Below are 57,671 nucleotides of genomic sequence, written 5' to 3'. Positions count from 1 at the left end.
AGGTCGACCTGCTCGACATCGTCTCGGACGCGGTGGCCGACGTGCGTGCTGCGGCACTGGAGCACGACGTGCGGATCGTGCAGGCGGGGGTCGAGGGGCACGTGCTCTGGGCCGATCCGCACCAACTCGGGAGGATCGTCGTCAACCTGCTCACCAACGCCATCCGGCACGCGCCCGCCGGCACCGAGGTGCTGATCACCGCGGCGGAGATCGACGGCGGGCGTCTCGTGCTCGGCATCCTCGACCACGGCGCCGGCGTCGCCGTGGAGGATCTGGACCGCATGTTCGAGGTGGGCTGGCGCGAGGACTCGGCGCGGGCGGCCGGCCCGGCCGACCCCGTGGCCTCCGGCGCGGGCCTCGGCCTCGCGATCGCGCGCGGCCTCGCCCGCGCGCACGGCGGCGACGTCTACGCGGAGCGCACCGACGACGGATTCCGGATGAACGTCCTCATGCCGACGGAGCCGGATGCCGGATCTCCTGCTCCCGGTGCTCCGCCCGGAACGCCCGCGGGGACACCCCGTTGATCCGGCGGAACTGCCGGGAGAAGTAATAGGGATCCGTGTAGCCCACGGCCCGCGCGATGTCCTGGATGCTCATCCGCGTGGTCAGCAGCAGCTCGCGGGCCTTGGCGCTACGCAGCCGCGTCAGGTACTCGATGACGCCCAGCCCGGTCGTCTGCGCGAACAGCGAGGCGAAGTGCGAGGGGCTGAGGTTCGCCATCGCCGCGAGCTCGGGCACGGTGACGGGCCTCGCGAGGTTCTCGCGCAGGAACGCCGTCGCGGCGCGCACCCGATCACCAGATACGCTTCCCCCGCGCAGTCGATCGGCGGCCAGGTGCGCCAGCAGCTGCCAGGCCGCGCCCGACGCCTCGTAGAGCGACGCCGTCGTGTCATCGACGTCGAGCTTCTCGACCACCTGCGTGATCAGCCCGGTCGCCGCGTACACGTCGTGCAGCGGCAGCACCGGAGTGCCGGAATCCGGCGGCAGCAGCTCGGCGACGTCGCTGCCGGACACGTGCATCCACCAGATGCTCCACGGATCGTCCTGATCGGCCAGGTAGACATGCGGCCGTCCGGCCGCGATCAGGACGGCGTCGCCGGCGCCGACGGGATGCGGCCGGCCCTCGACGATCACCCTGCCGCTCCCGGCGGTGCAGATGATCACGATGGTCTCCAGCGCGCCCTTCGGCCGCACCCGGCCGTGGGCGGCGGCATGCGGGAAGTAGCCGGCATCCGTCACCAGCAGCCGCTGCGTGATCGGCGCTGCGAGCGCGGCGGCGACGATCGGCTGGGGCAGCACCCGAAGGCGCTGGCCGGGGAATCCATCGCGGACGAGCACGGCTCGAACTTTACCGGGTAGATCAGAGTATCGTCCAGGTTCTTCGGAGGAACGCCCATTCTCGGCGGCAGCCGATGCTGCCTAGTCTTCCGGTATGGTCACCGTCGACAGTGAAAACACCCGGTATTCACCTCGTCCTCCTGCCGAGCATCTTCCCGAAGCCCTCACGATCACGCTGTGGGATTTCTCCTGGTACGTCCGCACTGGAGAGGGAGAGCCGTTCCAGGATCTGGACGCCGCAGCCGCCGCGGCGGTGGAACGCGGATACAACACGATCCGCATCTGCGCGATGCCGTTCCTGCTGTTCGGCTCGGGCCTGGACACCGCGGAGGTCTCGCTCGATCGGCTGGGCGGCGAGTACGCGCAGGGGGTGCGCTGGTACGACGTGAAGTCGCCGACCCGGTTCGACGGCCGCGCCAAGCTCGTGGAGCTGTTCGAGGCGTGCCGGCGGCACGGTCTGTTCGTCATCCTCTCGTCGTGGGAGTACCAGCAGTCCGCATCCTTCTCGACCGATGACCGCTGGTGGCGCGCACTCGACGCGGTCGACCCCGAGGACCGCGCCGAACGGCTGGCCGAGTCCTTTTCCGCGATGATCGACTTCCTCGCCGAGCACGGCCTCGACGACCGGATCGCGTTCGTCGAACTGCACAACGAGGTCACCACCGGCCACCTGACCGACGGACTGGAAGCGGTGGACGAGACCGCACGGGTCATCGCGATCGAACCGCGCCTGAGCCGCGGCATCCGGCGGTTCCACGACCTGCAGCCCGAGGTGCCGGTCACCGTCAACTACTCCCGGGTGCCGGTCGGCGCCATGCGTGCGATCCCGGCCGAGGCCGATGTGATCGTGGTGCACCCGTACGTGTACGGCGTGCTGAACGAGGTCACCGAGGCGTTCGACCTGCGCGGCTCGCTCGCCGACTTCCCCCGTGCGGAGGTCGAGCGCGCAGGGCTGCTGCGCCCCGGTGCCCCGGAGGCGACGTCGTGGGTGATCCCCGCCGAGCATGCGTGGAAGATGGACGCCACGATCGTCGGCAAGCCCGAGATCTTCATGCACGACTGGATGGACGCCGAGGCGTTCGACCGCTACCTGTACGAGCGGTACGAGAGCCACCGTGTGGAGATGCACCGGGTGCTGTCGATCTGGCTCGAGGTCGCGGCGGACGCCGCTGCGGCGCGCGGCGTGCCCCTCGTCTTCGGCGAGGGCTGGGTGGGATACACGCCGCTGCACAGCTGGTTCGAGGAAGGGCCGGTCGGCGCGGCGTACTGCCGGTTCGCCGTCGCCGAATCGGCGCGGGTCGGGGCCTGGGGCACGATCGTGTGCTCGAACGCCGCTCCGCACCACCCGATGTGGGGCGAGACCGCACTCCAGCAGGAGTGCAACGAGTTGTTCATCCGAACCCGGACACCGCGGTGATCCGGTCATCGTCGAGGAGGACGATCATGGCAGACAAGTGGGAGATGTCCCGGCGCGGTTTTCTGCTGGGCACACTGGGCGCGGGGGCGATGGTCCTGTCGTCCTGCGCGACGGGCGGATCGACCGGTGGCGGCGGAGGCGGCGGCAATGGGATCGTGCTGCAGTCCTCGCTCTCCGATCCTGCGCCGAAGGCGGCACTCGAGTCGCTCGTGTCCGACTACAAGGGCGGCAAGGTCACGCTGAACACGGTCGCGATCGAGCAGTTCCGCGCGCAGCTGTCTACGTACCTGACCTCGGCCAACCCGCCGGACGTGCTGACCTGGTACGCCGGCTCGGTCGCACGCGACTACGCCAGCAAGGGCTACCTGCTGGACATCTCCGACATGTGGGAGGGCTCTGGTGCGGCATCCGGCTACTCGAAGGCGCTGAAGGACCTCTCGACCTCCGACGACGGCAAGCAGATCTTCATGCCCACCAACTACTACTGGTGGAGCGTGTTCTTCCTGAAGTCGAAGTTCAAGGAATGGGGCGTCGAGCCGCCCACGACGTGGGACGGGTTCATCTCGCTGTGCGACAGGCTCAAGAAGGACGGCATCAACCCCCTAGCCAACGGCATCGGCTCGACGCCGTGGATGGCCTCCGGCTGGTTCGACATCCTCAACCTGCGCGTGAACGGAGCCGACTTCCACAAGGAGCTCCTCGCGGGCAAGCACTCCTTCGACAGCTCCGAGGTGCGCAAGACCATGTCGTACTACGCGCAGCTGGTGCCGTACTTCGACCCGAACATGGCGTCCTACGCCTGGCAGGATGCGGTGACCCCGCTGGTGCAGGGCAAGGACGCGATGTACCTCACCGGCGCGTTCATCAGTCAGAACATCACCGAGGGCGACCCCGACGACCTCGACTTCTTCACCGTCCCGGTGATCGACGAGTCGATCCCTCGCGCCGAGGAGGCGCCCACCGACGGCTACTTCGCCAGCTCGAAGACGAAGGACCCCAAGGCGACCAAGGAGTTCCTCGCGTACCTGGCGAGTCCCGAGTCGCAGCAGCAGTTCATCGAGGCGTCCAAGTCCTCGAACCTGCCGACGTCACCCGACGTCGACACCAGCAAGTTCTCGCCGCTGGTGCGGAAGGGGCTGGAGATGCTGAACAGCACGGATCAGATCACCCAGTTCTTCAACCGCGACTCGTCGGACGCCCTTCAGACGACGGCGGACACGGCGCTGACGAAGTTCCTGGCCCAGCCCAAGGACGTCGACGCCATCCTGAAGGACTGGCAGGCGGCGGCACAGCGAGTCTTCGACTCATGACCACGTTGACCGCGGGCCGGGTGGACGATGCCACGGCGCTGATCACGACCGGACGGCCGCGCCGGGGACCACGGCGCGTGCCGGCACTGGTGTGGGCGTTCCTGCTGATCCCCCTCGCCGTCGAACTAGGGCTCGTCTTCTGGCCCGCGGCCAACAGCTTCTACATCTCCCTCACGAAGTGGAACGGCGCCGGAGCGCCGGAGTTCATCGGCCTGAAGAACTTCCAGAACCTGATGACCGACCCGGTCTTCGGCACCGCCCTCGTCAACAACATCATCTGGGTGGTCGGGTTCGGCGGGGCATCCGTCGCCCTCGGCCTGCTGCTCGCCGTCGTGCTGAACAAGCCGCGCCGGGGCGTCGGCATCTACCGCAGCGCGATCTACCTGCCGATGGTGTTCTCACTCGCGGTCACCGGACTGTTCTGGCGGCTGCTCTACCAGCCCGACGGCGCGGTCAACACGATCCTCGGCGCGATCGGCCTGGAGAGCTGGGAGCGGCAGTGGCTGGCCGACCCGAACCTCGCGCTGTACGCGGTCCTCATCGCCGCGGTCTGGCGGCAGGTCGGCTACATCATGGTGCTCTACCTGGCGGGTCTGAAGGGCGTGGATCCGGCGCTCGAGGAGGCAGCGGCGGTGGACGGCGCGAGCCCCTGGCAGCGGTTCTGGCGCATCGTGATGCCGCAGCTGAAGGGCGTCAGCGCGATCGTGTTCGCGGTCACCGTCATCGATTCGCTGCGCACCTTCGACATCGTGTGGTCGATGACGCGCGGCGGGCCGTACAACTCCACGCAGCTGCTGTCGACCTACATGTATCAGACCAGTTTCAGCGTGGTCGACCTCGGCTACGGATCCGCGATCGCCGTGGTGATCTTCCTGCTGGCGATCCTGTTCATCATCGGATACCTCGTGCGGGCGTCGAAGGAGGAGGACTGACATGAGCACGACTCTCGCGCCTCCTGCCGTCGCGGCGACCGCGGCCCCGGCTCCGCGCCGGAGGAAGAAGCGGAGCTGGGTCTTCCACGCCGTCATGTCGCCGGTGGCGATCCTCTGGGTCCTGCCGATGGTGTTCGTGGTCGTCGTGGCGTTCCGCTCCTTCGGGGACATCACCGCGAACGGCCTCGGCTCGCTGCCGAAGTCCTTCACGCTGGACGGCTTCGTGACGGTCTTCCAGCAGGGACTGGGCGGCGGTCAGGCGATCGTGAACAGCGTGATCGTCACCGTGTTCACGGTGTTCTTCTCGCTGCTGCTGGCGTCCTGGGCGGCGTTCGCGCTCAGCCGGCACGAGATCCCCGGACGTCGAGGAATCCTGCTGCTCATGCTCGCGGGCAACCTGCTGCCTCCGCAGATCCTGCTCATCCCGGTGGCCCGCATCTGCGAGAGCCTCGGCATCGCCGACACGCTGCTCGCGCTGATCATCGTGCAGGTCGCGTTCGGTCTGGGCTTCTACACGTTCGTGCTGCACGGTTTCATGCGCTCCATCCCCGCGGAGATCTTCGAGGCCGCCCGGGTCGACGGCGCCGGCCCCATCCGCACCTACCTGCAGATCGCCCTTCCGCTGTGCCGGCCGTCGCTGGCCGCGCTCGCCGCACTCGCGACGACCTGGATCTGGAACGACCTGCTGTGGGCGCTGACCGTGTTGCGCACCGAGTCGAAGTTCCCGATCACCGCGGAGCTGCTGAACATCCAGGGCGGTTTCGTGAGCCAGTGGAACGTGGTCGCGGCGGGCGCGGTGATCGCCGCCATCCCGACGGCGATCGTGTTCTTCGTGTTCCAGAAGCAGTTCGTCTCGGGCCTCGCGATCGGATCGGGCAAATGAGCGGCGGCCAGTGGACGCTGCGCACCGCGCGCACACGCTATGTGATCAGCCTCACCGAGGACGGCCGCAACGTGCTGCTGGACCACTGGGGTCCGGACATCGGGGAGGTGCCCCGGTACGCCCAGCCGGACCGCCTCGTCGGGCACGTCACCGAGGTGGACGTCCTGCCGCTCGAGTACGCCTCGGCAGGGCAGCGGCACACCGCCTTCAGCGAGCTGCGCGTGGAACGCGCGGACTTCGGCACGGGTGCGATCTGGTCCTTCGACTCGACGGCGACCGTGTCTGAAGCGGCGGACGGGGATGAACTGGTCCTTTCCGCGGTCGACGAGTCCGGCGCGCTGCAGCTGCAGCTGCGCTATCGGACGTCGGGCGCGCACGACGTCGTCACGCGCAGCATCACGATCAGCAACGGCGGCGCCGATGCGGTCACCCTGCCGCGGGCGTTCTCGGCCGGATGGAACCTGCCCGTCGGGCAGCGCGTCCGCCTCGACTACCTCGCCGGCTCCTGGGCGCGGGAGTTCCAGCGTCGCAGCATCGACCTGAGCTGGGGCACCTTCTCGATCGGCAGCCGGGACGGCATCACCGGGCTGCGGTTCAGCCCCGTCGTCGCGGTCACCGGGCTCGATGACGGCGAGCACGCACCGCGCGCCGGCACGGCGCCGGCGTACGGCGTGGCGCTCGCCTGGAGCGGTTCCTGGCGGATCAACGTGGATGCCGGAGCCGTGGGCGAGCACGTCCGGGTCTCGGCGGGCATCGACGAGGACACCACGACCGTCACGCTCCTGTCAGGGGAGTCCTTCACCGCCCCCGAGAGCCTCGGCGTGTACGCGGCCGACGGTGCGGACGCGTTGCCGGGGCTCTGGCACGAGTATCAGCGCACCCTGCGGCGCGAGGTGCACCGGCCCGTCGTGTACAACTCCTGGATGGCGACGGAGTTCGACGTGAACGTCGCCCAGCAGGCCGAGCTCGCGCGCCTCGCCGCTGCGCTCGGCGTGGAGACCTTCGTGGTGGACGACGGCTGGTTCCTGGGCCGGGACGACGATCGGGGCGGACTCGGCGACTGGAGTCCCGACCCGCGGAAGTTCCCGGACGGACTCACCGGACTCACCGACATCGTGTCGGAACTCGGCATGGACTTCGGCCTCTGGGTCGAGCCCGAGGCGGTCAGCCCCGCCAGCCGGCTGTACGCGGAGCATCCGGACTGGATCTACCGGGCCGACGGCCGTCCGCTGCTGACGGTGCGCAACCAGTACGTGCTCGACCTCGGCCGCGACGAAGTCGTCGGCTGGATCGAGCACACCCTGCGCGAGCTGCTGCGCTCCGCCCCGATCCGCTATCTCAAGTGGGACATGAACAGGACCGTCTCCGACGGAGGCCGGCCCGGCGACCCGCACGGCCGGGAGTGGGCCGTGCAGCACGCCCGCGGCTATCACCGCGTCATGCGGATGCTGCGGACGGAGTTCCCCGACGTGATCGTCGAGGCGTGCGCGAGCGGAGGCGGACGCATCGACAACGCCGTGCTGGCGCTGTCCGACGTGGTCTGGCCCAGCGATCAGGTGGGAGCGAGGGATCGGCTGGTCATCCAGGACGGCTTCCTGCGCGCCTACCCCGCCTGGGCGATGAGCTCCTGGGTGACCGACGATCCCGGGCATCGTGATCGCCGGCCCGTGTCGCTGGGGTACAGGTTCGCCGTGGCGATGGCGGGGGTGCTCGGCATCGGGTCCGACCTGCAGGGGTGGTCCGCGCAGGAGCACGAGGAGGCGCGGCGGATGATCGCCGTCCACAAGGACATCGGGCGGGTGGTCCAGGACGGCACGGTCCGCACGGTCGGCTCACCTCACGACGACCTGTACACCGTGGTCTTCCGCGGTCCGGAGGACGACCCGCGCGTGGTGGTGCTCGTCTTCGACAGCGATCGCGATCGCAGCAGAGACCGCGAGACACCCCGTGTGCACCCGGCGGGTCTCGACCCGGACCGGGTGTACCGGGTGGAGCAGACCGGCGAACGCGTGACGGCGGCTTCCGCGACAGCCCTCGGCGTACGGGTTCCGTTCGCCTGGGCGGCGGATGCGGAAGTGCTGGTGCTGACCCCGGTCGGGTGAGATCGCACGCCGGGACGCCGCCCAGCGGCGCCGTCGGCCGTGCCCGCAGAGCAGAAGGTTCGAAGAGGAAGGACGCGTGGAGATGCCCCGCGAGGAGACAGCGCTGAACGACGAGGTGCGCGAGCTGCGCGATGAGCACGAGGCCCGCCCGCCCGCCGCGCTGCAGGCGCGCCTGGACGCCGGCGAGGCGATCGTGTGGGAGTCGACCCTGATCCTGCCCACCTACGAGCCCGATGAGCCCTCGCGCTTCCCGATGTACCTGGACAACCGCGTGTACCAGGGCTCGAGCGGGCGCGTGTATCCGATGCCCTTCGTCGAAGGCGTGGCCCGCGAAGCCACGGACCATGCCTGGCGGGCCGTGCACCTGGAGAACCGGTACATCAGGGTCACGGTGCTTCCCGAGCTCGGCGGGCGCATCTACACCGGGTACGACAAGACCACCGGATACGACTTCTTCTATCGCAACCACGTCATCAAGCCGGCACTGGTCGGCCTCGACGGTCCGTGGATCAGCGGGGGCGTCGAGTTCAACTGGCCGCAGCACCACAGGCCGGGCACCTACTTCCCGACGGACGCCGACCTGGTGCTCGGGGACGACGGCTCGGCGACGGTGTGGTGCCGCGACCACGACCCGTTCGCCCGGATGACCGGCATCCACGGCATCCGCCTGCACGCCGACCGCTCGGTCGTCGAGATCCTCGGCAGGTTCCACAACCGTACCGAGCAGATGCAGACCTTCCTGTGGTGGGCGAACGCGGCCGTGCGCGTGCACGACGACTACCAGTCGTTCTTCCCTCAGGATGTCGGCTTCGTCGCCGACCACGCGCGGCGGGCGATCACCGCGTTCCCGCAGGCCGACCGTCCCTACTACGGCGTGGACTACCCGGCGGCCGCGGCCGAGCGCCCCGGCGCCGACCGCATCGACCGGTACGCGAACATCCCGGCGCCGACGTCGTACATGGTGGTCGACACGAAGGGCGAGTTCTTCGGCGGGTACGACCACGCCGCCGGCGCGGGCGTCGTGCACTGGGCCGACCGGCGGATCTCGCCGGGTAAGAAGCAGTGGACCTGGGGCGACTCGCCGTTCGGGCACGCCTGGGACCGGCACCTCACCGACGCCGACGGCCCCTACGTCGAGCTCATGGCCGGCGTGTACACCGACAACCAGCCGGACTTCTCCTGGCTGCGGCCCGGCGAGGTGAAGCGCATGCGCCAGGTGTGGTTCCCGATCCCGGCGATCGGGATCGCGCACCAGGCGAACGAAGACGCCGCGCTGCACGTGTCGCTCGAGGAGCCCGGCTTCGCCGGCATCCGTCTGGCCGTGACGCGCCCCACGGCCGCGACGGTGCGCGTACTCGTCGGGCGCGATCAGATCTGGTCGGACGCCGCCGATGTGGCGCCAGGCCAGGTCGCGGAGTTCCGTCTCGCGCTTCCCGAGGGGACGGATGCCGCAGACGTGCGCGTAGAGGTGCGCTCCGGAACCCGGCTCGTGCTGGAGTGGCGCCTGCTCGAGGGCAGTGCGGAGGAGCCCTGGCTGGCGACCGTGCCGCCGTCTCCGGCCGAGACCGGCAGCGTCGACGAGCTCTATCTCACCGGCCTGCATCTGGAGCAGTACCGGCATCCGACCCGTTCGCCGCTGCCGTACTGGCAGGAGGCGATCCGCCGTGACCCCGGCGACTCCCGCACGCGGCTCGCGCTCGCCTGGCGCGCGTATCGCAGCGGAGCGTATGCCGAGGCGGAGGAGCACCTGCGCATCGCGATCGCCAGGGCGACGGCACGCAACGAGCGGCTCCGCGATACCGAGCCGTACTACCTGCTCGGACTGGTGCTCATCCGCCTCGATCGGCCGGAAGAGGCCGCGGAGGCGTTCGGCCGGGCGTCGTGGGACGGCGCCTGGCACCGCGCGTCGGCCTTCGAAGGCGCCTGTCTACTGGCGCGGAACGGCTTGGTCGCGCAGGCGCGACGCGATGGGGATGCCGCCGCGGCGGACGGCTCGGAGCCGCGGCTCGCCGCGCTGCGCATCGTGCTCGCTCGCCGTGACGGCGACCCGGATGCTGCGGCGGACGTGCTCACGGCGGAACTGGCCGCCGGGATTCCGGACGACCTGATCCGCTACTTGGCGGCGGGAACGCTGCCATCGGACGGCGGTCGCCTGATCGACCTCGCGCTCGACCTCGCCCGCTTCGGCGAGCGGGACGCCGCGCTGTCGGTGCTGCAGGAGGCGGCTCTCGCGCCCGCGACGCCGACGGGCGGTCATGCGGCCATCGCCCACTACCTGCGCGCCTGCCTGCTGGAGGCATCCGGTCGGTCGGGCGAGGCTGCCGCGGCGCGGTCGGATGCCCGCGGCGCGGACCGCCGCTGGGTGTTCCCCGCGGGGCTCGACGTGCACGACGCGCTCGTCGCGGCGCTCCGCGCCGACCCGGAGGACGCGGTCGCCGCGGACCTGCTCGGCAGACTGCTGTACCAGGAGGGACGCCGCGTCGAGGCGTCCGTGCTCTGGGAGCGAGCGGTCGCGGGCGGCGCGCAGGACCCGGTGCTGCTGCGCAACGCCGGACTGGCGGCCTACAACGTCGCCCACGACGACGCGCTCGCCTGGGCGCGATACGAGCAGGCGCGCGCGGCCGCCCCTGACGACGCGCGGCTGCTGTCGGAGCAGGACCAGTTGGCCGAGAAGCTCGGGCATCCCGCCGAGCAGCGCCTCGCCCGGCTGCGTGCGTCCGCGGACCTCGTCGCGCAGCGTGACGACCTCGCCGTCGCGTACGCGGAACTGCTGCGTCTGACCGGCGACCCGCAGGGGGCGCTGGAGTGGATCGACTCCCGCAGCTTCCAGCCCTGGGAGGGCGGGGAAGGGCGGGTGCTCGCCGCCTGGGACGCAGCCAGGGCCGCGCTCGGCCTGCCGGTCGCCGACCCGCCGGAGAACCTCGGAGAGCAGCGGCCGATGGCCGTCCCGCCCGCTGCCGTGCACGAGGACGGCAGCACCGACTACTTCGCGACGAGCCTGCCCGAGTCGATGCTGTTCCATCGAGACGTCGAGTGATGACCCTCATCGAACTGCAGGCCCCCGGCGTCGCGGCGGTGATCGCCCCGGATCTCGGCGGGCGCGTGCTGTCGCTGCGGTTCGACGGCGCGGAAGTGCTCTGGCACGACCCCGCGCTGCTGGACGACGACCTCCGCCCGCGAGGAGAGCCGGATCGCGCGCCGCTCGGTGCGGGCTTCGCGCGCTGGCGCAACTGGGGCGGCGAGAAGACCTGGCCGGCCCCGCAGGGGTGGGACGGCGACGGCTGGCCCGGTCCACCGGACGGCGTGCTAGACGGCGGCCCCTATGAGGCGATCCACCGGTCCGACCGTGTCGTGCACCTGCGCAGCGCGGTCGAACCGGCCACGGGCCTTCGCATCGAGCGGCGGATGCGGGTCGAACCCGGTGCGCTGGAGGTCACCAGCACCGTGCGGAACGAGTCGGATGCTCCGGCGTCCTGGGCCGCCTGGAGCGTCGCGCAGTGCGCGTTCGACGACACGGACGTGACATCGGATGCCGCGGGGATCCGGGTCGGTGTCGTGGGTTCCGCGGATCCGGTCGTGCTGTTCGCGCCGATCGGGACGATCGGCTGGCACCGTGCGCCGGGGCGGATCGTCGTGCCGTTCGCCCGCGCGGTGGGCAAGCTCGGCTTCCCGGACGCGACCGGGGCGGTGTCGCTCGTGCGTGGCGACGGGCGCGGCGTCACGATGTCCTTCGCGGTGCAGGGCGATGCCGGCTATCCGGACGGGGCGCCGTTCCAGCTCTGGTCGCAGACGCCGGTCGACGGGCCGCTCCCCGGACTCGACGGACTCCGTGCGGACGCCGCCTACGTGGAGCTTGAGGCGCTGTCACCGCGCCGTCCCCTGGAGCCGGGAGACCACGTGGATCTCGTGGTCCGCTGGAGCGGGCTGGGCCGAGCAGGTCACTGAGCCTGCCTGGGTCCCTGAGCCTGCCGAAGGGCCCCAGTAGGCTGACGCCGTGACCCCGGACCCCACAGACGCCGTGACTGCCGAACCCCGAGGCCGTGCCGGCATCATCACCCGCATCCGGCGCATGGCCACGCACGGGATCTCCCAGGTGCCCTGGCCGGTCTCCATCGTCGTGAGCATCGCCGCGATCGTCCTCGGCGCAGTGCTGATCGTCCGGCCCACGACCTCGCTCGGCGTGCTCGCGATCCTCATCGGAGCGGGACTGGTGGTCGCCGGCGTCCTCGAGTTCGTGCTGCCGGGCATCCGCCGTACGGGACTGCGGATGCTGGTCGCGATCGCCCTGGTGCTCACGGGCCTTGTCGTGCTGGTCCTGCCGGGGCTGACCGTGCGAGGACTCGCGCTGGTCGTCGGCATCGCCCTGATCGCACGCGGCGCGATCGGCGTCGTGCTGGCGCTCGGCGAGCGCGGCCTCACCCTCGACAGACGCATCTCCGAGACTCTGCTCGGCGTCGCGGCGATCGCCTTCGGAATCCTCTCCCTGGTCTGGCCGGACATCACCCTGCTCGTCGTCGCCGTCGTGTTCGGCGCGACCCTCGTCCTCACCGGCATCGGCGCGGTGGTCGCGCTGTGGCGGAAGCGCCGCGATGCGGCATCCGAACCGCCCATCGACGTGCCGGGCATCGACGAACCAGGCATCGACGGGCCATCTGTCGACGAATCGAGCGCCGACGTGCTGGGCGCCGACGAGTTGCGCGCCGACGAACCGCCTGCCGACGAACCGCCTGCCGACGAGCCGCGCGCCGACGAGCCGCGCGCCGAAACCGTCGCGCGACGCTGGATGCGCACGATCGGCGCCCTGTGCGCAGTCGCGCTCGCCGCAGGCGCGCTCGTCGCGAGCGTCACGCTGCGCGAGGGCAGCCCCGTGGTCGACGACTTCTACGCCGCACCGCGCACAGTGCCAGGAGAGCCGGGGAAGCTGATCCGCGCGGAGGCGTTCACCCGCGGCATCCCGGACGGCGCCGTGGCCTGGCGCATCCTCTACACGACCACCCACGGCGACGGAACAGCGGCGGTCGCGAGCGGCATCGTCGTCGCGCCGGACGACGGCGACGCGCATCCGGTGATCGCCTGGCATCACGGCACCACCGGGTTCGACGAGTCCTGCGCGCCGTCGCTGGCCACCGACCCGTTCGGCTCGGGCGCGATGTTCGTGCTCGACGATGTGATCGCGCGCGGCTGGACGATGGTCGCCACCGACTACATCGGCCTCGGCACCGAAGGGCCGCATCCGTACCTGATCGGCGAGGACAGCGCCCGCGCCGAGCTCGACGCCGTGCGCGCAGCACGCGACCTGGACGGCACGCGGCTCACCGATCAGACCGTCGCATGGGGGCACTCCCAGGGCGGTGGCGCCGCGCTGTGGAGCGGCGCGATCGCCGGGGACTACGCCCCGGACGTGCCGCTGGACGGCGTCGTCGCGCTCGCTCCCGCGAGTGATCTCACCGCGCTCGTGGCGCACCTGCCCGACGTGACCGGCGGCAGCGTGTTCGCGTCGTTCGTGATGAGCGGATACAGCGGCATGTACCCCGAAGTCACGTTCCGCGAGTACATCCGCCCCGGCGCCGAGGTGACCGTGCGTGAGATGGCGCGGCGCTGCCTGGCGGCACCGGACATGCTCGTCTCTGTGCTCTCGCTGCTCGCCCTCACTGATGACCCCGAGATCTTCCGCAAGGACCCGGCGACCGGACCTCTCGGCGACCGGCTGGCGCAGAACACCCCGCCGTCGCAGTCCGACGTCCCGGTGCTGCTCGGGCAGGGCATGGCAGACGACCTGATCGGCTTCGACATGCAGTCCGCCTACGCCTCAGGACTCTGCGGGGCGGGGACGTACATCGACTTCCGCGGCTACGACGGCCGCGATCATCTCTCGCTCGTCGCCGCAGACTCTCCTGCGATGGATGACGTGTTCGCGTGGACCGCCGACAGGCTCGACGGAGTGGAGGCTTCGGCCGCCTGTGCCGCAGGCTGATTGTCCGCCGGGCGGCATAGGCTGGACCGCATGACTGACGCTCTGCCCTCCGGCCTCGCCCTGTCCGAGTTCAGCTCCGGCATCCGCCCCCAGGACGACCTCTACCGCCACGTCAACGGCGCGTGGCTCGACCGTACCGAGATCCCCGACGACAAGGCGCGATGGGGCTCCTTCCACCAGCTCGCCGAGCAGGCTGAGAAGGATGTCCGCGCGATCATCGAGGAGTCGCAGGATGCCGAACCCGGCACCCTCGCCCGCAAGGTCGGCGACCTCTACACGGCCTTCATGGACACCGAGCGCATCGCCGCGCTCGGCCTCGCCCCGCTCGAGGCCGCCCTCGCCGATGTCGACCGGATCGACGGCATCCCGTCGTTCCTCTCCGCCGTCGGCGGGTTCGACCGCGACGGTGTCGCCGCCCTGATCGGCGTCTTCGTCGAGCCCGACCCGGGCAACCCCGAGCGCTACGTGCCGTTCGTGCTGCAGGCCGGCCTGTCCCTGCCCGACGAGAGCTACTACCGCCTCGACAGCTTCGAGGACACCCGCGCCGCCTACCGCGCGCACCTCGAGCGCCTGCTCACCCTCGCGTCCGTCGCGGATGCCGCGTCCGTCGCCGACCGCGCCTTCGCGCTCGAGCACGAGATCGCGGCCCACCACTGGGACAACGTCGAATCCCGCGACGCGGTGAAGACCTACAACCTGAAGACCTGGGACGAGCTGCAGCAGCTGGTCGGCGTCGACCTGTCGCCGTGGCGCGACGCCGTCGCCGTGGCGCACCCCGAGGCGTTCGCCGAGGTCGTCGCCTATCAGCCCAGCTTCTTCGAGGGTCTCGGCTCGCTGCTGGTCGAGGAGCGCCTCGACGACTGGAAGGCCTGGCTGCGCGCCAAGGTCGTGCACGGCCTGGCCGCCTACCTCACCGACGATCTCGTACAGGAGAACTTCTCGTTCTACGGCACCGAGCTCTCCGGCGTCCCCACCATCCGTGAGCGCTGGAAGCGCGGCGTCTCGCTCGTCGAGGGATCGCTCGGCGACGCCGTCGGCAAGATCTACGTCGAGCGGCACTTCCCGCCGGCCGCGAAGGCCGCGATGGATGAGCTGGTCGCGAACCTCATCGAGGCGTACCGGCAGAGCATCACCGAACTCGAGTGGATGAGCCCTGAGACGCGCGAGCGCGCGCTGCAGAAGCTCGCCACCTTCCGCCCGAAGATCGGCCACCCGGTGAAGTGGCGAGACTACGACGCCGTCGAGATCGACGCAGCCGACCTGATCGGCAGCGTCCGCAACGCGACGCACTTCGAGCACGACCGCCAGATCGGGAAGGTCGGCCAGCCGATCGACCGCGACGAGTGGTTCATGTCGCCGCAGACGGTGAACGCGTACTACAACCCGCTGATGAACGAGATCGTGTTCCCGGCGGCCATCCTGCAGTACCCGTTCTTCGACGCCGGGCGCGACGCGGCGGCGAACTACGGCGGCATCGGCGCGGTGATCGGTCACGAGATCGGCCACGGCTTCGACGACCAGGGCAGCCGCTACGACCACGAGGGGCGCCTCGCGGACTGGTGGACCGATGACGACCGCGCCGCCTTCGAGGAGCGCACCAAGGCACTGATCGCGCAGTACGACGCGCTCGTCCCGGTCGGCCTGAGTGAGGAGAACAAGGTCAACGGCGCGCTCACCATCGGCGAGAACATCGGCGATCTTGGCGGCCTGGGCATCGCGCTGAAGGCGTACGAGATCGCCGGGGATGCGGGCGAGATCGACGGCTTCACCGGCGTGCAGCGGCTGCTGCTGAGCTGGGCGCAGGTCTGGCAGCAGAAGAGCCGCGACGCGGAGACCATCCGCCTGCTGACGATCGACCCGCACTCGCCGAACGAGTTCCGGTGCAACCAGATCGTCAGCAACATCGGCGCGTTCTATGACGCGTTCGACGTGACCGAGGGCGACCGTCTGTACCTTCCCGAGGAGCAGCGCGTCACGATCTGGTGACCGTCTCGTGACCCCCGTCCGTCCGGGCCGCGGGCGGGGGTTACGATAGCCGAGGAGCCTGGGGACGAACTTCCGCACGTCGACGCGCGGTCGCCGCCCCTGGCACTCGTCATCCTCCGCAACCCCCCTACGTGGAAGGAACAGCGTGGGTTCCTCCTCCGCTCCGGTCCCTGAGCCCGTCGAAGGCTCTTCAGCGACAGTCCGGCGTTCGTCGCGCGGCGGCGGTCGCCGTGTGCCGCGGCGCGCTGCCGCGGGCCGGCGCTCGTTCACCTCGACGCTGCGCGCCCTCGAGGAGCTCGCGGATGCCGGAGCGCAGGTCTCGGTGCACGTCGCCGACCTGGACAGTGCCACGCCGGTGCTGCGCGGCGACGACCACGTCACCATGCCGATCGCGGGGCTGGGCGTCGTCCCGCTGCTGATCGAGGTCGCCGCCGGCATCGAGGCCGGCACGATCGACGCCCTCGAGATCATCGACCGCGCAGACCTCGAACTCGTCTCCTCGTCCGGGCTGTGGCGGCACCTGCGCGCGCCCGCGCTGCCGATCGTCGACCTCGCGGTGCTCGCCGCGACTGTCGGAGACCCGAACGCCGTGAACGCCCTGCTGCAGCGGGTCGGACACGAGCGGATCCGCGCGCGCATCGCCACGCTCGGGATGCCGCGCACCGCACTGCTCGACCGCTTCCGCGACCAGCGCGGGCCGGACGACGCGCCGCAGGTCGCCGTCGGCACCACCCAGGAGCTGGCGCTGCTGTTCTCGTCGCTGGTGAACTCCGCCGTGATCGACGCGACCGTCAGCGCACAGGTCGCCGAGTGGCTGAACCTGAACTACGACCTCAGCCTCGTCGCGGCATCCACCGGGCTCGACCCGTTCGCGCACGACCAGGACGCACACGGCCTGCTGTTCATCAACAAGACGGGCCGTGACCGCGGCGTGCGCGTCGAGGCGGGCGTGCTCGGCGGCCCGCGCGCCGGCGTGGTCTACGCCCTGATCGTCTGCTTCGACGACCTCTCGATCAGCCACCGGCTGCGCGCGCACGACGCCTTCCGCACGCTCGGCGTCGAGCTCATGGAGTACACGCACTAGGGTCGAGGGATGCTTCCCGAAGACTGGATCCCGCATCGCCGTGAGGACGGCGAACTGATCGGATGGATCCGCGCAGAGGGCGACGACTGGGTCGCGATCGACGTGCTCGGCCGTACCGCCGGCGAGGGCCTGGACTGGCTCGCCGCCGAGGAAGCACTGGAACAGGTCGGTCTGCGCTGGCTGGCCGACGCCTGGATGCTGGAGGGCGAGGGCCCAGGGCCGCTGCGCGTGAAGTTCGTCGAGGTCACGCCGTCGGACGGGACCGAACCCGGGCGGATCGTCGTGAAGGTCGACGACTTCGGCGACATGCAGCGGCCGCCGACCGAGCGCTTCACGCTGCCGTGGCCACTGCCCGACCGCCTGCGTCCGATGCGCCCCGACGACCCCGACGGCCGCACGATCACGCAGTGATCCGGCCGGTTCCGAGCGGAATCGACGGGTCGATCCCGCGGGCGTGGACGGCGTCGCACCGGATGATCTGTGTCCTCGTCCTCGCCTGCGCGTGATAGCAGCCGGAACGCAGAGTCTCCTGCGAGCTCTTCAAGAAGACCTCGTTAGCGTGGATCGAATTCAATCGGCCATCCGTCAATCGTCACGGGAGAGTGAATTCAATGTCCAGCCGAAAGAAGGCAATAACGAAGCGCCGAAAGCTCGAGGTCGATGACGTCCTCGTGGTCAAGAAGTCCAGACTGCGCACCGCGATCTCCGGAACGGTCGTCGGCAACTTCATGGAGTGGTTCGACTTCGGCATCTACGGCTATCTGGCCGTGACGCTGACGACGGTATTCACAGCGGATGCCCCAGGCGGGCTCGGCCTGCTGCTGACCCTGTTCGGATTCGCGATCTCCTTCCTCGTGCGTCCGCTCGGAGGTTTCGTCCTCGGCCCGCTCGGCGACAGGATCGGCCGCCAGCGCGTGCTGTTCCTGACGATGACGATGATGGCGGTCGCGACCGCGCTCATCGGTCTGCTGCCCACTTCGGCGGCCATCGGTCTGTGGGCGATCGTCCCGCTGTACGTGCTGAAGATGGTGCAGGGCTTCTCGACTGGAGGCGAGTACGCCGGTGCGACGACATACGTCTCGGAGTTCTCGCCCGACCGCTCCCGCGGGTACTGGTCGTCCTTCTTGGATGTCGGGTCGTACGTCGGCTTCGCCGCCGGCGCGTCGACGGTCGCGGTCACGACCTGGATCGTCGAGGGCATCTCCGGTCAGGGCGCCATGGTCGAGTACGGCTGGCGCATCCCGTTCCTCGTCGCGATCCCGTTGGGCGCCGTGGCGATCTGGTTCCGCCTGCGCATCCCGGAGACGCCGGCGTTCGAAGCCGAGGAGCACGACGGCCGCGCGGATGACGGCAGCGACCCGCTCGGCCGGCTGGGCGTCTTCGGGATCTTCCGCCACCACTGGCGCGTGATCCTCATCGGCATCGCGCTGGTCGCCGCGACGAACACCGCCGGCTATGCGCTCACGAGCTACATGCCGACGTATCTCGAGACCGAGGTCGGCGTCTCCAACCTGATGGCCGCGGTGGCCACGGTCCCCGTGCTCATCGTGATGAGCGCCTGCCTGCCGCTGATCGGCAAGCTCTCCGACCGGATCGGCCGCAAGCCGGTGTACGGCATCGCGGTCGTCTCGACCATCGTGCTGATGGTTCCCGCCTTCGCGATCATGCAGATCGGTCAGGAGTGGGCGGTCATGCTCGCCCTCGCGATGGTCGCCATTCCCGTCGCGTTCTACGTCGCGATCTCCGCATCCGCTCTGCCCGCCCTGTTCCCGACCGCATCGCGCTTCGGTGCCATGGCGATCGCCTACAACCTCGCGGTCTCGCTGTTCGGCGGTACGACGCCGCTGTTCAGCCAGGCACTCATCGACCTCACCGGCAACACGTACATGCCCGCGTTCTACATCATGTTCTTCGCGGCGCTGGGCGGCGTGGCGATGCTGTCGATGAAGGAGACCGCGAAGCGCCCGCTGCTGGGGTCGTTCCCGACCGTGGAGACGACGGCCGAGGCCAAGGAACTCGTCGCCGAGCAGGACACGAACGAGCTGCTCGACACCAGCACGATGCCACTCGACATCATCGTGCCGGACACGATCGCCGGACTGACCGGCGACGACGCGCCGACCACGATCTCGGGCGATGCGCTGTCCGAGGGAGATGCGACCGGAAGGGCGTCCGAACCGGTGTGATGCAGGCGGTGGGTGCCGGGCGGGCTGCGGCCTCGGTAGGGTCAGGGCATGGTCAGTGTCGCCCCGAACGATCCGGCCGCAGCCCGCGGCATCTCCCGCCGGACCCAGTCCGACATCTATCGCGCCGGCATCAGCGGCATCCGCCCCGCCGTGCCCACGGGGGTCAAGGCGCTCGAGTCGGCGGCGCGCGCGGCGCTCAGCGCCGAGGCGTTCGCCTACATCGAGGGCGGCGCCGGATCGGGGCGCACCGTCGCCGCGAACCGCGCCGAGTTCGACCGCTGGCAGGTGTGGCCCCGTCCGCTCCGCGACGTGTCGGCGCGCGACCTGTCGGTCGAGTTCCTCGGTCGTACGCGGCCGACGCCGCTGGTGCTCGCGCCGCTCGGAGTGATGGAGATGGCGCATCCGGAGGCCGACCTCGCGGTGTCACGCGCCGCGGCATCCGCCGGCGTGCCGTACACACTCAGCAACCAGGCGTCGTTCCCGATGGAGCGCGTCGCGCAGGCGGCGCCGGGAGCGCCACGGATGTTCCAGCTGTACTGGTCGGCCTCGGACGAGCTGAACGCGTCGCTGCTCCGCCGTGCCGAGGCCTCCGGCTGCGAGGCGATCGTGGTCACGCTCGACACGCATCTGCTGGGCTGGCGCACCCGCGACCTCGACCTCGGGTACCTGCCCTTCACGCGCGGTCTCGGCATCGCGCAGTACACGTCCGACCCGGTGTTCCGCGAGCTGGTGAAGGAGCGGGCCGACCCTTCGTCGGGCTCAGGGAGCGACCCTGCCCCGTCGGTCAGGATCACGGCGAAGGCCGTCGCGGCGGGACTCACGATCGCGCGCAAGGGCGCCGCGCTGACCGGTTCGCAGAGCCTGCGCGACAACCTGCGCTCGGCGCTGCCTCGCACGGCGATCGAAACCTTCCTCGACGTGTTCTCGACACCGGCGCTGACCTGGGACGAACTCGCCAAGGCCCGGGAATGGACCAGCCTGCCGATCCTCCTGAAGGGCATCGTGCACCCCGACGACGCGGCCAGGGCGCTGGATGCCGGCGTGGACGGCGTCTGGGTCTCGAACCACGGCGGCCGCCAGATCGATCACTCGGTGCCCACGCTCGCCGTGCTGCCGGAGATCGCCGAACGGGTCGGCGGACAGGTGCCGGTGGTGTTCGACTCCGGCGTGCGCGGCGGAGCGGATGTCGCGATCGCGCTCGCCCTCGGAGCATCCGTCGTCGCGCTCGGCAGACCGTACGCCTACGGTCTCGGCATCGCGGGCGAGCGGGGCGTGCGCGAGGTGATCCGCAACGTGCTGGCCGAGCTCGACATCACGCTCGGCCTCGCCGGGCTCACCTCGATCGACCAGCTTGACCGCGACGCCCTGCGCGCGGTCTGACCCGATCCCGGTGGGCGCAGATCCGAGCTCTCGTAGGCTGGCGGCATGAGCGGCACGCATCCCTCCGGTTCGCATCCCACCGTCGGCATCACCTTCCGGCCGCAGTCGCCGCCCGAGGACCTGCGGCCGATCGTGCAGGCGGCTGATGCGGCGGGAGTCGCCGAGCTGTGGCTGTGGGAGGACTGCTTCCTCGAAGGCGGCGTCGCCTCGGCGGCCGCTGCGCTCGCCTGGTCGGAGCGCACCCGCGTCGGAATCGGCCTGCTGCCGGTCCCGCTGCGCAACCCCGCCCTCGCGGCGATGGAGGTCGCGACACTGGAACGGCTCGCCCCGGGCCGGCTCATCGCCGGGTTCGGGCACGGCGTGCAGTCCTGGATGGGGCAGGTCGGCGCGCGGAAGAGCTCGCCGCTCACGCTGATGCGCGAGTACCTGACTGCGATGCGTTCGCTGCTCGACGGAGAGACGGTCGATGTCGAGGGACGCTACGTGCAGCTCCGCGGCGTCGCCCTCGACTGGCCTCCGGTGTCGGCACCGGAGATCGTGATCGGGGCGACCGGCGAGAAGACCCTGCGGCTGGCGGGCGAGCTGGGCGACGGTGTCGTGCTCTCGGCATCCGACGGGCGGGATGAAGCCGCCGTCGTGCGCGCGGCCAAGGAGATCGTCGATGAGGGCAGGGCGCAGAGCAGCCGCGCCGGCCGGCCGCGCCTGATCGTCTACACCGAGCTCGACCCCGGGCTGGTTGCGCTGGAGGCGCGCATCGCCGATCGCATCGGCGCTCTCAGCGAGGCCGGCGCCGACAGCGTCGTGCTGCACGGCACCGCGGATGCTCCGGATCCCCGGCCCTACCTCGACGTGCTGCCTGCGTGGGCGGTCGGCTGAACCCGTCGCGAGAACCCGGGGTGCGGCACTGAGGCGTCATGGCATCCTGAGGGCATGACCGAGTCCCTCGCGCAGCATCCGGCGGACACCGCCTTCCACGCCCGTCTCCCGATCGGGGAGCGGCTCGACGCGACGCCCCTCACTGAGGGGCTGCCGTGGGCATTCGAGCAGATCACGATGCGCCCGCTCGAGCCGATGCTCGTGCCGGAGCAGCCGCGGGGCGGAGAGCTCGACCCCGAGGACTGCGGGTCGTGCCGGCCCAGCGAGCACACCATCTGGCAGGACGACCTCTGGCAGGTGCGCGCCGGGTGGGACATCGGCGGACTGCCCTTCGTCGGCGCGATCTCGCCGCGGGAGCACTGGCTGCTCGAGGATGCGCCGCACGAGGTGCTGGCCGCCTACGGCCCGCTCATGCAGCGGATCTCCCAGGCCGTGAAGAGCATCCCCGGTGTCGCGCGGTGCCACTTCGCGCGCTGGAACGACGGCTCGGCGCATCTGCATCTCTGGGCGCTCGCCCGCCCGGCGGGCATGATGCAGGGGCGCGGAGCGGCGCTCGCGTTCTGGGACGAGATGCTGCCGAAGATGCCGCAGGAGATGGGCGAGGACCACATCCGCATCGTCGCCGAGGCGCTCGCCGCAGGCGGTGGCGAGGCGTTCCCGAAGCGCTGACCGGCTCGCGCCGTCCCTGACTGCGGATCGGGCGCGCGACGCACCGGTGGCACGGTGCGGATCTCGGCGTGTCGTGTTGCGGCATCCGAGGTCAGGGACGCGTCGCGAGCTGATCTGCGCCCGTGCGCTCAGGCGGGCAGCACGAACTTCCCGGTGTCGCCGGGGTTGACCGCGATCTCCCAGCGGAAGCCGTCGGGGTCGGCGAAGTAGCCGGAGTACCCGCCCCACTCGCGACGCCGCGCGGGCTGCACCCGCGCGCCGAGCGCGGCGGCCTCGGCGAGCACGGCATCCACTTCGGCCTCTGTGGCCAGGTTGTGCGCCAGGGTGATCGGCGCGACGCCGGATGCCGGGGCCTCGCCGATCTCCTCGGTGAAGCCCTGCACGCTCCAGAGCGACAGGATCACGCGGTCGGCGACCGGCAGCATCAGTACGTCCTCGGCCTCGAAGATCGGCCTCCAGCCCAGCCCGTCGACGTAGAAGGCGCGGGATGCGGCGACGTCGGCGACCGCGAGGGTGATGAAGCTCACGCGCTGGTCCATGTCAGCGCACGCCCTTCATCAGCGCGAGGACGGGCTTCACGCACAGCAGCAGCGCGATGCCCATGGCGATCGCGATGGCGCCGAGGATCGAGAAGTACGGCACCTCGTCCGAGGGGTCGTAGAACTGCGCGAGCCAGCCCGCGATCGCTGTGCCCAGGGCGACCGACAGGAAGTACAGCGAGACCATCTGCGTGTGGAACTTCTCCGGCGCCAGCTTGGTCGTCACCGACAGCCCCGGGGGCGAGATGAACAGCTCGGCGACGGTGAACACGAACAGGATCATCACGATCGCCAGCAGCGGTGTGGAGTTCGGCGCCCCGTTCGCCCAGGGCAGGAACAGCAGGAACGCGACGCCCATGATCATCGCGCCCAGCGAGAACTTCACCGGCGCCGACGGCGCCTTCGCGCCCAGCTTCGTCCAGATCGCGGCGAAGGTGCCCGAGAGCAGGATCACGAAGATCGGGGCGATCGAGTTGATCCACGAGATCGGCATCGTCCAGCCCAGGATGTCGCGGTTCAGACGCTCGTCGGAGTAGATCGTCAGCACGGTGAACTGCTGCTGGTACAGCGACCAGAAACCCACGTTCACGACGAACAGCGGGATGAAGCTGACCACCCGAGACCTCGCGATCCCGTCGATCTGCTTCGACGAGATGATGACGATGAAGAAGGCGATCGCCGCCAGCAGCGTCACCAGGATGACGACGCCGGACAGGTTGTCCGCGCGGATCACGCCGGTCAGCACCAGCGCGACGATCAGGGCGAGACCGGCGGCGGCGATGCCGATCCACATGCCGTACCGGTTCGCCGGAAGCGGGTTGGCGACCTCCTTGGCCGACTCGGGCAGCTGCTTGCGCCCGAACGAGTACTGGATCAGGCCGAGCGCCATGCCGATCGCGGCCGCCCCGAACGCCCAGTGGAACCCGACCTTGTCCTGCAGGATGCCGGTGATCAGCGGACCGAGGAAGGCGCCGAGGTTGATGCCGAGGTAGAACAGCGAGAACCCGGCATCCCGGCGCACGTCCTTCGGCCCGTACAACGTGCCGACCACGGCGGTGGCGTTCGCCTTCAGGCCGCCGGAGCCGATCGCGACGAGGATCAGGCCGACGCCGAGCCCCCACACATTCGGCAGTACGGCCAGCGCGATGTGGCCGGCCATGATCACCCAGGCGCTGAAGTACAGCACCCGCTCCGAGCCGAGCAGCCGGTCGGCCAGCCAGGCGCCGAGGATGGTCGCCAGGTAGACCGTGCCGCCGTAGGCGCCGACGATGCCGGTGGCGACGCCCTTGTCGATGCCGAGGCCGCCGTCGGCGACCGAGAAGTACATGTAGATGAGCAGGATGCCCTGCATGCCGTAGAAGCTGAACCGCTCCCACATCTCGACACCGAAGATGTGCGCGAGCTCCCAGGGCTGCCCGAAGAACCGGGTGTCCTTGTCTCCGCGCGCTCGTTCCCCCCGAACAGTGCTCATGCACTGAAGGTAGCGCCCGTCAGCGCAGCGCCGCCATGGCATCCGCCCGTGTCTTCACGCCGAGCTTCGCGAACAGTGCGTTGATGTGCGACTTCACCGTCGGCGTGGATATGAAGAGCTGCTGGGCGATGTCGGCGTTCGTGGCATCCGCGGCGACGAGCACGGCGACCTCCGCCTCGCGCCTGGTGAGGTCGGGGAAGCGGGCGCGCAGCGCCGCGAGCGGATCGGCCGGACCGGCGGTGAGTCGTTCGAGCAGCCTCCTGCCGACGGCGTCGCCGAGGACCTGCTGCCCGTCCATCACGGCCCGGATGGCGGAGGAGAGCTGCGCCCGCCCGGCATCCTTCGTCAGATACCCGCGCGCGCCCGCCTGCAGCGCGCGCGTGATCGATTCGTCGTCGTCGAACGTGGTCAGCACGAGCACCCGCGTCGCGGGGAAGTCGGCGAGGATGCGGGAGGTCGCGGCGATGCCGTCGGTGCCGGGCATCCGGAGGTCCATCAGCACGACATCGGGGCGGTGCATGCCGACGGCACGCACCGCCTGCTCGCCGTCGCCCGCCTCGGCGACGACGTCGAAGCCGTCGATCAGGCCGAGCACGGTCACCAGCCCGTCGCGCACGATCTCCTGGTCGTCGGCGACGACGATGCGGATGCCGGTCATGAGACGCCCGCCGTCGCCTGCAGCCGGAACGTGCCGGCATCCGTCGTGACGCGCACTTCGCCGCCGGGCAGGGCGGAGAACCTCTCGCGGATGCCGTCCAGGCCGCGTCCGGAGCCGCTGGCCGCAAGGCCGGCGTGCGCGCCGACCCGCGCATTCGCGACGTCGAGGACTAGCATCCGTCCGTCGAGACCGAGCGACAGCCGGACGGATGCCCCGGGGGAGTGCTTGCGCGCATTCGTGAGCGACTCGCGCGCGGCTTCGCCGAACGCCTGCACCAGCGCCGGAGTCGCCGGGCCGTGCAGTTCGGCGACGTCGGCGACGACGGATGCCCCGAGCCGCTGCTCGGTCGTGATCAGACGCCGCACCTGCTCCACGAGATCGGCGAGATCCAGCGCGCGGGTGCCGTCCAGCACGCCCACGGCGATGCGCGCCTCGCGCAGCCCGTCGGCCGCGAGCTCGCGCGCGGCGTGTGCACGGGCCGCCGCCTCACCGGTGCGGCCGGCCTCGGTGAGCGCCTCGACGGCGTCGAGCTGCACGACCAGGCCGCCGAGCGTGTGCGCGAGCACGTCGTGCAGGTCGCGGGCGATGCGCGCCCGCTCGTCGCGCACCGCGGATGCTGCCAGCGCCCGGTTCGCCTCGACCAGCTCCTGCGCCGTCCGCCGCTCACGCGCGGTCGCCAGCCGGGCCTGCCGCCGGGCCAGGCCGATCAGCACGCCGGCGGCGACGCCGGCGATCGACACGAGCACCTGCAGCATCGGCGGGGCGAACAACGCGCAGATCGCGACGGCCAGCAGGCCGGATGCGGTGAACGCGAAGCCCACGGTCAGCGGCACGGCCGTGGAGCCGAGCACGGTCACGATCGCGACGACCAGCACCGCGGAGGCGACGCTCGCCGTCAGGGCCGAGGTCACCCCTCCGGCGACGATCATCACGGCGAGCAGGGCGAGTCGTGGCCAGAGCGGTGCTGCGGCAGGGAGAGCGGTGAGTACCAGCCAGGCGAGGAGTGCCGCCGCGCCGACCACGATCGCCCAGGGCGTCATCGGCTCTGCGTCCGTCCAGATCGCGTAGGCGGTCAGCGCGATCCCCACCAGCGAGATCAGGCGCCCGGTTCCACGCGGACCGGGCAGGCGAGGAGAATGCGGGGGGAGCCCTGGCAGCGGCTGCGGCTGCGGCTGAGCGGACGTCGGCTCCTCGGCGTCCGGCTCCGCGGCATCCTTCGCCCCCGAGCCTGCGCGCGTCATGCGCCCATCATGCCGCATTCCTGACGCTTCTCCTTGCTCCGGTCTCACTCGTTGTGGGTCTTGACGGCCGAACACCCGCAACGAGTGAGACCGGGGCCGAGCGGAAGTCGCGTCGGGGAGGAGGCACGCCCGCCAGACGGGCATCGGTGCGGGTCAGCGGCCCAGCAGTGCGGCATCCGTCCGCGGCGCGACGAGCGTGCGAGCGCGAGTGAGCATGACCGCCGAGCGTGCGAGCCGGTTCACGCCGAGCAGGATCAGGATCGTGCCAGGCGCCTGCAGCCCGCCGATGCCGGCGGCGGCGAACGCCGCGCCCAGGACGACGCGAACCGTGATCAACCCCAGCCACACCATCAGCCCGCCCGCGCCGTTGCGCGCCTCGACCCGAGCATCCGACCCGACGGCGGGCCGCAGGTGCGCCATCAGGCCGATCACCACGCCGACCGCGGCGCCGAGCACGAGTTCGATCGCGACCGCGCCGATCCACGGGGCGGTCACCGGGAAGCCGCCGTTCGCCGTCGTCATCACGGCGCCCACGAGCATCACGATCAGCGGCGTGCGGAACGCACGACCTGCGACCAGCGGACGCCAGGTGGTCTGCCGGATGCTCAGCCAGACGATGACGATGAGTGAGATGAGGGCGGTGGTGAGCGTGCTGATGTCCATGTCTCCACTCTTCGCCGCGGCATGGGGCAGCAGGGGCCCGAGAGGGTGGACAACGGGTGGAGGTGGGGTGGATATCGCGCGGATAAGATTGAGGGCGCCCGTGATCACGGGCACTTTCCCGCATCCGACCATTGGAGCCACCGTGGCCGAACAGTCCCGTCTTGACAAGGTCATCGCCCTCGCCCGCCACCGCGGGTTCGTGTTCCAAGCGGGTGAGATCTACGGCGGTTCCCGTTCGGCATGGGACTACGGCCCCCTCGGAACCGAGCTCAAGGAGAACATCCGCCGCCAGTGGTGGCAGACGTTCGTGCGCGGCCGGGGCGACATGGTCGGCCTGGACTCGTCGATCATCCTGCCCAAGCGCGTGTGGGAGGCATCCGGCCACGTCGCGACCTTCACCGACCCGCTGGTCGAGTGCCTCAACTGCCACAAGCGCTTCCGCGCCGACAACCTCATCGAGGACTTCGAGGCGCGCAAGGGCCGCAAGGCCGAGAACGGCCTGGCCGACGTGCCCTGCCCGAACTGCGGCAACAAGGGCCAGTACACCGAGCCGAAGGCGTTCTCCGGCCTGGTGAAGACCTACCTCGGCGTCGTGGACGACGAGTCGGGCCTGTACTACATGCGCCCCGAGACCGCACAGGGCATCTTCGTCAACTTCTCCAACGTTCTGACCGCCTCGCGCAAGAAGCCGCCGTTCGGCATCGGCCAGGTCGGTAAGGCGTTCCGCAACGAGATCACCCCCGGCAACTTCATCTTCCGCACCCGCGAGTTCGAGCAGATGGAGATCGAGTACTTCGTGCCGCCGGCCGAGGCGCAGGAGTGGTTCGAGCACTGGGTCGAGGCCTGCTGGAACTGGTTCATCGACCTGGGCATCAACCCCGAGAACATCCGTCAGTTCGACGTGCCCGAGGACGACCGCGCGCACTACTCCGCCGGCACGATCGACGTCGAGTACCGCTTCGGCTTCGCGGGCAAGGAGTGGGGCGAGCTCATGGGCGTCGCCAACCGCACCGACTACGACCTGTCGTCGCATTCTGAGGCGTCCGGCACGTCGCTGACCTACTTCGACCAGGCGTCCGGCGAGCGGTACACTCCGTACGTCATCGAGCCGTCGTTCGGCCTGACCCGCGCGATGATGGCGTTCCTCGTCGACGCGTACGTCGAGGAGGAGGTGCCGAACGCGAAGGGCGGCACCGACACCCGCACCGTGCTGAAGCTCGACCCGCGGCTCGCGCCGGTCAAGGTCGCCGTGCTGCCGCTGTCGCGGAACGAGCGCCTGTCGCCGCTGGCCCGCTCGGTCGCCGACGGCCTGCGCGGTCAATGGACCGTCGACTTCGACGACGCCGGCGCGATCGGCCGTCGCTACCGCCGCCAGGACGAGGTCGGAACCCCGTTCTGCGTCACGGTCGACTTCGACTCGCTCGACGACGACGCGGTGACCGTGCGCGACCGCGACACCATGGGCCAGGAGCGCGTCCCGCTCGCGAACCTGCACGCGTACCTCGCGGAGCGGCTGCGCGGCGCCTGACGTCCGGTCTCGTCTCCCGCCATCGGTCGCCTTCGCGTGACGGATGGCGGGAGATTCTGCGTCCGGCGGAGGATTCGGTGGCGTGTCGCCCGCCATCCGTCGGATGGTCCGCCATCTGCAAGTGCGGATGGCGGATGCCGGGGACTGCTCGGTGGTCTCACCGTTTGCAGATGGCGGACCGATCTGCGTTCGGCGGCGGGATGGCGGCGTGTCGTCCGCCATCCGTCGTTTCGTCCGCCATCCGCAAGTGTCGGATGCCGGGGCTGAATGCGGGACCGAGGCCCGTTCAGCGCGCCAGCGGGGTCTCCGCCTGCAGTGCCGACAGCTTCTCCGGGTTCGCGACCGAGTACACGTGCGCGATGCGGCCGCCCTCGACGGCGAAACTCACCGCCGCCTGCAGGCGGCCACCGACCCGGATGCCGGCGGCGAGCGTCCCGTTGATCTGGATCGGGATCACGTCGTAGGCCTCGTCGAGCTTGGCGATGCTGCCCTGCAGGAAGGCGACCACCCTCTCCGCACCGTGCAGCGGTCGCCGCGCCGCCCCGCGCACCAGGCCTCCGCCGTCGGTCACCGACACGACATCCGGAGCCAGCACGTCCATCAGCGACTGCACGTCGCCGGTGTTCATGACCTCGATGAAGCGCCGCGCGGCGCGGTCGTGCTCTGAGGCGGCGACATCGATCCGCGGCCGCCGCGCGGCGACGTGCTCATGAGCGCGGTGCGCGATCTGCCGCACCGCAGCGGACGTCTTGCCGACCGCGTCGGCGATCTCGTCGAAGGGCACGTCGAACACCTCGCGCAGCACGAAGACCGCGCGCTCGGTGGGGCCGAGTGTCTCGAGCACCGTCAGCATCGCCACGGACACGCTCTCGGCGAGCACCACGTCGTCCGCGACGTCCGGCGAGGTCAGCAGCGGCTCGGGGAGCCACGGGCCGACGTACTCCTCGCGGCGACGAGACACCGTCCGCAGCTGGTTCAGCGCCTGCCGTGTGACGATCCGCACCAGGTACGCGCGCGGATCGCGCACGTCGGCGCGGTCGGCCGCAGCCCAGCGCAGCCAGGACTCCTGCAGCACGTCCTCGGCATCCGCCGCCGACCCGAGGATCTCGTACGCGACGGTGAACAGCAGGCCGCGGTGGGCCGTGAACGGATCCTCGGATGCTGCGCTGTTCATGCTCGCGACGCTACGCCGGTCGCGGCCGGAGTCGCCAGGGGCGCCAGACCGCAGGCATCCGCGAAGCCGTCGGAGTGGATGCCGAGCGCGATGTTCGAGCGTGCGGTCGCATTGAGGTATCCGACCTTCGCGGCGAGCTCGATCAGCGCGGGCACGCCGATCTCTGCGCGCAGCGCGTCGGAGAGCTCGTCTGTCACAGCCGGCGGAGTCTGGCTCATCGCCTCGGCATACTCCATCACGAGGCGCTCGAGCGACGTGAACCGGGCCGACTCGCGCCAGATCGGCACCTCGCGGGCCTTTTCCTCATCGAGGCCCTGGTCGTGCGCCATGAAGTAGTGCAGGTCGAGGCAGAAGCTGCAGCCGACCGTCGCGGCGGCGGCCATGGTCGCGAGCACCGAGAGGCTCTTGTCGAGCTCGTCCCACTTCTCGGTGCGGCCGCCGAATTTCATCATGTCCATCATCACGGGCCGGTGCTGCCACAGCACCCCGAGCGAGTCCGGTACGAGGCCGAGCTTCCGACGGGCGACGGTCTTCACCACGGTGCCGTACAGTCCGGTGACCTGCACCGCGGGCACTCGGGTCTGGTTCGTCATGTTCTGCTCCTTCGTCGGCACGCTTCTCGTGCCTTCAGCATGGAGACACCGGCTGGCGCGGAAATGTGACATCCGGTCTCGTGAGCCCGACGGATGCCGGAGCCGGTCGGAGCCCATGGAACGATGGGAACGTGGAGACGACGACTTTCGCCGCGACCGACGGCTTCCCGCATCCGGCCCTGATCGGCGTCACGGACGCGGCCGAGACCCTGGCCGTGCAGGGTGATCCGCACGAGGTCATGCCGCTGGCATCCGTGACCAAGCTGCTCACCGCGTGGGGCGCGTTCGTCGCGATCGAGCGCGGTCTGATCGACCTCGACGAGCATGCCGGGCCCGAGGGCGCGACCGTGCTGAACCTGCTCGACCACACCAGCGGGCTGCCGATGGAGGGCGTCGAGCCGCAGCGCGTGCCGGGCGAGCGGCGCATCTACTCGAACGCGGGCATCGATGCTCTCGGCGCGCACGTCGCGGATGCCGCGGGCATGCCCTTCGCCGACTGGATGCTGCGCGAGGTGACCCTTCCCCTCGGCATGGACGACACCGACGTCAGCGGCCGTCCGTCGGCTGGGGCCCGCTCGTCGATCGCGGACCTGCTGATCTTCGGGCGCGAGGTGCTGCGGCCGACGCTGATCCCCGCCGCCCTGCGCGACATCGCGCTCACGGTCTCGCATCCCGGCCTGCGCGGCGTCGTCCCCGGCTACGGCGGCTTCGCCGACTGCCAGTGGGGTCTCGGGTTCGAGCTCAAGGGCGTGAAGAGCCCGCACTGGCTGGCAGACTCGTTCCCGCCCGCGACCGCGGGGCACTTCGGAGCGCTGGGCAGCTTCCTGTTCATCGACCGGTCGCGGGACCTGGCCGCCGCCTTCCTGTCCGGCGTCCCGTTCAGCGACGAGCACAAGCGCATCTGGCCGCCGCTCACCGAGGAGATCGTGACGCGCTACGGGGGTTAGCCATTTTGCGGGTGGCGGACCGATTTGCGGATGGCGGCGGATATCGCCGCGTGCCGTCCGCCGCCCGCAGAATGCTCCGCCGCCTGCAAGGCGGGGCCCGGGTAGGGTGAGCGGGATGAGCGATCAGGATGCCGCGAAGGACGGCCGAGCGCAGCGCCGCACCTGGGTGATCGGCGGCGTCCTGCCGAGCCCGTGGAGGTGGGCACCGGCGTGGGGGCTGGGGGCCTCGGCGACTGCCTGGATCGCTTCGATGACGATCGTCATGAGCGCGGACGTGTCTTCAGTCGTCCGCATCATCCTGTTCGATCTGCCCGGTGTCTGCGTGCTGTTCCTCGGAGTGCTCGCGATCGTGCTCGGTGCGCGGGCGACCCGGCATCCGGCACCGTCGCAGCCGGCAGAGGATTCTGCGGTCGGCGGCTGATTCCGGCATCCGGCATCCGGCATCCGGCATCTGTATATCCGTCCGCCAGATAGGGTGACGACGGATGCCGCGCAGCGGTGCCCGAGGCTAAGGTGAGCGCATGATCGACGTCGATGCGAGCGGGAAGGCGGCCGTGCAGCGCCGGCGCACCTGGATGACCGGGGGAGTGCTGCTGCTGGCATCGGTGCTGATCCAGCTGGTGACGAACACGATGCCCGGCGTCTGGACGGGCGTGCTGCCGCAACTGCTGTTCGCGGCGTCGCTGGTGATCTTCGCGATCGGGCTCGGCCGCGGTGGCAGCATCACCGCGCGCCGCCCGCTGGGCACGGGCGCACTGATCGCCTTCGCGGTCTGGGACCTCGTCTGGCCGCGGTGGCTGATGAACCTGTTCGCCTACCCCGGCACCGACGATGAGGAGTACTTCGCCGCGATGCGGATGCTTGGCACCACCGGCCAGGTCGTCGCCCTCATCCTGGTGGTCATCGCCGTGATGCAGATCGGTCGCATCCGTGTCGTGCCGCGCCCGTGGAACTGGGCGCCGCTGTGGGCGCTCGCCGCTGTGGTGGCGGTCCAGGTGCTGCAGAACATCATCGTGGTGGCGTCCTTCGCTGTCGGGCAGGCGGCGCTACTGGCCGTCAGCGGGCTCTTCACGCTGATCTCGATCGCGGCGACAGGGTTCCTCGGCGTGCTCGCGATCGTGCTCTCGACGCGGCGCGACCCGGCATCCGTCGTCGTGTACTGACGCCGGAACGCCGGCGCCCCGCGTGATCGGCAGCGATCAGGCGGGGCGCGAAGCGTTCCGGGCGTCGATCAGAAGTCTTCGCCCTCGGCCTGCGAGGGGTGCTTGTCGAACCAGTACGGACGGCCGAAGTGCTGGTGGGCGTCGATGTCGAAGAGTTCGGTGCTGTCGTCGCGGTCCATGAGGATCTCCCTGGGCTTGATGAGTGGCTTGCTTCCAGTCTCAGGGGTGATCAGGTGTCCTTTCGGGCGAGGGTGGGCGAAAGAAACCGAGTTCCTTCTCTCTTCATAAGGAGCGCGTGAGCGCGGATGGTCGCCCGCCACGGATGAAGGCTCTTTTACTAAAGATGCTAAAGCGCTATAGTCGCGCGCAGACACTCAACGAAGAGAGGGATCTCCCCATGAACAATCCTCGAATCGAAGGCCCCGTCCTCAGCCGGCGCACGCTGATCCGCGTCGCAGGACTGTCAGCACTCGGAGCCGCGATCGCCGGCCCGATGCTGTCGAACGGCACAGCCTTCGCCGCCGATGCGGAGCCGGCGGCCCTGCCCGTCCCCGGTATGGGCGGCATCCCCGACGGGCCGTCGACCTGGGGCTGGAATGCTCCGGAGCTCCTGGACTTCGACCCGGCGACGTCGCCATGGGCGCGCCACCTGCGCTGCCTCATCCCGCGGGCCCCGCGCATCGACCACTTCGCCCCGACCCAGGCGCATCCCGACCTCAGCCCGGCCACGCAGCTGAGTACACTCACCTTCGACGATGCCGGCAGCCTCTATCGCGCTCGCAACCAGGCGATCGGCCTGGAGCCCTACGTGTACACCCAGCGGTACTGGTCGTACATCGACGTCTGGGGTCCGTGGCACGGGCAGTTCATCCCGTCGATCCCCGAGGACGTCGTGGCCAGCGGTCGCAAGGGCTTCGGCGGTGTGATGGACATCCCGAACCCGGGATGGGTCGAAGCGGCCCACAAGAACGGCGCCCGCGCGATCGGCGGGTGGTTCTGGCCCCGAGGTACTGCGAACTTCGACGACTTCCTCGTGCAGCGGGAGGACGGCTCCTTCCCGGTCGCCGACAAGATGATCGAGATCAAGCAGTACTTCGGGTTCGACGGCTTCTTCATCAACCAGGAGGCGACCATCACCAAGGCGCAGGTGGACAAGCTGTTCGCCATGTTCCGCTACATCAAGCAGCAGGACTCGGACTTCTACCTGCAGTACTACGACGCCGTGATCTGGAACACCGGCCGTCTGAGCTATCAGAACACCCTCAACGCGACGAACGTGGGCGCACTGGGCACTCCGGGGGACCGCGTGATCGATTCGATCTTCGTGAACTACGCGTGGCCGGCGGTCGACAGGGGCGCGGTCAAGGGCACGGCGACGGCACGGGCCGCCGGTCTCGAGCCGACGGACGTCGCCTTCTACGGCATCGAGATGCAGAAGGGCGGGTTCAACCCGATCGAGGACTTCGGCACCCTGGCCGGCCCCGGCAAGGATCCGACCGTCTCGGTCGCCCTGTTCGTCGAGGACAACTACTGGCAGACAGCGGCCGAGGGCGGCAAGGTGTTCACCGTCGACGAGCGTCGCAGCTACCGCGACTACGAGCGGAAGATGTGGTCGGGGCCGAAGGGGAACCCCGCCGAGTCAGGTCGCCTCGAGCAGAGCACCAAACCCGGACGCACCGACATCATGAACACGCGGGTCTGGGACGGCATCGCGCACTGGATCGTGGAGAGATCCGCATTCAGCGCGCTGCCGATCGACTACAACGTCAACATCGGCGTCGGGTCGCAGTTCCGTCTCGCAGGCGCGCAGGTCAGCGATCGCGGCTGGGACAACCAGGGCATCGCCGACCGCGCGCTCACCTGGCAGTACTGGACCGAAGGCGACCTGGCCGTCGACCTCGACGAGACCGACGCCTGGGAGGGCGGGCACAGCCTCGCCGTCTCGGGTTCCGGCATCCTGCACTGCTTCAAGACCGATCTGACGATCCGTCGGGCCGCACGCGCGCGGGTGCGCGTGCAGGGAGACGTGCGGGTCGAGGTCGGACTGACGCTCCGCAGCGCACCAGACCGCATCGTGTGGCGGCCGATGGAGCGCGTCGAGACCACCGCCGGCTGGGCGGCCCTGGACGCCACCCTGCCGGCGCTGCCCGGCGAGCGCATCGCGCGGATCTCGCTGCGTGTCGCGGGCTCGGGCCGGATCGGCGGCATCCAGATCGCCGAGCGTGCCACCACGGATCTGCGCCCGGCGGCGGTGTCCGGCCTCACGGTGTCGGACGAGGGGCTCGCGAAGCACGAGACCGTGCTGCGCAACGTCTCGTTCACCTGGAATCTGGAGAAGTCCGCGTCCGCCTACGACGTGCTGCAGGCGACGGATGCCGGAGACCGCTGGCTCGGCAGGGTGCAGCGCGACGCGTTCTACGCGCTGAGCATCGACCTCGAGCAGGGCCGCACCTTCAGGGTCGTCTCGATCGACGCGATCGGCAACCGCAGCAGCGCGACGGCCGTTACGCTGGCGGGCTGACGCCACGCGACGTACGCGGAGGCTTCGCCTTGCCGATGATCACGGCGAGGCGGAGCCTCCTTCTCGTACAGTGGCGAGGTGAGTGGAGCCGCCCCAGACCGGACATCCGGACGATCGCCGATGCTGCGCCCCGCGATCGTCACCTCTGTGCTGTCGGTGCTGGCGGCGTGGATGCTGCTTCTGGTCGACCCGAGCGACAACGACGGTGCGGCCGGCAGCCTGATGGCGTTCGGGGCGCCCGCACTGTGCATCGCGGTGCTCTGCGTCTTCTTCTTCAGCCGCTACCAGCAGATCAGCAAGGGGAGCTGGCGGTGGCTGTGGTGGCCGCTGTGCGTCATGCCGGTGGGAGTACTCGCCGCCGTCGCCGTGAGCGTGCTGCGCGACCCCGAGTACTACATCGGCGACGAGTCGCCCTGGATGCTGCTGTGGATGCCGGTCTTCGTCGTGGTGGCGATGCTGCTCGGCACCATCGTCGCGGCGTTCTGGCTCGGCCCGGTGGTGTTCCTGATCGCAACGGTCGTGGCGGTGATTCGCAAACAGGTGAAGCCCAGCATGCTCGTGGTCCCGCTGGGGTGGCTGGCGGTCGGGGCGCTGACTCTCATCGGCGCGGCATCCGTGGCTCCTGACGGCGTCGGGCGCCTCGCCTACGGGAACATCGCGCTGGCGTTCTTCGGGCTGCCCGGTGGCTACACGGTCACCTGGGAGCCGGGGCTGTGGATCGTGCGCGCGATCGTCCTCGCGCTGGTGCTGCTGTTCGGCATCCCCGCGTGGCGCGAGCGCCACGCGGGGAACCGGACGTCAGGCGCGGACGATGCGCAGGGTGCGGACCTCGAACGGCCGCAGTGACAGCGCACCGCCGGTGCGCGCATCGTCGAGGTCGTCCTCGATCAGCGACACCTCGCGGATGCCGGAGTGGGGGAAGCCCACGGTCAGCTCGCCGGATGCTCGCCGGCCGAGCGCCTCGTACACGCGGACGATCACATCGCCGGAGCGATCCTCGGCCAGCTTGACCGACGACACGACGAGGCCGTCGCCCGTGATCGAGACCAGCGGCTCGACCTCGTCGGCACCGCGGACCAGCGTCGACGGCGCGTTCAGGCGGATGCCCTCGGCGGTGGCGATCGCGGCATCCGCTCCGATCACGAAGCCGACCTCGATCTCGTGGTGGCCGTGATCCGTGTCGGGGTCGGGGAAGCGCGGGGCGCGCAGCAGCGACAGGCGCAGCGTCGTGGTGACGTCGTCGCCGTCCACCTCGCGAGAGGTGTCGTAGCCGTAGATCGAGTCGTTCACGAGAGCGGCGCCGAAGCCGTCGTCCTCCTGCGCGAGCACGAAGCGGTGCATCGAGGTCTCGAACTTCGCGGCCTCCCAGCTGGTGTTCACGTGGGTGACGCGGCGCTGGAAGCCGAACTGCGTCTCGGCCAGGGTCTCGCGCGCGAAGATGTCGAGCGGGAACGCCAGCTTGAGCAGCTTCTCGGTCTCGTGCCAGTCGACGTCGTTGAGCAGCATCACGGTCCGCGATCCGGGACGCAGGACGATCGTCTGCGTGATCCGCGACTCGGAGAACTCGCGCTTGACCAGCACGGTCGCGGCGCCGTCGATGATGGAGGCCGAGATGTCGGTGACCTGGGTCAGGTCGTCGACGCGGTTCTTGTAGTAGCGGTCGATGTCCCACGCATCCCACATGTTGGGGAAGTCCTGGTGCAGCTGGAACAGGTTCGCGGGCTTGCCGGCAGGAATCGTCTCTCGGCCGGTCGCCTTGTCGATCGCCGAGGTGATCAGTCCCTGGGCCGACACGGTGACAGCGACGAGATCGTTCTCGAGCAGGAATCCGTCGGGGCGCTCGGTGAGGGAGGCCATCTCGCCCTCGGCATCCGCCTCGACCGCGCCGAGCGCGACCCCCTCGCCGACCGACGTCGGTGTGAACTGCAGCACGCGGTCGCCCTCGCCCGCGAGCGTCTGGCGCGCGTCGGCGGACAGCTTCTCGGCGTCGGCCAGCACGCCGCTGAGCACCTCGACGGCCTCGCGGTGCACCCAGGCGATCGACGTGCCGGGCAGGATGTCGTGGAACTCGTGCAGCAGCACGATCTGCCACAGCCGATCGAACTCCTCGAAGGGGTACTCGACGCCCTTCCGCACGGCGGCGGTCGCGGCCCACAGCTCGGCCTCGATGAGCGACTGCTCGGCCCAGCGGTGCAGCGCCTTGGTGGCGTGCTGGCTGGTGAGCGTGCCACGGTGCAGCTCGAGGTACAGCTCGCCGACCCAGACCGCCGGATCGGTCAGCTCGGCCTTCGCTTCGTCGAAGAACTCATCGGGGTGCTTCCACTCGACCTTCGCCGAGCCCTCGAGGTCGGCCAGTCGCGCTGCCTTGCCGGTCATCTCGCGGGTGGTGCCGCCACCGCCGTCGCCCCAGCCGACCGGCGCGATCGACCGGGTCGCGACGCGGTTCTCCTTGAACTGGCGCGACGCCTTCGCGACCTCCATGCCCGACAGCTGCGAGTTGTAGGTGTCCATCGGCGGGAAGTGGGTGAACATGCGCGAGCCGTCGATGCCCTCCCACAGGAAGCTGTGGTGCGGGAAGACGTTGCGCTGGTTCCAGGAGATCTTCTGGGTGAAGAACCACTCGAAGCCCGCGCGGCGCATCAGCTGGGGCAGCGCGGGGGAGTAGCCGAAGCTGTCCGGCAGCCATACACCCTTCGACCGGATGCCGAACTCGCGCTCGAAGAAGCGCTGACCGTGCGAGAACTGGCGCACCAGTGATTCGCCGGTGGGCATGACGGTGTCGGACTCGACCCACATGCCGCCGAGCGGCAGGAACTTCCCCTCGGCGACGGCGGCCTTGATCCGCTCGTAGACCTCGGGACGGTGCTCCTTCATCCAGGCGTACTGCTGCGCGCTGGACATGCCGTACTTGAACTGGGGCTGCTCCTCGATGAGCGTGGTCATCGAAGAGGTGGTGCGGGCGACCTTGCGCACGGTCTCGCGCACCGGCCACAGCCAGGCGGAGTCGATGTGCGCGTGACCGATCGCGGCGATCTGATGCGCGCTGGCCTCGGCGGGAGCCGCCAGCACTTCGGCGAGCTGGGCGCGGGCATCCGGCGCGGTCTCGACGATGTGCTGCAGGTCGAGCACGTCGAGCGCGTCGTCCAGGGCCTGCAGGATGCGCATGCGGCGGGGGCTGGTCTCGGGCAGCTCGGCCTGCAGCTCGAGCAGCACGTCGAGGTCGAGGGACAGCTCGAACACCTCGGACTCGAAGACGGCGAGGTCCATGTGCCGCACGCGGTACAGCGGCTCGGGCGAGGAGGTCTTGATGTCGCCCTCCTGCGTGGGCAGGAAGGGGTGGTAGTCGAGCAGCACCGGGTTCGACGCGCCCTCGAGGTAGAACTCGACCGCCTGGCCCGCTTCGGCGTCGACCGGCAGCCACTGGTTGCGCGGGTTCAGGCTCTTCACCGGCGTGCCGTCCGGGCGATACGCGAGCGCCTCGCACTGGAAGCCGGTCATGTTCACGTCGAAGCCGAGGTCGATGAGCGCCTCGACCTTCTTACCGGCCCACTCGGCGGGCACCTCGCCGCGGAGGCGGAACCATGTGGTGCCCCATGCGGGGCCCCACATGCTGCCGGCGGAGAACGGCTCGAACTCGAGCGCCAGGCCTTCGGTGGGGGCGATCGGCTCGCCCGGCAGCTGGTGCGCCGCGATCTCGAGCGGCACGCGCTCCGAGTGGATGGCGGGGACGACGCGCTCGGTCAGGACGCGCTTCACCCGGCCGACGGTGAGGGAGGTGTCTTCATGCATCGGTGTCTGTCCTTCGGATGCCAGAATGTGGGGGTGTGCTCGCCGATGGGGAACGAGCAACTAAAACGATCTAGTACGGTGAGTCTATGTCACGGTCCAAGCGTGTCACCATCTCGGACATCGCGCGCGAGGCAGGAGTGTCGCCCGGCGCGGTGTCGTTCGCGCTGAACGGGCGCCCCGGTGTCAGCGAGCAGACCAGGCAGCGCATCCTCGCCATCGCCGAGCAGCACAGCTGGCAGCCGAGTTCGACAGCCAGGGCGCTCGTCGGCGCGAAGGCCGGCGTCATCGGCCTCGCGGTCAACCGCCCGGCGCGCACGCTGGGCACCGAGGCGTTCTTCACCGAACTGATCGCCGGCGTGCAGTCGTCTCTCGCAACCCGCCGGATCGGCCTGCAGATCGTGGTCGTGCCCACCATCGAGGAGGAGATCGCCACCTACCGGCGCTGGAGCAGCGCGAATCAGGTCGACGGCGTGATCGTGCTCGACCCCCGCGACGACGATCCCCGGCTCGCCGCCCTGCGCGACCTGCACCTGCCAGCGGTCGTGATCGGCAGCCGGATGCCCGCGGAGGAGACCGACGACGACACCGCCGTCATCTGGCTCGACGACGACGATGCCGCCCACACCGTGTTCGACTACCTCGCCGGACTCGGGCACACGCAGGTCGCCTACGTCTCGGGACCGGCGGAGTTCCAGCACACCCGCATCCGCGCCGCCGTCCTGGCGGGGCAGGAGTCCCGTGGCGTGGTCGGCGAGACGATCGCCACCGACTTCTCGCCCGCGCAGGCGTCCGCCACCGCACGGCGGCTGCTCAGCCGGGCCGAGCGGCCGACGGCGATCGTGTTCGACAACGATGTGATGTGCATCGCGGGTCTGCGGGTCGCCCAGGAGATGGGCGTCGCCGTGCCCGGCGACCTGTCCCTCGCGTCCTTCGACGACTCGGTCGTCACCGGCCTGGTGCATCCCTCGATCACCTCGCTCACCCGCGACACCTTCGAGCTGGGCGTGCGATCGGCCGACCTGCTGCTCGAGCGGCTCGACGCGGCGGATGCTCCTGGCGATCGCCCCGGACCCCGCCCGACGCTCACCGTGCGGGAAAGCACGTCCCGCCCGCGCGCCTGACGCGGCGCGCCCGCGGCATCCGCTCGTCCGGGTCGCAGTTCGTGTCGGTATGCGCGGCATCCACTCGTCCGGGTCGCAGTTCGTGTCGGTATGTGCCCGTCTTAGCGACGCAATCAGCGACCTGAATGCGGGCGGATGCGGCGGAGCGGGGCGAATGCGACCTGAACCGGTCAGCGGCGCGCGGGCGATCGGCTGCGCCCGGGTCGCAATGCGTGTCGGTATGCGCGGCATCCGCTCGTCCGGGTCGCAGTTCGTGTCGGTATGTGCCCGTCTTAACGACACAAGCTGCGACCTGAGCGCGCGGGTGGGCGGTCGGGAGGGGGACGGCCGGTCGGGCCGCGTGCGCCGCTTGCGGTCGCAGGTCGTGTCGGTATCGGCGGCATCCGCTCGTTCGGGTCGCAGTTCGTGTCGGTATGGCGTCGTCTTAGCGACGCAATCTGCGACCTGAGCGCGCGAGAAACGCTCGGAGCGGGGCCGACCACGACCCGGGCGAACGGCTCAGGCGGCGGGGAGCCAGGGGGTCGGGTCCCAGTCGAAGCTCTCGGCCCAGGCCATCAGCTCGGCCCGCAGGCTCGCCACCATCTCCGGATGCTGCGCCGAGACGTCGGTCGTCTCGGCGGGGTCGGCGCCGAGGTCGACGAGGATGCTGGACGCCGGGTCGAACGGCCCACCGAGGTGCTCGCGGGCCGCGAGCGTCAACTTGAACCGGCCCCGACGCGCGGCCAGCTGCGGGCCGTACTCCCAGAACAGGGTGCGCTCGGCGGCATCCGCTCCGCGCAGGGACTCGAGAACGCTCTGCCCGTCAACACCGGCCGCCGCGGGGAGCCCAGCTGCCTCGAGCACGGTCGGCAGGACGTCCATCATCGCCGAAGGCTCGGAGAACGAGACGCCCTGGGGCAGGCCCGCGGGCCACGAGAAGATCGCCGGCACCCGGATGCCGCCCTCGAACAGCGAGCCCTTGTTGCCGCGCAGGCCGCCGGTGGAGCCTCCCTCGTAAGAGATCTCCTCGCCGTTCAGCCAGTTGCGACTCTCGGTCGACGGGCCGTTGTCCGATGAGAAGAACACGATGGTGTCGTCGGTGACGCCCGCGGAGTCCAGCGCATCGAGGATGCGGCCCACGCCGTCGTCCATCGCCGAGATCATCGCGGCCATGATGCGGCGGTCGTCCGGCAGATCGGGGAAGCGGTCCACGTACTCAGCAGGCGCGTGCATCGGATAGTGCGGCGCGTTGAACGGAACGTAGCAGAAGAAGGGCTCGCCCTCCGCGGAGGAGATGAACGAGGCTGCCTTCTCGGCGATGACCTCGGTGAGGTAGCGGCCGTTGTCATAGACCTCGCGGCCGTCATCCCACAGGTCGTGCACCGGGTTCAGGCCCTGGCCCCAGTAGAAGATGTGCGAGTAGTAGTCCACGCAGCCGGCAAGGAACCCGAAGTGGTGCTCGAAGCCCCGATCCATCGGGCGATAGCCCGAACCCGTGCCGAGGTGCCACTTGCCGAAGATGCCGGTGCGGTAGCCGACGTCCCGCAGACGCGACGCGAGGGTGGGCTGCTCGGGCAGGCCCGGTGTGCCGCGCTTGCCGCCGAGGATCTCCTGGACGCCGGCGTGCACCGGGTGCCGTCCGGTCAGCAGAGACGCGCGCGACGGCGAGCACACCGGCGAGTTCGAGTACCAGTCGGTCATCCGGACGCCGCGGGCCGCGAGCCGGTCGAGGTGCGGCGTGCGGATGTCCTCGGATCCGAAGCATCCGATGTCGCCGTAGCCCAGGTCGTCCGCGTAGATGACGACGACGTTCGGACGGGTCATTCTCAGCTCACCACCGTGTTGTTCGAGGAGTAGGTGCCGACGCCCTGCGAGAGGTCGGGGCGGACCAGCTCGGTGATCCCGCGGGCGGCCAGGATGCCGGCATCCGCCGCATCCTTCGACGTGATGAACGCGGGGTCGAGGCCATCGGCGCACGCGTCGACCCAGGCCTGGAAGATGGCGCCGCCGGGGCTCATCGCCGCGCGGCTGACCGGGGTCTCGTCGCCGTCGACCTCGACGACGATGCCGAGCGTGCGCGCGGGCGCAGCGGTACTGGAACGCAGCTCCGGGATGATCTCGGCGAACCGCCGCCCGATCGGCTTCACGTCGCCGTCGTTGGAGATCAGGCCGAGCGAGTACTCCAGCTCGGGGTAGTCGGCGAGCGAGCGGCTGACGTCGTGCGAGCACCACCAGGTGACTCCCCAGAGGTTCTGGGTCCGCGCGGCGGAGCGCACGGTCGCCTCGAGGAACCCGGGCGTCTCCTCAGGGGTCAGGCAGTTCGACGGCGCCCCGACCTCCTGCAGCCAGATCGGACGGTTCGGGTCGGTGGCGAACGCGCGCGACAGCTCGATCATGTACTCCGCGTGCCGGTCGGATGCCACCGAGCGGCCGCCGTACCGCTGGGCGGTGCCGTTGAAGATCCAGGAGTGCACGGTGGTCATGGCGCCCAGGCGCGAGGCGTGCGCGGGGGTGAAGCCGTGCCCGTCCATGTACCAGGCCGCGTCGTACTCGCTGTGCACGTGCTGCTGCCGCGGTGCCGAGCGTTCGGCGGCGTCGAGCAGCTGCGTGATCCAGTTCGCCGCCTCGGCCGGGGTGACCGGCCACTGGTGCGGGTGCGTCTCGGCGGAGAACTGGTTGGTCTCGTTGCCGAGCGTGAAGCCGAGGAAGTTCTCCGCCCCGCCCAACGCCGAGCCCAGCCGCTCGACCAGCGCGACCTGGCCACTGAGCGCGTCGGGGTGCGTGAACATGTTCTTGTCGTGCCAGGTGAACAGCCAAGAGGGCACGAAGTCGAAGCTCGACAGATGCCCCTGGATGACATCGACGCTGGCGTCCAGGCCGAACTCGGCAGCCACATCGACGACCGCGCGCACATCGGCGACGGCCTGTTCGCGGATCAGGGTGCGGTTCGGCTGCAGCACCGTCCAGAGCGGGAAGATGCGCACGTGGTCGAGCCCGAGCGACGCCAGGCCGGCGAAATCGCGGCGCACGTCGTCGAGGTCCAGCGACATCCACGAGTGCATCCACTCGGTGGCCGGCGTGTAGTTGGCGCCGAAACGCAGAGGGGTGGTCATCGCGTGCGTCCTTCCGGAGCGGGCTGGCGGGGATGCGGGGTGTCGCCGAGTTCGAGCTGCAGGTCCCACAGCCTCAGAGTCAGCTCGCGGCGGATGTCCGCGTAGGCCGGGTCGAGATGCACGCTGTGCAGCTCGTGGGGGTCGTTCTCGAGATCGAAGAGCTCCCACTCCGGCGGGAAGGTGAGGTTGCCGGTGTTCGGCAGGTCCATCCCGTCGGCGTAGAAGTAGATGAGCTTGTAGCGATCGGTGCGGATGCCGTAGTGCGCCCAGACGTGGTGCATGTGATCGTCGTGCTCGTAGAACCGGTAGTAGTGGGCGTCGCGCACCGGAGCCGGGTCGTCGCCGGTGAGCATCGGCGCGAGGCTGGCGCCCTGCATATCGGCGGGCGCCTCGACACCGGCGAAGTCGAGGATCGTCTGGGCGATGTCGACGTTCGAGACGAGGTTCTCGGAGGTCTGTCCCGCGGCCACACGGGCGGGATAGCTCAGGATCAGCGGCATCCGCAGCGACTCCTCGTACATGAACCGCTTGTCGAACCAGCCGTGCTCGCCGAGGTAGAAGCCCTGATCGGACGCGTAGATCGTGACGGTGTCGTCGGCGTGGCCGCTCTCGGAGACGAACGACGTCAGTGCCTGCACGCTCTCGTCGACAGCGGCGACGCAGCGCAGGTAGTCCTGCATATAGCGCTGGTACTTCCACACCGCGCGGTCCTCGTAGGCGAGTTCTGAGGGCGGGTCCTGCTTGAGGTCGATGTCGTAGAGGTGGTCGGCGATGCGCATGGTCGCGCTGTGCGCGGGCGTGCCTCGGCCGGAGTAATCGTCTTCGAAGGTCGGGGGCAGGGGGATCGGGTCGGTGAAGAGCTCCGCGTGCCGGGGGTGGTACAGCCAGGAGCGGTGCGGCGCCTTGTGCCAGACCAGCACGCAGTAAGGCTCGTCGCCCTGCTCGGCCATCCAGGTCAGGGCGTGCTCGGTGAGGATGTCGGTCACGTAGCCCTCGTGCCGTGTGCGGCCCTCGGCGGTGATCAGTTCGGGGTCGAAGTACTCGCCCTGGTCTGGAAGGACCTCCCAGTGGTCGAATCCGGCGGGGTCGTAGCCCTCGCCGTGGCCGAGGTGCCACTTGCCGAACATCGCGGTGCGGTATCCGGCGTCCTTGAGCGCGGTGATGAACGTCTCGTGGTCGTTCGTCAGGTGGGTCGCCAGTGTCGTCACCTCGCTGGTGTGGCTGTAGGTGCCGGTGAGGATGGCGGCACGACTGGGAGTGCAGAGCGAGTTCTCCACCAGCGCGCGATCGAAGCGCATCCCCGCCTCAGCGATGGCGTCGATGCCGGGCGTGCTGTTGACGACCGATCCGTACGCGCTGATCGCGTTGGGCGCGTGGTCGTCGGTGAGCACGAAGACGAAGTTCGGACGGCGTTGTGCGCTCATCGTGGCCCTCTCGGTCGGCGATGCGGTGTTATCGAGGCGTGATCCCCCGAGCGTTGGACGGGGGCTGGCGCCTGTGTCATACTTACCGTACTATATCGCTTTAGTAAAGGACGCCGGAGCACGACCGCAACGGGGTCCTCGGCCACTTCGAAGGAGAATGCCCATGAAGATCCGATCGATTCTCGCCGCGGGTGTCGCGGCGTCGGTCGCTCTCGTTCTCGCCGGTTGCACCGGCGGCAGCGCCCCGCAGAGCGGTGGCTCGTCCGATGGTGAGATCACGGGGAAGATCACGTTCCAGACCTGGTCGCTGAAGAACGACAAGTTCACCCCGTACTTCGAAGACGTCATCGCGGCGTTCGAGAAGGAGCACAAGGGTGTGAAGGTCAACTGGATCGACCAGCCTGCCGACGGCTACGAGGACAAGATCCTGCAGCAGGCCGAGTCCGGCGAGCTGCCCGATGTCGTCAACCTGCCCCCGGAATTCGCGGCAGAACTGGCCAAGGTCGGCCAGCTGGTCGACCTGAAGAAGGACTCCGACGTGCTCGGCGACTACGTCGAGGGTGGCGTCGAGGGCTACAGCTACGACGGCCTCGAGGGCACGTACGCCTTCCCCTGGTACCTCGGCACCAACCTGAACTACTGGAACATGGAGCTGCTCGGCAAGGCCGGCATCACCGCTCCGCCCGCTGACTTCGAGACGACGCTCGACGACGCCGACAAGCTCGCCGCCGCGGGCGTGCAGACGATGTCGGACATCCCCGACGTCAAGGCCCTGCAGTGGATGGTCTCGGACATGGGTGGCGAGTACCCGTTCTACAAGGGCGGCAAGTTCGTCTTCGACACCCCCGAGGCCGAGGCGATCATCGACCGCTACGCGAAGCTCTACAAGGCGGGCGGCGTGAGCCCTGAAGCGCTTCAGGGCGCCGGCGAGGCGAACAACAACGTCAACAACTTCAACAAGGGCAGCGTGGCGTGGACCACCGCCGGCCCGAACTACATCGACAAGAACCTCGCGGTCAACGCCCCGACCCTGCTGCCGAACGTCAAGGTGAGCGGTGGCTTCGGTGACGCCCCGCTGTTCCTGCAGGGCATCGGCGTCTCGTCGCAGTCGAAGAACGCCGCGACCGCGCTGGCCTTCGCCGAGTTCGTCACGAACACGCCGAACCAGATCGAGTTCGTCAAGCTGGCCGCCGGCTTCTTCCCCGGCACCAAGGAGGCGAACGCCGACCCGTCGAAGTTCGCGGAGACCGCGCAGAACCCCGAGCAGGCCGAGGCGACGAAGTACGCGGCCGAGCAGATGGACGCAGCCCGCATCCCGGGTGCGCCGGGCTTCACCGAGGCGATGAACACCTACGCGAAGCAGCAGATCGCGCTCGCGGTCCGCGGTGACATCTCCGCGAAGGAGGCCCTGACCAAGGGTCAGGACTACGCCAACGAGAACGTCACCGAGTAAGCGGACGTGAAGCGGAGAGGGTGAGCTGATGAGAAGACAGCGCTGGTACACGCCGTACCTCCTGGTACTGCCCGGCGTGATCTGGGTCCTGGTGTTCGCACTGTGGCCGTTCCTGAACACGGTGTTCCTCGCGTTCACCGATGCTCGCCCTCTCCGCCCCGTCCAGTTCGTCGGACTGGACAACTTCGCCAAGCTCGGCACCGATGAGCGCTTCGGCTACGCACTGACGACCTCGCTCGTCTACGTCGTGGTGTGCGTGCCGCTGCTGACCTTCATCCCGCTGCTGCTGGCGCTGCTCGTGCACCGGAAGATCCCGGCGATCGGGTTCTTCCGCACGACGTTCTACTTCCCGGTGATCGCCTCGGCCGTCGTCGTCGCGATCGTCTGGGAGTTCCTCTTCTCCAGCACCGGCACGATCAACTCGGCGCTGAAGTTCTTCGGCCTCGCCGACCGGCCCATCGAGTTCCTCTCCGACCGCTGGCTGCTGATCTTCTGTGCCATCGGCCTGACCGTGTGGAAGGGCCTCGGCTACTACATGGTGGTCTACCTCGCAGCGCTCGGGAACGTCGGGCGCGAACTGCACGAGGCCGCGGCGATGGACGGCGCCGGCGCCTGGCGCCGGTTCTGGTCGGTGACCGTGCCCGGCGTGCGCGGCCCGATGATGCTCGTGTCGGTGCTGATCTGCGTGGCCGCCGTGCGCGTGTTCACCGAGCTCTACGTGCTCTCGCACGGCTCGGGCGGCCCCGGTGGCCAGTCGATGAGCATGGTCATGCTCATCCAGTCGATGGGCAAGGGCCTGAACGGGCAGATCGGCTACGCCTCGGCGATCTCGATCGTGCTGTTCCTGCTCACTCTGGTGCCGCTGCTCGTGGTCGGCATCGCGAACAACGGCGACGTCATCAAGGAGATCGCGACGAACCGTCGCGCCCGTCGCGCGATGCGCGCCGCCAAGCGCGCCGAGGAGGTGGCGGCATGAGCCTGATGGGCACCCGCGAGAACGCGGCACTGCTGGAGCAGACCGAGAACGCCGTGCGTAAGGGACGCGCCCCGCGCGAGCCCCGGCACCGCGAGAAGCCCTATCGCACCAAGGGCTCTGCCGACATCCTGAAGCCGTCGCTCGGGGGACTGGTCGGCAAGTACGCCCTGCTGCTGGTCATCTTCGTCATCATGGTGTTCCCGTTCGTGTGGCAGCTGTCCACCTCGTTCAAGGGCAACGCCGAGGACATCTACTCTTTCCCGCCCTCACTCATCCCGAGCGCGCCGAACTGGGACAACTACGCCGAGGTGTTCCGCACCATTCCGGTGCTGGACTACGCCCGCAACTCACTGCTCATCGGCGTGGGCACCGTGATCACGAACGTGATCTTCGCCACCCTGGGCGGCTACGCGCTCGGCTGCCTGAAGTTCCGCGGCAAGGGCATCGTCATGGCGATCTTCTTCTCCACCCTGCTGCTCCCCGGCGAGGTCACCCTGACCAGCCAGTACCTCACGGTCAAATCGCTGGGACTCGCGAACACCCTGTGGGGTGTGTTCCTGCCCGGCGCGATCGCGGCGATCAACGTGCTGCTGATGGCGGCCGCGTGCCGCATGATCCCGGCGGACACGCTCGACGCGGCCACCATCGACGGCGCGAACACCCTGCAGCGCCTGCGGCACATCGTCTGGCCGAACATCCGCGGCATGGTCTCGGTCGTCGCCCTGTTCGCGTTCATCGGCTCGTGGGACGAGTTCCTCTGGCCGCTCGTGGTGCTGTCCGATCCCGCGAACTACACGCTGACCGTCGGCATGGACTACCTGAACTCCACGTTCGGGCAGAATCCGCGCGTGATCGCGGCGGGCACGATGATCGCCCTGGTGCCGATCATCATCCTGTTCGCGGTGCTGCAGAAGCAGTTCTTCAAGGGCGTCGAAGAGGGCAGCGTCAAGGGATGATCTGGTCAGCCCTGCCCCAGCCCGCGAAGGCCGACCTGACCACCGGCACCTGGCGCCCGGCATCCGCGCGGGTCAGCGCTGCAGACGCAGCCTTCGCCCACGAGGCGGAGCGACTGCAGTCCGACCTCGCCGCCCTCGACATCCCCGAGGGCGGCGATGCCCGCATCCTGATCGGTCCGGCCGATCTCGTCGGTGAGGCGTACGAGATCGTCGTCGGCGACGACGTCGAGATCCGCGTCGCAACGCCGGTGGGCGCGTTCCGCGCCACCCGTCAGCTGCTGCACAACCTGCGCGCGCAGGGTGCCGTCCCGCGCGGCTCGGTCGCAGGCGTCCCGGCCGTCGCCGAGCGCGGCATCCATCTCGACGCCGCCCGCAAGTTCTACCCGGCCGCGTGGATCATCCGGATGCTGCATGACGCGGCTGACGTGGGGATCAACGTCTTCCAGTGGCATTTCTCCGAGAACGAGGGATTCCGGCTGGAATCGGCGGCATTCCCCGAGGTCGTCTCCGCCGAGCACATCACCAGGGACGAGGCGGCGCAGATCGTCGAGATCGCCCGCGACCTGCACATCGACGTGGTCCCGTCCCTGGACATGCCCGGCCACCTGAGGCAGGCGCTGGAGCAGCATCCGGATCTTCGCCTGCCGCCCGGCACGGATCCGGACGACCCGGCAGAGGCCGGGATCATCGGCACGGATCACGCACTCGACATCACCCGGCCGGAGGCGCTCGAGTTCGCGAAGCGCCTGATCGACGACATGGTGCCGGTGTTCCCGCACAGCACGAAATGGAATCTCGGCGGTGACGAGTTCGTCGCCTTCGAGCGCATCGAGGACTACCCGGCGCTGACGGATGCCGCGCACGCTCGCTACGGCGCACAGGGCACCGGCTTCGATCTGCTCACCGACTTCGTGAACGAGATCGCGGCGCACCTGCGCCGGCACGGCCTGCAGCCGCGGGTCTGGAACGACGGGATGCTGCGCAGTGCGCAGGTGCCGCTCGACCCGGAGGTCGTGCTGACCTGGTGGACCAACTGGCACGCGGGTATGCGCCCGGTGTCCGAGGCGGTCGCCGCGGGCCACCGCATCGTCAACGTGAACGACAACCTCTTCTATTACGTGCTCGGCGAGAACGCCGGCTACCGGTATCCGACCGCGGAGCGCATCTGGGAGGCGGACTGGCATCCGGGCCTCTTCCCGCGGCTGTGGGGCCCTGACGGCCAGGGCACGGTGCGGCAGGAGATCGTCGCCCCGTACCCGGAGCTGCTGCTCGGATGCTCGTTCGCGATCTGGTCCGACAAGGGCGGTCCGCAGACCGTGGAAGAGGTCGCCGCCGGCATCCGTGCGCCGCTGCGCGCCATGGCCGAGCGGGCCTGGAACGGCGGCACTGCGCTGTCGCTGTCGGAGTTCACGGCGCTGGACGCCGCCATAGACGAAGCGCGGGGCTCATAGGGGCGGGCGTGGGAACCCCCTCCACTCGAAGGAGAGATGAAGGATGAGACGAACGACAGCGGCAATGAGCATCGGAGTGCTGCTCAGCGGACTCGCCGTCTTCGGCGGCAGCTCCGCCATGGCCGACGAGGCGACGACGCAGGAAGCCGTCGGGAACACCTCTCAGTGCACCGCGGATCCGCTGGTCATGGCGTACTACCGCACCTGGCGCGACGTCACGGTGCCGCACGACGCCAACTCGAACCTGCCGTACCCGAACGTCACGAAGATGACCGATCTCCCGGCTGAGATCGACGTGGCGATGGTCTTCGACGCCGGCAAGACGGCCGACACCGACTACTGGGCGACGCTGCGTGACGAGTACGTGCCGACGCTGCACGAGCGGGGCACCCGGGTGGTCTACACGCTGTGGATCGACAAGCTCGCAGGGGCCGACATCCCCCTGACGGAGGATGCCTACCGCGAGTACGCGCAGCAGCTGGTCGACACCTACGTCACGCCGTACGGCCTCGACGGCATCGACATCGACGTGGAGTCGTACCCGACCGGTGACGGCCTGACGCGGGCGATCGGCGTGTTCAATGCGCTCGGCGAGATCATCGGACCGAAGTCGGGCAGCGACAAGCTGTTCATCTTCGACACCAACCAGACCGGCAGCACCCCGCTGTTCGAGGCGGTGTCCGACAACGTGTCGTACGTGCTGCTGCAGGCGTACGGCAGGGACGCGAGCAGGATGCAGAGCACCTGGGAGACGTTCGCGGACGACATCGCGCCGTGCCAGTTCCTGCCCGGGTTCTCCTTCCCGGAGGAGCAGGACCGCACCCACTGGGGCGATGCAGAGGGCATCTACGACTCCGCGACGGCGCCGTCGTACCTCGCGCACAAGTACGCGACGTGGCAGCCGGAGGGCGCCACGAAGGGCGGCTTCTTCGCGTACGCCGTCGACCGCGACGGCAAGGTGTGGGGCGACGACACCATCACGCCGACCTCCTTCACGTGGATGAAGAATCTCGCTGCCGTTCAGGACGACGCAGCCGGCGTCGCTCCGAAGCCGACGACGGCGACGCTCGGCGCCGACCGTGTCACGATCAGTGGCGTGGGCGCTCCGGGTGCCGAGGTCTCCGTGACGGTCGCCGGCCCTGGCCTGCGCGCATCGGATGCGACGGCGACCGTCGCTGTGGACGGCAGCTGGTCGATCACGCTCGACCGCAAGCTGACGCTGCCGCAGACCGCGACGGTCACGCAGAGGCTGGCGCACACGGGCTCCTCCGCCCCGACGAAGGTCGTCTTCCGCCCGATGGACGGCTGAGACCAGCGCGCGGACAGAGCTGTTCCCCGGGCGGGGCAACCGCCCGGGGAACGGCTCACAGGGCCCCGCCGGTAGAATCGATCACTGCCGACCAAGGAGGCGCAATGGGGCAGGAAGCCGCGAAGAAGCATCAGGACTACAACCCGGGACCGCGGGTGGGGATCACGTTCTCGACGTTCGATCTGCTGCACGCCGGGCACATCATGATGCTCGCCGAGGCCAAGCGTCAGTGCGACTACCTGATCTGCGGCCTGCAGATGGACCCGACGCTGGACCGCCCTGAGAAGAACGCGCCGACCCAGACCGTGGTCGAGCGCTACATCCAGCTGCGCGGCTGCGAGTACGTCGACGAGATCGTGCCGTACTCGACCGAGCAGGACCTCGAAGACATCCTCCGCTCCTTCAAGCTCGACGTGCGCATCGTCGGCGACGAGTACGAGAACCGTGACTTCACCGGGCGCGAGTACTGCGAAGAGGCGGGCATCGAGCTGTACTTCAACAGCCGCAACCACCGGTTCTCCAGTTCCGGCCTGCGCAAGATCGTCGCGGCCAAGGAAGCCGAGCGTCTGGCCCGCGCCTGACCAGGATCCGAGCCCGATGGGACTGCCGATCTCCGCGGAGACCGCCGCGCTGCATCCGACTGCCGCGCAGCTGCGCTGGCAGCGGGCCGGTGTCGCGGTGTTCTTCCACTTCGGGCTGAACACCTTCGCCGGAGTGGAATGGAGCGACGGCACGCTGCCGGCATCCTCCTTCGACCCGGCCGAGCTCGACGCCCGGCAGTGGGTCGCCGCGGCGAAGACCGCAGGGGCGAAGCACGTCGTGCTGACGGCCAAGCACCACGACGGGTTCTGCCTCTGGCCCACCGCGACCACCGACTACTCCGTGGCATCCAGCCCCTGGCGGGACGGGGGCGGCGACGTCGTCCGCGAGCTCGCCGACGCGTGCGTCGAGGCGGGGATGGGCTCGGGCTCTACCTCTCGCCCTGGGACCGCAACGCGGAGTGCTATCCGGATGCCGCGGCCTATGACGACTTCTACTGCGCGCAGCTCACCGAGCTGTGCACGGGGTACGGCGAGCTGGTCGAGGTGTGGTTCGACGGTGCCGGCTCGGCCGGTCGGGAGTACGACTGGGAGCGCATCACCGGCATCGTCCGCGCGCACCAGCCGGGCGCGGTGGTCTTCAACATGGGCGACCCTGACATCCGCTGGGTGGGCAACGAAGACGGCCTGGCCGAGGACCCGGTGCTGTACGTCTCGGACTGGACCCCGAACGACGTGCACACCGAGGCAGTGCTCGGGTTCGAGCCCCGTTACCTGCCGCCGGAGTGCGACGTGTCACTGCGGCACGGCTGGTTCTGGCACCCGTTCGACGAGCCGAAGTCGCTCGAGCATCTGCTCGGCATCCACTACCGGTCCGTCGGCCTCGGCGCGAACCTTCTGCTGAACGTGCCGCCGACGAGGGACGGCCTGATCGACACGGCCGATCTCGCCGTGCTGGAGGAGTACTCGACGGAGCTCGCGCGCCGGTTCGGCGCGCCGTTCGAGGCGCGCCTCGCGCAGACGGATGCCGGGATCTGGGAGGTCTCGTTCGCCGGGGACGTCGAGATCGACCATCTCGAACTCGCGGAAGTCCTGGATGCCGGGCAGCGGATCTCCCACCACCGCGTGCTCGTCGACGGCGTCATCGTCGCCGAGGGGCGGACCGTCGGCATCCGTCGCGTGCATGCCTTCCCGGCGCGCACGGTGCGCTCTCTGCGGATCGAGCTGGACGGCCCGTCGCCGGCGCTCGCCGCGGTGCGGGCGTACCGCACCGGCGTGGAGACCGCGCCCGTCGTCCCGTCCGTCGAGGACTATCGTGCTCCCGAGGCCGACATCATCGTGATGTGATCGCGTCGGCGGCGGTCAGGCGACCACGACCCGGCCCAGCGACCGGGTGTAGTCCTCCTTGATGACGTCGAGGTGGGTCCAGCTCTCCAGCCCGCCGACCTGGGGGAGCGCGCGGATCTCCTCCAGGACGGTGAGCACGCCCGCGGTCGACGAGCCGCCGATGGTGGCGATGAAGTCGTAGCTGCCATGCGACCCCGCAGCGAAGTCGATGACCGGCGAGTCGAGGATGTACTGCCGCACCGGGTCGGCGTCGTCGCTCACGGTGATGCCGACACCCACTGCGACACGGTTGCGGGAGAGGCCGCCCGAGGGGATCGCCGAGATGCGGATGACGCCCGCGTCGATGAGCCTCCGCACCCGCGAGCGCGCGGAGGAGGGCGAGAGGTGCACGGCGTCGGCGAGCGCCCGGTAGCTCTCCCTCCCGTCGTGCTGCAGCGCGGCGATCAGGCGATGATCGAGGTCGTCCAGGGTGATCTCGGTGCGGGAATCGGCGACGAAGAAGCCCCGGAGCACCTCTGCGTACGTGGTGACCCTGACCTGCCGCACGGCGGGGATGCGGCGCACCCGGTCGAGCATCTCGTGCAGACGGGCGTCGTCACCGTGCCGTGACTCGAACACGAGGGGGTGCGCCCCGCTCACCATCGAGACGAAGACGGCGTCGTCGATCCGCGCGATCTCCTCGGCCACCGGGCGGGCGGGACCCGTCACGCTCACCATCCCGTGGACCAGCACGTGGTGACCGGCGAAGCCGGGATCGAGCGCCGCCACCACCCGCAGCCCGTCGCGCTCGGTCAGCCGGCGCAGCCGCTGTGAGACGTAGTCGCGGGACGTGCCGAGCAGTTCGGAGAGGTCCTGGATGCTGGCGCGGCCGTCCTTCTGGAGGGCGTGGATGAGCCGGCCGTCCAGGTCGTCAGGATCGCGATCCACCCACCGCGACGTGGTGGTCTCCACGCTCATGAGAACCCCCTGATGTCGGTCTCCGTCGCAACGGGCGAATTAGCCGGATCTGCGAGGCACCGGCCGCAGATCGTCGGTGATAGACGCGATTCTATCGGCGCATGTCGCCCGAGCGCGATCGTCAGTCCGCAGATCGACGGCCGCGACCACTGTTCGAGCGAGCATCTGCGCGAGAACCGGCCTATAGTCGGCACAGCCCGAAGGACTTTTACCCTCACCCCCACAGAGCAAAGGAGCCCTGTATGTCCGCCTCAACCGCCTCTCTGCAGGCACCGTCGCATCGCCGCGCACTCCGCGCCGGCTTCGCCGCGATGGCCGGCACGTCGATCGAGTGGTACGACTTCTACGTCTACGCGACCGCCGCAGCCCTCGTCTTCCCGCAGGTGTTCTTCCCCGAGGTCGACCGGGTGCTCGGCACCCTGGCCTCGTTCGGCACCTACGCGGTCGCATTCTTCATGCGCCCTCTGGGCGGCATCATCTTCGGCCACATCGGCGACAAGTTCGGCCGCAAGCCCGCGCTCACCGTCACCCTGCTGATGATGGGCATCGCGACAGTGCTGGTCGGCTGCCTGCCGGGCTACGCCTCCATCGGCATCGCCGCACCGATCCTGCTCGTGCTCCTGCGCATGGTGCAGGGCCTTGCGGTCGGCGGCGAGTGGGGCGGCGCCAGCCTGATGGCGGTCGAGAGCGCACCGCCGAAGTACAAGGTCTTCTACGGCGGCTTCACCCAGGTCGGCAACCCGCTCGGGGCCATGCTCGCGACCGGCGCCTTCTGGGCCCTCTCCGCTGCAGGCGACGACGCCCTGATCGCCTGGGGATGGCGCATCCCGTTCCTGGCCAGCATCGTGTTGATCGGCGTCGGCTTCTGGGTGCGCTACCGGGTCGAGGAGACACCCGTCTTCGAGGCCAAGATCGAGGGCCACAAGCAGTCCACGCCGATCGTCTTCGCGATCCGGAACAACTGGTGGCCCATGCTGCTCGGCTTCTGCATCATCGCGATGTCGTCCGGCGGCTATGTGATCGCGACGACCTTCGTGCAGAACTTCGCCACCGCGCCCGACGTGGGGCTCGACTACCAGGTCATCCTCGGCGCGATGACCGTCGCCTCCCTCGTCGAGATGATCATCACGCTTCCGCTGGCCTGGCTCGGCGACAAGTGGGGCAGCAAGACCCTCATCTACCTGGGTGCTGTCGGCTCGATCCTGGTGTTCGTGCCTCTCGTGCTCGTCATCCAGGGCCACCAGGTCGCGATGATCTACCTGCTGGCCTCGTTGCTGCGCATCACGCTCAGCGGCGCCTGGGCCCCGCTGTCCACGCTGATGGCGCAGATGTTCCGGCCGCAGGCGCGGTACACGTCCATGTCGCTCTCGTACGGCATCGGCGCGGCGGTCTGGGGCGGGCTCTCGCCGGTGATCGCGACGGCGCTGATCGCCGCCACCGGCACCTTCTGGTCGGCCGTGGTGTTCTTCGCCGTGCTGTGCCTGCTCGCGGTGTTCGGCGCGTACTTCGCCCCGCAGCACTCCGACAACGCCCCGGTCACCGAATCCCTGATCGCACGCGGCACCACCGCCATCCCCACCTCGAAGGACTGAACGATGCGCCGACTGGCCACCTACGACTCCCGCGACGCGGCCGCGACGATCATCACCGCGAAGACCGTCCGCACCGTCGACGAGCAGCGCCCGCAGGCCGAGGCGATGCTCACAGCCGGCGGCCGGATCCTCGCGGTGGGCTCGATCGCCGAGGTCGAGTCCGCGGCCGAGGCGGCCGGTCTGGATCCGGTGCGGATCGACCGTCCTGACGCGACGATCGTGCCCGGCTTCATCGATGCGCACGCGCACCCGCTGATGTACGGGCAGATGCTCACCTGGGTCGACATCGGCCCGGACAAGGCCGGCTCCATCCCCGAGATCGTCGAGCTCATGCGTGAGCGGGCGGCGACGCTGCCGGAGGGGGCGCCGCTGCGCGGCTACGGTTACGAGCAGCGCAACCTCGCCGAGCAGCGGCACCCCACCCGGCACGAACTCGACCAGGTCGCCACCGACCGCGAGGTGTACATCATGAACGCCTCGGGCCACGGTGGCGTGGTGAACAGCTTCACGCTGGAGAAGTACGGCATCGCCCGCGACACACCGAATCCCGAGGGCGGCGAGTTCTTCCGCGACGAGGACGGCGAGCTGACCGGTGAGCTGTCGGATGCCGCGTGCAACGTGCTCACCGGACTGCACGGCGTGAAGGTCGGCCACCACGGCCCGAACTTCCACCTCGGCGACGAGCCGGCCGAGCACCAGCGGCAGCTCGACGCCGTGCAGCAGGAGTTCCTCGCCGGGGGCGTCACGACGATCGGTGACGCCCAGGTGTCGCAGCGCGAGTTCGCCGCGTACCTGGCTCTCGCCGACCGCGGCGCCCTCGACCTGCGGGTCTCGATGTACTTCCTCTCGCACCTGCTCGACCAGGTGATCGACCTCGGCCTGACCGGGCCGTTCGGCAACGCCTTCCTCTCCGCCGCCGGCGTCAAGCTCTACGCCGACGGCACACTCGGCGGCTGGACGGCCTACTTCCCCGAGGGGTACGTGGGTGATCCGTGCCGCACCGGGCAGCTCTACCACCAGCCGGAGGAGTACGCCGGCCTGGTGAAGAAGGCGCATCTGGCGGGCCTGCAGACCGCCACGCACGCGCAGTCGCCCACCGCCATCAAGATGGTCGTCGACGCGGTGGAGGCGGCACTCGCCGAGCGTCCCGACGGGGACGCTCGGCACCGCATCGAGCACTGCGGCCTGCCCGATCCGGCGGAGATCGCGCGGATGGCCGAGCTCGGCATCCGTCCCGTGAACCAGACCCAGCACTACTACAACTGGGGCGAGGGCGTGGAGCAGGCGATCGGCACACCCGGCGAGCGGTTCAACCCGCTCGGTGAGTTCCTCACCGCCGGCGTGCCCGTCACGATCTCGTCGGATGCCCCGGTCGCCGAGCCTCGCCCGCTCGAGGCCATCCAGGCGGCCGTGACCCGCGTCACCCGGCGCGGGCACAAGCTGGGACCAGACTCGCTGCGGATCAGCGCCGAGGCAGCCCTGCGCGGACACACGCTCGAGGGCGCCGCCTCGCTCGGCCGTGACGATGAGCTGGGCTCGCTGACGCCGGGCAAGCGTGCCGACTTCGTCGTCCTCGGCGCAGACCCGCTCGAGACCGAGGGGGAGCGGATCGCCGACATCCCGGTGCTCGAGACCTGGGTGGACGGCGTTGTGAAGCATCAGGTCCAGGAAGGATGAGCGGCATGCAGACCGTCGCGAAGCGCACCACCGGCTGGGTGGTCATGGAGGCCCTGCGGGGCTACGGCATCGACACGGTGTTCGGGATCCCCGGCACCCACAATCTGGAGTTCTACCGGCCGCTGCCGTCGCTCGGGATCCGTCCGGTGACCACCCGGCACGAGCAGGGCGCCGGCTACGGCGCCGACGGCTGGTCGCTGCAGACCGGGATGCCCGGCGTCGTCGTGACCACGAGCGGCCCTGGCCTGCTGAACGCGCTGTCGGCGGCGGGCACCGCCTACTGCGAGTCGAGGCCGATGATCATCCTCTCGCCCGGGCCCGCGCGCGGTAGCGAGTTCGCCGACGTCGGCACGCTGCACGAGACCAAGGACCAGCTGGCCGCGGCATCCGCCGTGGTCGAGTGGGGCCGCCGCGTCGCCTCCGCCGCCGAAGCGGTGGCGGCCGTGCACGACGCCTTCGAACTGTTCGCCACCGGACGCCCGCGACCGGTGTACATCGAGGTGCCGCTGGACCTGCTCGAGGAGGAGGCCGAGGGGATCACCCCCGACGACCTCGCGGCCCGGGTGTTCCCGCCCGCCGCCGCTCCGTCCGACGATGCCGTCACCGAGGCCGCCCGGCTGCTGAACGCGGCATCCGACCCCGTCATCCTCGCGGGAGGCGGGTCACGGCGCGCAGGTGCGGTCCTGCGGGCCGTGGCCGAGCGCCTCGGCGCGCCGGTGGTCACGACCGCGAACGCGAAGGGCGTGCTCGACGAGCACCACCCCCTCTCGCTCGGCGCCAACCTGCGGCTGGCCGCCGCGCGCAACCGCGCCCGCGACGCCGACGTGCTGCTCGTGGTCGGCTCCAAGCTCGGCGAGGCCGAGCTGTGGGTCGACCGGCTCGACGCGCAGGGCACCGTCATCCGCATCGACCTGCTCGCCTCGCAGATCGACAAGAACCAGAAGGCCGATGTCGGCATCGTGGGCGACGCCGCGGCAGCCCTCTCCGCCCTGCTCACTGAGCTGGGGGACGGGGCCCCGCGGACCGGCGGCCGCGTCGCCGAGACCCTCGAGGCCGTGCGCGCCGAGGTGCACGAGCTGTCGCCGGTGAACGCGGCGCTCGGCGAGGCCATCGCCGCCGCCCTGCCCGCCGATGCGATCGTCGCCACCGACTCGTCGCAGATCGCGTACTGGGGTCTGATGAACGTGCTGCGGGTGCCGAAGCCGAACTCCATGCCGTACATGGCGACGTACGCGACCCTCGGTTATTCGCTGCCCGCCGCCCTCGGGGCGCGGCTCGGAGACCCGGGCCGCCCCGCGTTCGCGGTGACGGGCGACGGCGCGCTGATGTTCTCGCTGCAGGAGATGATCACCG

At 69.7% G+C, this 57,671-nt stretch carries 46 protein-coding genes and 1 pseudogene (2 of these 47 running past the window's edge); 34 read left to right on the top strand and 13 right to left on the bottom strand.

Going from position 1 to position 57,671, the window contains the following annotated elements; all coding sequences use genetic code 11:
• Positions 1-524, top strand: the end of a protein-coding gene (locus GON06_RS16300) for a sensor histidine kinase (protein ID WP_232528516.1). 685 nt of this gene lie to the left of the window's left edge; the window shows 524 of its 1,209 coding nt (coding positions 686-1,209); the start codon falls outside the window, past its left edge; its stop codon occupies positions 522-524.
• Here GON06_RS16300 and GON06_RS16295 read toward each other — a convergent pair.
• Positions 448-1,338 (bottom strand): AraC family transcriptional regulator, encoded by an 891-nt coding sequence (locus GON06_RS16295; RefSeq protein WP_332837645.1) that lies wholly within the window; start codon positions 1,336-1,338, stop codon positions 448-450. The two genes, GON06_RS16300 and GON06_RS16295, sit on opposite strands and share 77 nt — an antisense overlap.
• 94 nt (positions 1,339-1,432) lie before the next feature.
• Between GON06_RS16295 and GON06_RS16290 the strand changes: the two genes are divergently transcribed.
• The 15 genes from GON06_RS16290 (at position 1,433) to GON06_RS16220 (ending at position 22,137) form a co-directional block, all read left to right on the top strand.
• Positions 1,433-2,755, top strand: a complete 1,323-nt coding sequence (locus GON06_RS16290) for a cellulase-like family protein (RefSeq protein ID WP_157313367.1) — start codon at positions 1,433-1,435, stop codon at positions 2,753-2,755.
• A gap of 26 nt (positions 2,756-2,781) precedes the next feature.
• A complete protein-coding gene (locus GON06_RS16285; RefSeq protein WP_157313366.1) occupies positions 2,782-4,065 on the top strand; it encodes an ABC transporter substrate-binding protein in 1,284 nt (427 codons plus the stop codon).
• Positions 4,062-4,997 carry a carbohydrate ABC transporter permease gene (locus GON06_RS16280; RefSeq protein WP_157313365.1) on the top strand — a complete coding sequence of 312 codons (936 nt, stop codon included), beginning with the start codon at positions 4,062-4,064 and terminating at the stop codon, positions 4,995-4,997. Before GON06_RS16285 ends, GON06_RS16280 begins: the two co-directional genes overlap by 4 nt.
• A gap of 1 nt (position 4,998) precedes the next feature.
• Positions 4,999-5,880, top strand: coding sequence for a carbohydrate ABC transporter permease (locus tag GON06_RS16275; protein ID WP_198346735.1), 882 nt, complete (start codon positions 4,999-5,001; stop codon positions 5,878-5,880).
• Positions 5,877-7,982, top strand: coding sequence for an alpha-galactosidase (locus GON06_RS16270; protein ID WP_157313364.1), 2,106 nt, complete (start codon positions 5,877-5,879; stop codon positions 7,980-7,982). Before GON06_RS16275 ends, GON06_RS16270 begins: the two co-directional genes overlap by 4 nt.
• 82 nt (positions 7,983-8,064) lie before the next feature.
• On the top strand, positions 8,065-11,019 hold the full coding sequence (locus GON06_RS16265) for a DUF5107 domain-containing protein (protein ID WP_232528547.1): 2,955 nt from the start codon (positions 8,065-8,067) through the stop codon (positions 11,017-11,019).
• A complete protein-coding gene (locus GON06_RS16260; RefSeq protein ID WP_157313362.1) occupies positions 11,019-11,927 on the top strand; it encodes a DUF4380 domain-containing protein in 909 nt (302 codons plus the stop codon). The genes GON06_RS16265 and GON06_RS16260 overlap by 1 nt, the downstream gene beginning before the upstream one ends.
• Positions 11,928-11,976: 49 nt before the next feature.
• Complete coding sequence (locus GON06_RS16255) at positions 11,977-13,956, top strand: lipase family protein (RefSeq protein WP_157313361.1); 1,980 nt, start codon at positions 11,977-11,979, stop codon at positions 13,954-13,956.
• 30 nt (positions 13,957-13,986) lie between these two features.
• A complete protein-coding gene (locus tag GON06_RS16250) occupies positions 13,987-15,942 on the top strand; it encodes a M13 family metallopeptidase (protein WP_157313360.1) in 1,956 nt (651 codons plus the stop codon).
• Positions 15,943-16,174: 232 nt separating this feature from the next.
• Complete coding sequence (locus tag GON06_RS16245; protein WP_332837643.1) at positions 16,175-17,026, top strand: serine hydrolase; 852 nt, start codon at positions 16,175-16,177, stop codon at positions 17,024-17,026.
• 9 nt (positions 17,027-17,035) lie between these two features.
• Positions 17,036-17,437 (top strand): hypothetical protein, encoded by a 402-nt coding sequence (locus tag GON06_RS16240; RefSeq protein ID WP_157313359.1) that lies wholly within the window; start codon positions 17,036-17,038, stop codon positions 17,435-17,437.
• A 200-nt stretch (positions 17,438-17,637) separates the two neighbouring features.
• On the top strand, positions 17,638-19,212 hold the full coding sequence (locus GON06_RS16235; RefSeq protein ID WP_157313358.1) for an MFS transporter: 1,575 nt from the start codon (positions 17,638-17,640) through the stop codon (positions 19,210-19,212).
• 48 nt (positions 19,213-19,260) lie between these two features.
• Positions 19,261-20,592: an alpha-hydroxy-acid oxidizing protein gene (locus GON06_RS16230; RefSeq protein ID WP_157313357.1), complete on the top strand. Its 1,332-nt coding sequence runs from the start codon at positions 19,261-19,263 to the stop codon at positions 20,590-20,592.
• Positions 20,593-20,637: 45 nt separating this feature from the next.
• Positions 20,638-21,468 (top strand): LLM class flavin-dependent oxidoreductase, encoded by an 831-nt coding sequence (locus GON06_RS16225; protein WP_157313356.1) that lies wholly within the window; start codon positions 20,638-20,640, stop codon positions 21,466-21,468.
• Between the two features lie 54 nt (positions 21,469-21,522).
• Positions 21,523-22,137: a hypothetical protein gene (locus GON06_RS16220; protein WP_157313355.1), complete on the top strand. Its 615-nt coding sequence runs from the start codon at positions 21,523-21,525 to the stop codon at positions 22,135-22,137.
• 128 nt (positions 22,138-22,265) lie between these two features.
• Here the strand turns inward: GON06_RS16220 and GON06_RS16215 are convergent, their stop codons facing one another.
• The 5 genes from GON06_RS16215 to GON06_RS16195 form a co-directional block, all read right to left on the bottom strand.
• The gene (locus GON06_RS16215; protein ID WP_332837642.1) at positions 22,266-22,664 is read right to left on the bottom strand and encodes a VOC family protein; all 399 of its coding nucleotides are present in this window, start codon (positions 22,662-22,664) and stop codon (positions 22,266-22,268) included.
• A 13-nt stretch (positions 22,665-22,677) separates the two neighbouring features.
• On the bottom strand, positions 22,678-24,147 hold the full coding sequence (locus GON06_RS16210) for a peptide MFS transporter (RefSeq protein ID WP_157313353.1): 1,470 nt from the start codon (positions 24,145-24,147) through the stop codon (positions 22,678-22,680).
• A gap of 19 nt (positions 24,148-24,166) precedes the next feature.
• On the bottom strand, positions 24,167-24,805 hold the full coding sequence (locus tag GON06_RS16205; RefSeq protein WP_157313352.1) for a response regulator transcription factor: 639 nt from the start codon (positions 24,803-24,805) through the stop codon (positions 24,167-24,169).
• The gene (locus GON06_RS16200; RefSeq protein ID WP_157313351.1) at positions 24,802-26,046 is read right to left on the bottom strand and encodes a sensor histidine kinase; all 1,245 of its coding nucleotides are present in this window, start codon (positions 26,044-26,046) and stop codon (positions 24,802-24,804) included. Before GON06_RS16200 ends, GON06_RS16205 begins: the two co-directional genes overlap by 4 nt.
• Before the next feature lie 153 nt (positions 26,047-26,199).
• Positions 26,200-26,709: a hypothetical protein gene (locus GON06_RS16195; protein WP_157313350.1), complete on the bottom strand. Its 510-nt coding sequence runs from the start codon at positions 26,707-26,709 to the stop codon at positions 26,200-26,202.
• A 142-nt stretch (positions 26,710-26,851) separates the two neighbouring features.
• Between GON06_RS16195 and GON06_RS16190 the strand changes: the two genes are divergently transcribed.
• On the top strand, positions 26,852-28,237 hold the full coding sequence (locus GON06_RS16190) for a glycine--tRNA ligase (RefSeq protein WP_332837641.1): 1,386 nt from the start codon (positions 26,852-26,854) through the stop codon (positions 28,235-28,237).
• Positions 28,238-28,523: 286 nt separating this feature from the next.
• Here the strand turns inward: GON06_RS16190 and GON06_RS16185 are convergent, their stop codons facing one another.
• Together GON06_RS16185 and GON06_RS16180 are read right to left on the bottom strand one after the other, a co-directional pair.
• The gene (locus tag GON06_RS16185) at positions 28,524-29,411 is read right to left on the bottom strand and encodes an RNA polymerase sigma-70 factor (RefSeq protein WP_157313348.1); all 888 of its coding nucleotides are present in this window, start codon (positions 29,409-29,411) and stop codon (positions 28,524-28,526) included.
• Positions 29,408-30,004 carry a carboxymuconolactone decarboxylase family protein gene (locus GON06_RS16180; protein WP_157313347.1) on the bottom strand — a complete coding sequence of 199 codons (597 nt, stop codon included), beginning with the start codon at positions 30,002-30,004 and terminating at the stop codon, positions 29,408-29,410. The genes GON06_RS16185 and GON06_RS16180 overlap by 4 nt, the downstream gene beginning before the upstream one ends.
• Positions 30,005-30,135: 131 nt before the next feature.
• Between GON06_RS16180 and GON06_RS16175 the strand changes: the two genes are divergently transcribed.
• The 5 genes from GON06_RS16175 (at position 30,136) to GON06_RS16155 (ending at position 35,481) form a co-directional block, all read left to right on the top strand.
• Positions 30,136-30,951, top strand: coding sequence for a serine hydrolase domain-containing protein (locus GON06_RS16175; RefSeq protein ID WP_332837640.1), 816 nt, complete (start codon positions 30,136-30,138; stop codon positions 30,949-30,951).
• A 115-nt stretch (positions 30,952-31,066) separates the two neighbouring features.
• Complete coding sequence (locus GON06_RS16170) at positions 31,067-31,372, top strand: hypothetical protein (protein ID WP_157313346.1); 306 nt, start codon at positions 31,067-31,069, stop codon at positions 31,370-31,372.
• Between the two features lie 100 nt (positions 31,373-31,472).
• The gene (locus GON06_RS16165) at positions 31,473-32,114 is read left to right on the top strand and encodes a hypothetical protein (protein WP_157313345.1); all 642 of its coding nucleotides are present in this window, start codon (positions 31,473-31,475) and stop codon (positions 32,112-32,114) included.
• A gap of 397 nt (positions 32,115-32,511) precedes the next feature.
• Entirely contained in the window at positions 32,512-34,635 is a 2,124-nt protein-coding gene (locus tag GON06_RS16160) for an endo-beta-N-acetylglucosaminidase (protein WP_157313344.1), read from the top strand.
• A 120-nt stretch (positions 34,636-34,755) separates the two neighbouring features.
• On the top strand, positions 34,756-35,481 hold the full coding sequence (locus GON06_RS16155; RefSeq protein ID WP_157313343.1) for a hypothetical protein: 726 nt from the start codon (positions 34,756-34,758) through the stop codon (positions 35,479-35,481).
• Here the strand turns inward: GON06_RS16155 and GON06_RS16150 are convergent.
• A complete protein-coding gene (locus GON06_RS16150; protein ID WP_157313342.1) occupies positions 35,434-38,424 on the bottom strand; it encodes an alpha-mannosidase in 2,991 nt (996 codons plus the stop codon). The two genes, GON06_RS16155 and GON06_RS16150, sit on opposite strands and share 48 nt — an antisense overlap.
• An 86-nt stretch (positions 38,425-38,510) precedes the next feature.
• On the opposite strand from GON06_RS16150, the gene GON06_RS16145 reads away from it, so the two are divergent.
• Positions 38,511-39,545, top strand: coding sequence for a LacI family DNA-binding transcriptional regulator (locus tag GON06_RS16145; RefSeq protein WP_157313341.1), 1,035 nt, complete (start codon positions 38,511-38,513; stop codon positions 39,543-39,545).
• 498 nt (positions 39,546-40,043) lie between these two features.
• Here the strand turns inward: GON06_RS16145 and GON06_RS16140 are convergent, their stop codons facing one another.
• From GON06_RS16140 to GON06_RS16130, 3 genes are read right to left on the bottom strand one after another with little or no spacing between them, the layout of a single operon-like run.
• Positions 40,044-41,348, bottom strand: a complete 1,305-nt coding sequence (locus GON06_RS16140; RefSeq protein WP_157313340.1) for a sulfatase-like hydrolase/transferase — start codon at positions 41,346-41,348, stop codon at positions 40,044-40,046.
• A gap of 2 nt (positions 41,349-41,350) precedes the next feature.
• Positions 41,351-42,637, bottom strand: a complete 1,287-nt coding sequence (locus tag GON06_RS16135; RefSeq protein ID WP_157313339.1) for a glycoside hydrolase 5 family protein — start codon at positions 42,635-42,637, stop codon at positions 41,351-41,353.
• Positions 42,634-44,061, bottom strand: a complete 1,428-nt coding sequence (locus GON06_RS16130; protein WP_157313338.1) for a sulfatase family protein — start codon at positions 44,059-44,061, stop codon at positions 42,634-42,636. The genes GON06_RS16135 and GON06_RS16130 overlap by 4 nt, the downstream gene beginning before the upstream one ends.
• A gap of 163 nt (positions 44,062-44,224) precedes the next feature.
• On the opposite strand from GON06_RS16130, the gene GON06_RS16125 reads away from it, so the two are divergent.
• The 8 genes and pseudogenes from GON06_RS16125 to GON06_RS16095 all read left to right on the top strand — a co-directional run bounded on the left by GON06_RS16125 (position 44,225) and on the right by GON06_RS16095 (position 52,092).
• Positions 44,225-45,514 (top strand): ABC transporter substrate-binding protein, encoded by a 1,290-nt coding sequence (locus GON06_RS16125; RefSeq protein ID WP_157313337.1) that lies wholly within the window; start codon positions 44,225-44,227, stop codon positions 45,512-45,514.
• A 28-nt stretch (positions 45,515-45,542) separates the two neighbouring features.
• On the top strand, positions 45,543-46,490 hold the full coding sequence (locus GON06_RS16120; protein ID WP_157313336.1) for a carbohydrate ABC transporter permease: 948 nt from the start codon (positions 45,543-45,545) through the stop codon (positions 46,488-46,490).
• Entirely contained in the window at positions 46,487-47,446 is a 960-nt protein-coding gene (locus GON06_RS16115) for a carbohydrate ABC transporter permease (protein WP_232528514.1), read from the top strand. The genes GON06_RS16120 and GON06_RS16115 overlap by 4 nt, the downstream gene beginning before the upstream one ends.
• Positions 47,443-48,897, top strand: coding sequence for a family 20 glycosylhydrolase (locus GON06_RS16110; protein WP_157313335.1), 1,455 nt, complete (start codon positions 47,443-47,445; stop codon positions 48,895-48,897). The genes GON06_RS16115 and GON06_RS16110 overlap by 4 nt, the downstream gene beginning before the upstream one ends.
• Before the next feature lie 64 nt (positions 48,898-48,961).
• Positions 48,962-50,206, top strand: coding sequence for an EndoS/ChiA family endoglycosidase (locus GON06_RS16105; RefSeq protein WP_198346734.1), 1,245 nt, complete (start codon positions 48,962-48,964; stop codon positions 50,204-50,206).
• Positions 50,207-50,310: 104 nt separating this feature from the next.
• Positions 50,311-50,787 (top strand): adenylyltransferase/cytidyltransferase family protein, encoded by a 477-nt coding sequence (locus GON06_RS16100; protein WP_157313334.1) that lies wholly within the window; start codon positions 50,311-50,313, stop codon positions 50,785-50,787.
• 16 nt (positions 50,788-50,803) lie between these two features.
• Positions 50,804-51,112 (top strand): annotated as a pseudogene (locus tag GON06_RS19000) (alpha-L-fucosidase); the annotation flags it as partial.
• 35 nt (positions 51,113-51,147) lie between these two features.
• Positions 51,148-52,092, top strand: a complete 945-nt coding sequence (locus GON06_RS16095; RefSeq protein ID WP_332837639.1) for an alpha-L-fucosidase — start codon at positions 51,148-51,150, stop codon at positions 52,090-52,092.
• Positions 52,093-52,107: 15 nt separating this feature from the next.
• Here the strand turns inward: GON06_RS16095 and GON06_RS16090 are convergent, their stop codons facing one another.
• Complete coding sequence (locus tag GON06_RS16090) at positions 52,108-53,049, bottom strand: Lrp/AsnC family transcriptional regulator (protein WP_157313333.1); 942 nt, start codon at positions 53,047-53,049, stop codon at positions 52,108-52,110.
• A gap of 242 nt (positions 53,050-53,291) precedes the next feature.
• Between GON06_RS16090 and GON06_RS16085 the strand changes: the two genes are divergently transcribed.
• The 3 genes in view from GON06_RS16085 to GON06_RS16075 are tightly spaced (at most 3 nt apart) and all read left to right on the top strand, a layout consistent with a single transcriptional unit that may run on beyond the window.
• Positions 53,292-54,641, top strand: a complete 1,350-nt coding sequence (locus tag GON06_RS16085) for an MFS transporter (protein ID WP_157313332.1) — start codon at positions 53,292-53,294, stop codon at positions 54,639-54,641.
• A 3-nt stretch (positions 54,642-54,644) separates the two neighbouring features.
• Positions 54,645-56,318 carry an amidohydrolase gene (locus GON06_RS16080; RefSeq protein WP_157313331.1) on the top strand — a complete coding sequence of 558 codons (1,674 nt, stop codon included), beginning with the start codon at positions 54,645-54,647 and terminating at the stop codon, positions 56,316-56,318.
• Positions 56,315-57,671 carry the 5' portion of a thiamine pyrophosphate-binding protein gene (locus tag GON06_RS16075; protein WP_157313330.1) on the top strand. It continues 263 nt past the right edge of the window, so the window shows 1,357 of its 1,620 coding nt (coding positions 1-1,357); it begins with the start codon at positions 56,315-56,317; the stop codon falls past the right edge of the window. Before GON06_RS16080 ends, GON06_RS16075 begins: the two co-directional genes overlap by 4 nt.

Origin of the sequence: Microbacterium sp. MAH-37 (assembly GCF_009758255.1) — a bacterium.
Classification (GTDB): domain Bacteria; phylum Actinomycetota; class Actinomycetes; order Actinomycetales; family Microbacteriaceae; genus Microbacterium.
Note: the sequence above shows the minus strand (reverse complement) of the source record. Positions and strands in the feature narration are given on the sequence as shown.

Bases quoted from the DNA above. Each gene is read 5' to 3' on its own strand.
- GON06_RS16290 (WP_157313367.1), top strand. From the start codon at position 1,433: ATGGTCACCGTCGACAGTGAAAACACCCGGTATTCACCTCGTCCTCCT.
- GON06_RS16285 (WP_157313366.1), top strand. From the start codon at position 2,782: ATGGCAGACAAGTGGGAGATGTCCCGGCGCGGTTTTCTGCTGGGCACA.
- GON06_RS16280 (WP_157313365.1), top strand. From the start codon at position 4,062: ATGACCACGTTGACCGCGGGCCGGGTGGACGATGCCACGGCGCTGATC.
- GON06_RS16275 (WP_198346735.1), top strand. From the start codon at position 4,999: ATGAGCACGACTCTCGCGCCTCCTGCCGTCGCGGCGACCGCGGCCCCG.
- GON06_RS16270 (WP_157313364.1), top strand. From the start codon at position 5,877: ATGAGCGGCGGCCAGTGGACGCTGCGCACCGCGCGCACACGCTATGTG.
- GON06_RS16265 (WP_232528547.1), top strand. From the start codon at position 8,065: ATGCCCCGCGAGGAGACAGCGCTGAACGACGAGGTGCGCGAGCTGCGC.
- GON06_RS16260 (WP_157313362.1), top strand. From the start codon at position 11,019: ATGACCCTCATCGAACTGCAGGCCCCCGGCGTCGCGGCGGTGATCGCC.
- GON06_RS16250 (WP_157313360.1), top strand. From the start codon at position 13,987: ATGACTGACGCTCTGCCCTCCGGCCTCGCCCTGTCCGAGTTCAGCTCC.
- GON06_RS16240 (WP_157313359.1), top strand. From the start codon at position 17,036: ATGCTTCCCGAAGACTGGATCCCGCATCGCCGTGAGGACGGCGAACTG.
- GON06_RS16235 (WP_157313358.1), top strand. From the start codon at position 17,638: ATGTCCAGCCGAAAGAAGGCAATAACGAAGCGCCGAAAGCTCGAGGTC.
- GON06_RS16230 (WP_157313357.1), top strand. From the start codon at position 19,261: ATGGTCAGTGTCGCCCCGAACGATCCGGCCGCAGCCCGCGGCATCTCC.
- GON06_RS16225 (WP_157313356.1), top strand. From the start codon at position 20,638: ATGAGCGGCACGCATCCCTCCGGTTCGCATCCCACCGTCGGCATCACC.
- GON06_RS16220 (WP_157313355.1), top strand. From the start codon at position 21,523: ATGACCGAGTCCCTCGCGCAGCATCCGGCGGACACCGCCTTCCACGCC.
- GON06_RS16210 (WP_157313353.1), bottom strand. From the start codon at position 24,147: ATGAGCACTGTTCGGGGGGAACGAGCGCGCGGAGACAAGGACACCCGG.
- GON06_RS16205 (WP_157313352.1), bottom strand. From the start codon at position 24,805: ATGACCGGCATCCGCATCGTCGTCGCCGACGACCAGGAGATCGTGCGC.
- GON06_RS16200 (WP_157313351.1), bottom strand. From the start codon at position 26,046: ATGACGCGCGCAGGCTCGGGGGCGAAGGATGCCGCGGAGCCGGACGCC.
- GON06_RS16195 (WP_157313350.1), bottom strand. From the start codon at position 26,709: ATGGACATCAGCACGCTCACCACCGCCCTCATCTCACTCATCGTCATC.
- GON06_RS16185 (WP_157313348.1), bottom strand. From the start codon at position 29,411: ATGAACAGCGCAGCATCCGAGGATCCGTTCACGGCCCACCGCGGCCTG.
- GON06_RS16180 (WP_157313347.1), bottom strand. From the start codon at position 30,004: ATGACGAACCAGACCCGAGTGCCCGCGGTGCAGGTCACCGGACTGTAC.
- GON06_RS16170 (WP_157313346.1), top strand. From the start codon at position 31,067: ATGAGCGATCAGGATGCCGCGAAGGACGGCCGAGCGCAGCGCCGCACC.
- GON06_RS16165 (WP_157313345.1), top strand. From the start codon at position 31,473: ATGATCGACGTCGATGCGAGCGGGAAGGCGGCCGTGCAGCGCCGGCGC.
- GON06_RS16160 (WP_157313344.1), top strand. From the start codon at position 32,512: ATGAACAATCCTCGAATCGAAGGCCCCGTCCTCAGCCGGCGCACGCTG.
- GON06_RS16155 (WP_157313343.1), top strand. From the start codon at position 34,756: ATGCTGCGCCCCGCGATCGTCACCTCTGTGCTGTCGGTGCTGGCGGCG.
- GON06_RS16150 (WP_157313342.1), bottom strand. From the start codon at position 38,424: ATGCATGAAGACACCTCCCTCACCGTCGGCCGGGTGAAGCGCGTCCTG.
- GON06_RS16145 (WP_157313341.1), top strand. From the start codon at position 38,511: ATGTCACGGTCCAAGCGTGTCACCATCTCGGACATCGCGCGCGAGGCA.
- GON06_RS16140 (WP_157313340.1), bottom strand. From the start codon at position 41,348: ATGACCCGTCCGAACGTCGTCGTCATCTACGCGGACGACCTGGGCTAC.
- GON06_RS16135 (WP_157313339.1), bottom strand. From the start codon at position 42,637: ATGACCACCCCTCTGCGTTTCGGCGCCAACTACACGCCGGCCACCGAG.
- GON06_RS16130 (WP_157313338.1), bottom strand. From the start codon at position 44,061: ATGAGCGCACAACGCCGTCCGAACTTCGTCTTCGTGCTCACCGACGAC.
- GON06_RS16125 (WP_157313337.1), top strand. From the start codon at position 44,225: ATGAAGATCCGATCGATTCTCGCCGCGGGTGTCGCGGCGTCGGTCGCT.
- GON06_RS16120 (WP_157313336.1), top strand. From the start codon at position 45,543: ATGAGAAGACAGCGCTGGTACACGCCGTACCTCCTGGTACTGCCCGGC.
- GON06_RS16115 (WP_232528514.1), top strand. From the start codon at position 46,487: ATGAGCCTGATGGGCACCCGCGAGAACGCGGCACTGCTGGAGCAGACC.
- GON06_RS16110 (WP_157313335.1), top strand. From the start codon at position 47,443: ATGATCTGGTCAGCCCTGCCCCAGCCCGCGAAGGCCGACCTGACCACC.
- GON06_RS16105 (WP_198346734.1), top strand. From the start codon at position 48,962: ATGAGCATCGGAGTGCTGCTCAGCGGACTCGCCGTCTTCGGCGGCAGC.
- GON06_RS16100 (WP_157313334.1), top strand. From the start codon at position 50,311: ATGGGGCAGGAAGCCGCGAAGAAGCATCAGGACTACAACCCGGGACCG.
- GON06_RS16090 (WP_157313333.1), bottom strand. From the start codon at position 53,049: ATGAGCGTGGAGACCACCACGTCGCGGTGGGTGGATCGCGATCCTGAC.
- GON06_RS16085 (WP_157313332.1), top strand. From the start codon at position 53,292: ATGTCCGCCTCAACCGCCTCTCTGCAGGCACCGTCGCATCGCCGCGCA.
- GON06_RS16080 (WP_157313331.1), top strand. From the start codon at position 54,645: ATGCGCCGACTGGCCACCTACGACTCCCGCGACGCGGCCGCGACGATC.